The 54,557-nt window shown below is 71.3% G+C and carries 57 protein-coding genes and 3 pseudogenes (2 of these 60 cut by a window edge); 26 read left to right on the top strand and 34 right to left on the bottom strand.

Annotated features, from left to right (window positions below):
* Positions 1–216, top strand: the final stretch of a protein-coding gene (locus KV557_RS06970; protein WP_218198890.1) for a SixA phosphatase family protein. The gene continues 306 nt to the left of window position 1, outside the view; the window shows 216 of its 522 coding nt (coding positions 307–522); its start codon lies off the left edge, out of view; the stop codon is at positions 214–216.
* Between the two features lie 96 nt (positions 217–312).
* Here KV557_RS06970 and KV557_RS06965 read toward each other — a convergent pair whose 3' ends face one another.
* From KV557_RS06965 to KV557_RS06940, 6 genes are all read right to left on the bottom strand, one after another.
* Positions 313–645 carry an NIPSNAP family protein gene (locus KV557_RS06965; protein ID WP_218198843.1) on the bottom strand — a complete coding sequence of 111 codons (333 nt, stop codon included), beginning with the start codon at positions 643–645 and terminating at the stop codon, positions 313–315.
* Positions 646–689: 44 nt separating this feature from the next.
* Positions 690–1,052 (bottom strand): ArsR/SmtB family transcription factor, encoded by a 363-nt coding sequence (locus KV557_RS06960; RefSeq protein WP_308129791.1) that lies wholly within the window; start codon positions 1,050–1,052, stop codon positions 690–692.
* A 320-nt stretch (positions 1,053–1,372) separates the two neighbouring features.
* A complete protein-coding gene (locus KV557_RS06955) occupies positions 1,373–1,810 on the bottom strand; it encodes a tautomerase family protein (RefSeq protein ID WP_218198842.1) in 438 nt (145 codons plus the stop codon).
* Positions 1,792–2,154 (bottom strand): transposase, encoded by a 363-nt coding sequence (locus KV557_RS06950; RefSeq protein ID WP_218198841.1) that lies wholly within the window; start codon positions 2,152–2,154, stop codon positions 1,792–1,794. The genes KV557_RS06955 and KV557_RS06950 overlap by 19 nt, the downstream gene beginning before the upstream one ends.
* 35 nt (positions 2,155–2,189) lie before the next feature.
* Positions 2,190–3,056 (bottom strand): NmrA family NAD(P)-binding protein, encoded by an 867-nt coding sequence (locus KV557_RS06945; RefSeq protein WP_218198840.1) that lies wholly within the window; start codon positions 3,054–3,056, stop codon positions 2,190–2,192.
* A 58-nt stretch (positions 3,057–3,114) separates the two neighbouring features.
* Positions 3,115–3,843, bottom strand: coding sequence for a glucose 1-dehydrogenase (locus tag KV557_RS06940; RefSeq protein WP_218198839.1), 729 nt, complete (start codon positions 3,841–3,843; stop codon positions 3,115–3,117).
* A 557-nt stretch (positions 3,844–4,400) separates the two neighbouring features.
* Between KV557_RS06940 and KV557_RS06935 the strand changes: the two genes are divergently transcribed.
* On the top strand, positions 4,401–5,081 hold the full coding sequence (locus tag KV557_RS06935) for a TetR/AcrR family transcriptional regulator (protein WP_256177019.1): 681 nt from the start codon (positions 4,401–4,403) through the stop codon (positions 5,079–5,081).
* A 98-nt stretch (positions 5,082–5,179) separates the two neighbouring features.
* Here the strand turns inward: KV557_RS06935 and KV557_RS06930 are convergent, their stop codons facing one another.
* The 4 genes from KV557_RS06930 to KV557_RS06915 form a co-directional block, all read right to left on the bottom strand.
* Complete coding sequence (locus tag KV557_RS06930; protein ID WP_218198838.1) at positions 5,180–5,722, bottom strand: hypothetical protein; 543 nt, start codon at positions 5,720–5,722, stop codon at positions 5,180–5,182.
* A 184-nt stretch (positions 5,723–5,906) separates the two neighbouring features.
* Entirely contained in the window at positions 5,907–6,656 is a 750-nt protein-coding gene (locus tag KV557_RS06925; RefSeq protein ID WP_218198837.1) for an SDR family NAD(P)-dependent oxidoreductase, read from the bottom strand.
* A gap of 91 nt (positions 6,657–6,747) precedes the next feature.
* Positions 6,748–7,095, bottom strand: coding sequence for a VOC family protein (locus tag KV557_RS06920; RefSeq protein ID WP_218198836.1), 348 nt, complete (start codon positions 7,093–7,095; stop codon positions 6,748–6,750).
* Positions 7,096–7,124: 29 nt separating this feature from the next.
* Positions 7,125–7,871 carry an SDR family NAD(P)-dependent oxidoreductase gene (locus KV557_RS06915; protein WP_256177018.1) on the bottom strand — a complete coding sequence of 249 codons (747 nt, stop codon included), beginning with the start codon at positions 7,869–7,871 and terminating at the stop codon, positions 7,125–7,127.
* 136 nt (positions 7,872–8,007) lie between these two features.
* Between KV557_RS06915 and KV557_RS06910 the strand changes: the two genes are divergently transcribed.
* Positions 8,008–8,601: a TetR/AcrR family transcriptional regulator gene (locus KV557_RS06910; protein WP_218198835.1), complete on the top strand. Its 594-nt coding sequence runs from the start codon at positions 8,008–8,010 to the stop codon at positions 8,599–8,601.
* Positions 8,602–8,681: 80 nt separating this feature from the next.
* Here KV557_RS06910 and KV557_RS42295 read toward each other — a convergent pair whose 3' ends face one another.
* The 4 genes and pseudogenes from KV557_RS42295 to KV557_RS06895 form a co-directional block, all read right to left on the bottom strand.
* Positions 8,682–8,813: a DUF6126 family protein gene (locus KV557_RS42295; protein WP_256177017.1), complete on the bottom strand. Its 132-nt coding sequence runs from the start codon at positions 8,811–8,813 to the stop codon at positions 8,682–8,684.
* 192 nt (positions 8,814–9,005) lie between these two features.
* Positions 9,006–9,947 (bottom strand): annotated as a pseudogene (locus KV557_RS06905) (SulP family inorganic anion transporter); the annotation flags it as partial.
* 80 nt (positions 9,948–10,027) lie between these two features.
* Positions 10,028–10,378, bottom strand: coding sequence for an ArsR/SmtB family transcription factor (locus KV557_RS06900; RefSeq protein ID WP_218198834.1), 351 nt, complete (start codon positions 10,376–10,378; stop codon positions 10,028–10,030).
* A 2-nt stretch (positions 10,379–10,380) separates the two neighbouring features.
* Positions 10,381–10,572, bottom strand: coding sequence for a hypothetical protein (locus KV557_RS06895; protein WP_218198833.1), 192 nt, complete (start codon positions 10,570–10,572; stop codon positions 10,381–10,383).
* 217 nt (positions 10,573–10,789) lie between these two features.
* Here KV557_RS06895 and KV557_RS06890 point away from each other — a divergent pair, with 217 nt between their 5' ends.
* From KV557_RS06890 to KV557_RS06880, 3 genes are all read left to right on the top strand, one after another.
* Positions 10,790–11,158 (top strand): hypothetical protein, encoded by a 369-nt coding sequence (locus KV557_RS06890; RefSeq protein WP_218198832.1) that lies wholly within the window; start codon positions 10,790–10,792, stop codon positions 11,156–11,158.
* A 222-nt stretch (positions 11,159–11,380) separates the two neighbouring features.
* Complete coding sequence (locus KV557_RS06885; RefSeq protein WP_218198831.1) at positions 11,381–12,919, top strand: MFS transporter; 1,539 nt, start codon at positions 11,381–11,383, stop codon at positions 12,917–12,919.
* Between the two features lie 138 nt (positions 12,920–13,057).
* Positions 13,058–13,447, top strand: coding sequence for an SCO5389 family protein (locus KV557_RS06880; RefSeq protein WP_218198830.1), 390 nt, complete (start codon positions 13,058–13,060; stop codon positions 13,445–13,447).
* Positions 13,448–13,561: 114 nt separating this feature from the next.
* Here the strand turns inward: KV557_RS06880 and KV557_RS06875 are convergent, their stop codons facing one another.
* Complete coding sequence (locus KV557_RS06875; RefSeq protein ID WP_218198829.1) at positions 13,562–14,128, bottom strand: Uma2 family endonuclease; 567 nt, start codon at positions 14,126–14,128, stop codon at positions 13,562–13,564.
* A gap of 184 nt (positions 14,129–14,312) precedes the next feature.
* Here KV557_RS06875 and KV557_RS06870 point away from each other — a divergent pair, with 184 nt between their 5' ends.
* Positions 14,313–15,320 carry an NADP-dependent oxidoreductase gene (locus KV557_RS06870; protein ID WP_218198828.1) on the top strand — a complete coding sequence of 336 codons (1,008 nt, stop codon included), beginning with the start codon at positions 14,313–14,315 and terminating at the stop codon, positions 15,318–15,320.
* Between the two features lie 216 nt (positions 15,321–15,536).
* Positions 15,537–16,946: an amino acid permease gene (locus KV557_RS06865; RefSeq protein WP_218198885.1), complete on the top strand. Its 1,410-nt coding sequence runs from the start codon at positions 15,537–15,539 to the stop codon at positions 16,944–16,946.
* Between the two features lie 124 nt (positions 16,947–17,070).
* Here KV557_RS06865 and KV557_RS06860 read toward each other — a convergent pair whose 3' ends face one another.
* Positions 17,071–17,466 (bottom strand): MBL fold metallo-hydrolase, encoded by a 396-nt coding sequence (locus KV557_RS06860; RefSeq protein WP_374106600.1) that lies wholly within the window; start codon positions 17,464–17,466, stop codon positions 17,071–17,073.
* A gap of 28 nt (positions 17,467–17,494) precedes the next feature.
* Between KV557_RS06860 and KV557_RS06855 the strand changes: the two genes are divergently transcribed.
* The gene (locus KV557_RS06855; protein ID WP_218198826.1) at positions 17,495–18,868 is read left to right on the top strand and encodes an FAD-dependent oxidoreductase; all 1,374 of its coding nucleotides are present in this window, start codon (positions 17,495–17,497) and stop codon (positions 18,866–18,868) included.
* A gap of 320 nt (positions 18,869–19,188) precedes the next feature.
* Positions 19,189–19,299: pseudogene (locus KV557_RS42290) on the top strand (undecaprenyl diphosphate synthase family protein); the annotation flags it as partial.
* A 120-nt stretch (positions 19,300–19,419) separates the two neighbouring features.
* Here the strand turns inward: KV557_RS42290 and KV557_RS06845 are convergent.
* Positions 19,420–21,117 (bottom strand): Ig-like domain repeat protein, encoded by a 1,698-nt coding sequence (locus tag KV557_RS06845; RefSeq protein WP_218198824.1) that lies wholly within the window; start codon positions 21,115–21,117, stop codon positions 19,420–19,422.
* Positions 21,118–21,323: 206 nt separating this feature from the next.
* The gene (locus KV557_RS06840) at positions 21,324–23,309 is read right to left on the bottom strand and encodes a heavy metal translocating P-type ATPase (protein WP_218198823.1); all 1,986 of its coding nucleotides are present in this window, start codon (positions 23,307–23,309) and stop codon (positions 21,324–21,326) included.
* A 98-nt stretch (positions 23,310–23,407) separates the two neighbouring features.
* Between KV557_RS06840 and KV557_RS06835 the strand changes: the two genes are divergently transcribed.
* The 3 genes from KV557_RS06835 (at position 23,408) to KV557_RS06825 (ending at position 25,767) form a co-directional block, all read left to right on the top strand.
* Entirely contained in the window at positions 23,408–23,788 is a 381-nt protein-coding gene (locus tag KV557_RS06835; RefSeq protein WP_218198822.1) for an ArsR/SmtB family transcription factor, read from the top strand.
* 84 nt (positions 23,789–23,872) lie between these two features.
* Positions 23,873–25,393 (top strand): hypothetical protein, encoded by a 1,521-nt coding sequence (locus tag KV557_RS06830; protein ID WP_218198821.1) that lies wholly within the window; start codon positions 23,873–23,875, stop codon positions 25,391–25,393.
* A 32-nt stretch (positions 25,394–25,425) separates the two neighbouring features.
* Positions 25,426–25,767, top strand: coding sequence for a DUF5713 family protein (locus KV557_RS06825; RefSeq protein ID WP_218198820.1), 342 nt, complete (start codon positions 25,426–25,428; stop codon positions 25,765–25,767).
* On the opposite strand, the gene KV557_RS06820 is transcribed toward KV557_RS06825, so the two are convergent.
* From KV557_RS06820 to KV557_RS06810, 3 genes are read right to left on the bottom strand one after another with little or no spacing between them, the layout of a single operon-like run.
* Positions 25,713–26,297 (bottom strand): GNAT family N-acetyltransferase, encoded by a 585-nt coding sequence (locus KV557_RS06820; protein WP_218198819.1) that lies wholly within the window; start codon positions 26,295–26,297, stop codon positions 25,713–25,715. The two genes, KV557_RS06825 and KV557_RS06820, sit on opposite strands and share 55 nt — an antisense overlap.
* Positions 26,284–27,216, bottom strand: a complete 933-nt coding sequence (locus KV557_RS06815) for a class I SAM-dependent methyltransferase (RefSeq protein ID WP_218198818.1) — start codon at positions 27,214–27,216, stop codon at positions 26,284–26,286. The genes KV557_RS06820 and KV557_RS06815 overlap by 14 nt, the downstream gene beginning before the upstream one ends.
* A 33-nt stretch (positions 27,217–27,249) precedes the next feature.
* Positions 27,250–27,576, bottom strand: coding sequence for a nitrilase-related carbon-nitrogen hydrolase (locus KV557_RS06810; RefSeq protein ID WP_218198817.1), 327 nt, complete (start codon positions 27,574–27,576; stop codon positions 27,250–27,252).
* 388 nt (positions 27,577–27,964) lie between these two features.
* On the opposite strand from KV557_RS06810, the gene KV557_RS06805 reads away from it, so the two are divergent.
* The 6 genes from KV557_RS06805 to KV557_RS06780 all read left to right on the top strand — a co-directional run bounded on the left by KV557_RS06805 (position 27,965) and on the right by KV557_RS06780 (position 33,762).
* Entirely contained in the window at positions 27,965–29,632 is a 1,668-nt protein-coding gene (locus KV557_RS06805) for a sensor histidine kinase (protein WP_218198884.1), read from the top strand.
* Positions 29,629–30,036 (top strand): roadblock/LC7 domain-containing protein, encoded by a 408-nt coding sequence (locus KV557_RS06800; RefSeq protein WP_218198816.1) that lies wholly within the window; start codon positions 29,629–29,631, stop codon positions 30,034–30,036. Before KV557_RS06805 ends, KV557_RS06800 begins: the two co-directional genes overlap by 4 nt.
* 19 nt (positions 30,037–30,055) lie before the next feature.
* Positions 30,056–30,424: a DUF742 domain-containing protein gene (locus KV557_RS06795; RefSeq protein ID WP_218198815.1), complete on the top strand. Its 369-nt coding sequence runs from the start codon at positions 30,056–30,058 to the stop codon at positions 30,422–30,424.
* Complete coding sequence (locus KV557_RS06790; protein WP_218198814.1) at positions 30,405–31,019, top strand: GTP-binding protein; 615 nt, start codon at positions 30,405–30,407, stop codon at positions 31,017–31,019. Before KV557_RS06795 ends, KV557_RS06790 begins: the two co-directional genes overlap by 20 nt.
* A 91-nt stretch (positions 31,020–31,110) precedes the next feature.
* Complete coding sequence (locus KV557_RS06785) at positions 31,111–32,541, top strand: cytochrome P450 (RefSeq protein WP_218198813.1); 1,431 nt, start codon at positions 31,111–31,113, stop codon at positions 32,539–32,541.
* 126 nt (positions 32,542–32,667) lie between these two features.
* Entirely contained in the window at positions 32,668–33,762 is a 1,095-nt protein-coding gene (locus KV557_RS06780; protein WP_218198812.1) for a YncE family protein, read from the top strand.
* Positions 33,763–33,809: 47 nt separating this feature from the next.
* On the opposite strand, the gene KV557_RS06775 is transcribed toward KV557_RS06780, so the two are convergent.
* Both KV557_RS06775 and KV557_RS06770 read right to left on the bottom strand, forming a co-directional pair.
* Entirely contained in the window at positions 33,810–34,661 is an 852-nt protein-coding gene (locus KV557_RS06775; RefSeq protein ID WP_256177014.1) for an SAM-dependent methyltransferase, read from the bottom strand.
* A 55-nt stretch (positions 34,662–34,716) separates the two neighbouring features.
* Positions 34,717–36,078, bottom strand: coding sequence for an MFS transporter (locus KV557_RS06770; RefSeq protein WP_218198811.1), 1,362 nt, complete (start codon positions 36,076–36,078; stop codon positions 34,717–34,719).
* Between the two features lie 160 nt (positions 36,079–36,238).
* Here KV557_RS06770 and KV557_RS06765 point away from each other — a divergent pair, with 160 nt between their 5' ends.
* Positions 36,239–37,873: an alpha/beta hydrolase gene (locus KV557_RS06765; RefSeq protein WP_218198810.1), complete on the top strand. Its 1,635-nt coding sequence runs from the start codon at positions 36,239–36,241 to the stop codon at positions 37,871–37,873.
* A 72-nt stretch (positions 37,874–37,945) separates the two neighbouring features.
* Here the strand turns inward: KV557_RS06765 and KV557_RS06760 are convergent, their stop codons facing one another.
* Together KV557_RS06760 and KV557_RS06755 are read right to left on the bottom strand one after the other, a co-directional pair.
* Positions 37,946–38,662: a hypothetical protein gene (locus tag KV557_RS06760; RefSeq protein WP_218198809.1), complete on the bottom strand. Its 717-nt coding sequence runs from the start codon at positions 38,660–38,662 to the stop codon at positions 37,946–37,948.
* Positions 38,659–39,363 carry a sigma-70 region 4 domain-containing protein gene (locus KV557_RS06755; RefSeq protein WP_218198808.1) on the bottom strand — a complete coding sequence of 235 codons (705 nt, stop codon included), beginning with the start codon at positions 39,361–39,363 and terminating at the stop codon, positions 38,659–38,661. The genes KV557_RS06760 and KV557_RS06755 overlap by 4 nt, the downstream gene beginning before the upstream one ends.
* A gap of 250 nt (positions 39,364–39,613) precedes the next feature.
* On the opposite strand from KV557_RS06755, the gene KV557_RS06750 reads away from it, so the two are divergent.
* Positions 39,614–40,432 carry an SAM-dependent methyltransferase gene (locus tag KV557_RS06750; RefSeq protein ID WP_218198807.1) on the top strand — a complete coding sequence of 273 codons (819 nt, stop codon included), beginning with the start codon at positions 39,614–39,616 and terminating at the stop codon, positions 40,430–40,432.
* Between the two features lie 45 nt (positions 40,433–40,477).
* On the opposite strand, the gene KV557_RS06745 is transcribed toward KV557_RS06750, so the two are convergent.
* A complete protein-coding gene (locus tag KV557_RS06745) occupies positions 40,478–41,599 on the bottom strand; it encodes an alpha/beta hydrolase (RefSeq protein ID WP_218198806.1) in 1,122 nt (373 codons plus the stop codon).
* A gap of 148 nt (positions 41,600–41,747) precedes the next feature.
* Here KV557_RS06745 and KV557_RS06740 point away from each other — a divergent pair, with 148 nt between their 5' ends.
* The 3 genes from KV557_RS06740 to KV557_RS06730 are packed head-to-tail and all read left to right on the top strand — an operon-like array spanning position 41,748 to position 43,534.
* Positions 41,748–42,167 (top strand): SSI family serine proteinase inhibitor, encoded by a 420-nt coding sequence (locus tag KV557_RS06740; RefSeq protein WP_218198805.1) that lies wholly within the window; start codon positions 41,748–41,750, stop codon positions 42,165–42,167.
* A 53-nt stretch (positions 42,168–42,220) separates the two neighbouring features.
* The gene (locus tag KV557_RS06735; protein ID WP_218198882.1) at positions 42,221–42,814 is read left to right on the top strand and encodes a DUF4291 domain-containing protein; all 594 of its coding nucleotides are present in this window, start codon (positions 42,221–42,223) and stop codon (positions 42,812–42,814) included.
* A gap of 54 nt (positions 42,815–42,868) precedes the next feature.
* Positions 42,869–43,534: a 4'-phosphopantetheinyl transferase family protein gene (locus KV557_RS06730; protein ID WP_218198804.1), complete on the top strand. Its 666-nt coding sequence runs from the start codon at positions 42,869–42,871 to the stop codon at positions 43,532–43,534.
* Between the two features lie 65 nt (positions 43,535–43,599).
* Here the strand turns inward: KV557_RS06730 and KV557_RS06725 are convergent, their stop codons facing one another.
* Positions 43,600–45,471, bottom strand: a complete 1,872-nt coding sequence (locus KV557_RS06725) for an alkaline phosphatase family protein (protein ID WP_218198803.1) — start codon at positions 45,469–45,471, stop codon at positions 43,600–43,602.
* Positions 45,472–45,633: 162 nt separating this feature from the next.
* On the opposite strand from KV557_RS06725, the gene KV557_RS06720 reads away from it, so the two are divergent.
* Positions 45,634–46,203, top strand: a complete 570-nt coding sequence (locus tag KV557_RS06720; RefSeq protein ID WP_218198802.1) for a hypothetical protein — start codon at positions 45,634–45,636, stop codon at positions 46,201–46,203.
* A 9-nt stretch (positions 46,204–46,212) separates the two neighbouring features.
* Here KV557_RS06720 and KV557_RS06715 read toward each other — a convergent pair whose 3' ends face one another.
* The 4 genes and pseudogenes from KV557_RS06715 to KV557_RS06700 all read right to left on the bottom strand — a co-directional run.
* Entirely contained in the window at positions 46,213–46,653 is a 441-nt protein-coding gene (locus tag KV557_RS06715) for a protease inhibitor I42 family protein (RefSeq protein WP_218198895.1), read from the bottom strand.
* 140 nt (positions 46,654–46,793) lie between these two features.
* The gene (locus KV557_RS44015; protein ID WP_305148970.1) at positions 46,794–48,689 is read right to left on the bottom strand and encodes an Ig domain-containing protein; all 1,896 of its coding nucleotides are present in this window, start codon (positions 48,687–48,689) and stop codon (positions 46,794–46,796) included.
* A gap of 412 nt (positions 48,690–49,101) precedes the next feature.
* Entirely contained in the window at positions 49,102–49,986 is an 885-nt protein-coding gene (locus KV557_RS06705) for a geranyl diphosphate 2-C-methyltransferase (protein WP_218198801.1), read from the bottom strand.
* Positions 49,987–50,013: 27 nt separating this feature from the next.
* Positions 50,014–51,231, bottom strand: a pseudogene (locus KV557_RS06700) (family 2 encapsulin nanocompartment cargo protein terpene cyclase); the annotation flags it as partial.
* Between the two features lie 508 nt (positions 51,232–51,739).
* On the opposite strand from KV557_RS06700, the gene KV557_RS06695 reads away from it, so the two are divergent.
* On the top strand, positions 51,740–52,225 hold the full coding sequence (locus KV557_RS06695; protein WP_218198800.1) for a GreA/GreB family elongation factor: 486 nt from the start codon (positions 51,740–51,742) through the stop codon (positions 52,223–52,225).
* Between the two features lie 31 nt (positions 52,226–52,256).
* On the opposite strand, the gene KV557_RS06690 is transcribed toward KV557_RS06695, so the two are convergent.
* The 3 genes from KV557_RS06690 to KV557_RS06680 form a co-directional block, all read right to left on the bottom strand.
* The gene (locus KV557_RS06690) at positions 52,257–52,883 is read right to left on the bottom strand and encodes a cytochrome b/b6 domain-containing protein (protein ID WP_218198799.1); all 627 of its coding nucleotides are present in this window, start codon (positions 52,881–52,883) and stop codon (positions 52,257–52,259) included.
* A complete protein-coding gene (locus KV557_RS06685) occupies positions 52,867–53,580 on the bottom strand; it encodes a molybdopterin-dependent oxidoreductase (RefSeq protein WP_308129790.1) in 714 nt (237 codons plus the stop codon). Before KV557_RS06685 ends, KV557_RS06690 begins: the two co-directional genes overlap by 17 nt.
* Before the next feature lie 104 nt (positions 53,581–53,684).
* Positions 53,685–54,557: the 3' portion of an MFS transporter gene (locus KV557_RS06680; RefSeq protein WP_218198798.1), read on the bottom strand. Its footprint extends 621 nt past the window's final position; 873 of the gene's 1,494 nt are visible here — the last part of the coding sequence; its start codon lies beyond the right edge, outside the window — the gene reads right to left on this strand; the stop codon is at positions 53,685–53,687.

Genomic DNA, 54,557 nt, shown 5'->3' with positions numbered 1-54,557 from the left:
GTGCGGACGCTGCTGATGGTCGGCCACCTTCCGGGTGTGCAGGAGCTCACCTTGGTCCTCGCCGGGGAGACGGTCGGCGACGCCCGCGAGCGAGCCGCCGCAAAGTTCCCGACCTCCGCGATGGCTGTGCTCACCCTCGGCGTGCCGTGGGCCCGGGCGAGCGAAGGCGCCGGCGTACTGACCGAGTTCACCGTTCCTCGGGGGCCCAAAACCTGATCTGTCCGCCGCAGTTCCACAGCGGAGCCTGCCGGCGCCGGGACGCGCGGGGTGGCCTGTTCAGCCCTTCGGGGGGAACGGGAGGGCGGCCCGGGCTCAGCGCCGCAGCGCCCTGATCGCCGCTTCGGAGGCAGGGACGACGATGCTGTGGCAGCTCGCGATGCGCGAGACGATGGCCTCGCGCGGCCCCAGGCGCCAGGCATCGCTGCCGTAGAACGCGTCCTCCCGCTCGCGGTGGTGCGCGAGGGAGGCGAACGCCCGGATCAGGTAGGCCTCTTCATGGCCGTCCTCGTCGACCAGGGAGGGGCCGCAGTCCACGACGTCGATGCCGTGTGCGCGCAGCAGCGGCACGGACTCCTCGCGCATGACGCGGACGAACTCCTCCCGGGTGCCGGGGTGCAGACGGTAGGTGCGAATCTCGATGATCACGCCCGGCAGGCTATCGGCACCGCCCGCACCGGGCCCGGGTGGCCTCAGGTAGCCGTCCGCAGATCGTCCAGCAGTTCGGCCTGGCCGGTGATGACGTCGCTGAGAATGACCCGGGCGACCGTGAGCAGCTCGGCGACCTCGGGGGTGGTGAGGCGGTAGTAGACCGTGGAGCCCTCGCGGCGGGAGGAGACGAGCCGGGCGCGGCGCAGCACGGCGAGCTGCTGGGACAGGTGGGCGGCCTCCACGCCGACCTCGGGGAGCATCTCGGCGACGGCGTGCTCGCGCTGGCTCAGCAGCTCCAGGACCCGGATCCGCACCGGGTGGCCGAGCGTCTTGAAGAACTCGGCCTTCAGCTGGTACAGCGGCGCGCTGACCACCGGAGGCGGGTTGGGGACTTCGGCGCTCACGTCGTCACCGTCTCCATCAGCGCTCGAAAGCGGACCTCTACCTGGTTCGATTTTAGCAATTGCGCAGTTCAAGCGATCGCCAAGGGCGCCCGACCCCCACCGGCCTGACGCCCACGGCTCCGACGACCTTCCCGGCGCGGTCGCGGACCGGGGCGGCCCACCGAGGCGGTGCCTGCCCCGGCTTCCTCCAGCAGGACGGCCCAGCCGCGCTCGGCAGCTCGTGCTGGGAGCGGGTCAGCGTTTGCCCTTCTATCCGGTGTGCGGAGCTTCCCCGCTGCCGCAGCACGGGAACCAGAACTGTTCCGTCCCAATGCTCCGGTTCAGCCGATCCCTTCCAGAGCGCTGGTGTAGTCGCGTAGCCAGTCGGTGTGGCCGCCGATGCCCCAGTCGTCGCGGTCGAGTTCGTTGATCGTCACCCAGACTCGACGAAGGTTCTCGGGAGTGCGCTCGCTGTTCTCGATTCGCATAATGATCTCGGTGAAGTCGCGGATGATGCCCTGCTTGCCCAGAACGTCGAGGCGTCCGCTCAGGATGCGCACCTCGATGAAGTAGAACGGCTTCTCGTGATCCGGGCTGCCGCCGCTGTAGTCGGCGTCGGCAGCGACCTCGTAGACCCAGCCCTTCATGATCTTGCGAGCCGCAGGCGTCTCGGGCACCTTTTCCCAGAACATGAGTGCGTCTGTCAGGCGGGCCATGGTCTCGTGGCGCTGCTCGGTGGTGAGTGCGCCTTCTCGCACGGTCATGTTGATAAAGGGCATGACAGCCTCCTTGGACGTCCGGTCTTTCGGTATCTGGTGCGTGGCGTGGGCGCGGTCCGGCAGTTGCATGCAGGACGCGGCGGTTGTGGACTCCTATCGCAAGTGCGGCGAGCCCCGTTCAGCCGCGTGTCGACGCGGGCCGCGGTGACCCTGACGGCCAGCAGCAGGCCGAGCACGCCCACGGCGATGTGCCGCTTGGTCTCGTTCACCTTCTTGCCGCCGTTGTATCCGCGCTGCTCGGCGCCGACGGTCTCCGCGCCCCGCAGCGACTGGGCGTCGATGATCGCCGCGGTCGGCTCGGGTGTGCGGCCTCCTTCTCCTACGCGCCCCTCGTCAGCGGCCATGTTCGGTTGAATATCGGGCACTGGACCTCACGACGCTACATTGTGAATTGGGAGGCGTTCTCGGTGAGGAACTCCTCGACGGTCCGCGGCTCGCGGCCGAGCAGTTCCTTCAAGTTGGTGGTGACCGCTTGGAGCGCGCCGGCTTCAGCGGCGGTGTCCAGGCTGACGAACAGCTCCGTGTACCACTCCGCGAGCCCGGCGCCGCGTAGTGCCGAGCGACGCGCGTCCGCCGACACCGGGACGTAGCGGATCTCGCGGCCGAGGATCTTGCTCAGTAGCGCCGCCGCCTCGGGGAAGGTGTACGCGTCGGGGCCCGACCAGTCGTGCGTCCTGCCGTGCAGCGTGGGGTCGCGGATCACCAGGGCGGCCGCCTCGGAGACGTCGCGGACGTCGATGTAGGCCACCCGGCCGGTGGGCGCCGCGCCGGCCCAGCTGTTGTTGGCCGCCACCGATTCGGCCGCGTAGAGAAGGTTGTTGGTGAAGCTGACCGGGCGCAGCAGCGTGTGGGAGAGTCCCGAAGCGGCGAGGTGGTCCTCGATCTCGGCGTGCTGCCGTCCCGGGAGCAAGGCCGAGTCGTGGCTGGTGGCGATGCTCGACAGCTTGACCACGTGCGGACGGTCCGCCTTGGCCGCGGCGTCGATGATTGCCTTCTCCAGACGCACCTGGTCAGGGTTGCCGCCGATGGTGAGGAAGGTGAGGTCAACTCCGTTGAAAGCCTTGGCGAGAACGGCACCGTCGTCGAAGGCACCGTCGACGATCTCGATGCCGTCGAGGTCTGAGAAGGCCGACTGGGCCTTCTCGCGGTTACGGACGAGAACGCGGACGTCTTCGCCAGCGGCCCGGAGGTGCCGCACGACGCCCGAACTAGTCCTGCCGGTCGCAGCGGTAACGAGAAAAGTCATGGGATTCACCTCTCTGAGAGGAGAAGGGAGCAGTCGGCACGACGCCGCCGTTGCGGTATCAGATTTGCGCTCTGCCGCCATCAACGAACAGTTCGATTCCCGTGACGAAGGTGGAGTCATCTGACGCCAGAAAAAGCGCCGCCTTGGCAACTTCGTCAGGCTGCCCCATGCGGCCCATCGGAATAGTGGACGTAATCTTCGCGATGGCGTCTTGAGGTTGCATCGCAATAAGTGGCGTTTCGATCGGGCCAGGGCTGAGGACGTTGGAGCGGATACGGCGATCCTTCAGTTCCACGGTCCATCCTCGAACGAAATTTCGGATGGCGGCCTTGCTCGCGCCGTAGACCGAGAACGCTGGGGTCCCCTTGACGCTCGCAACGGAGCCCGCGAGAATGATGGACGCTCCGTCGTTCAATAGCGGTAGCGCCTTTTGTACCGTGAAGAACGCCCCCTTCACGTTGATGTTGAAAATCTTGTCGAAATGCGCTTCCGTGGCATCTTCCAGTGAAGCGAACTCACCTAGACCGGCATTGGCAAAGACGATATCGATTCGCCCCTTCGCCTTGACGATCTCGTAGAGGCGATCCAGGTCGGCCAGTTCGGCGACGTCACCCTGAACGCCGGATACGGTGCCTCCGATTTCCTTCACTGCATCATCGAGTTGTTTCTGGCGGCGGCCCGTGATGAAGACGTGGGCGCCCTCTTCGACGAAGAGCTTTGCTGTGGCCAGCCCGATCCCCGCGGTGCCGCCGGTGATGACCGCTACTTTTCCCTGCAACTTGCCCATAGTCACTACTCCCGATAGTGGTACATACAGTTGATCGGAGGGCTCAGGTTCATCCCGGATGCCGCACATCTCAGTTTCGGAGAGTTCAGCTGGAGCCGATGCACCCACGCCCAATGGTGAATTAGATCACCAATCCGAGATTCCACGCCAAGTCCTGGAACCCGTAAACTCCAGCCTGTCGGCGGCTATTTGGCGGCCAGGAGTTCCCAAGGAAACGGCCGGATTGCCGGCGAAACGGCCGTAGAGCATGACGCGGTCGCCTTCGGCGAGTACGAGCTGGTGCTCGTAGCGCAGCGTGTCGGGCAGGGGGCGGATCAGGTCGAGCAGGCCCGCGCGCCCTGGTGTGATGTGCGCGCTGTGCTGGATGTAGCACTCGGACCAGAAGTCTCCGGCGGCGGCGTGGGTGCGCTTGTTGAACAGCGTGTCGAATGCCTTCAGCGCCAGTGTCTTGCTTCTGTTCGGGCGTAGTCATGTCGGCCTCCACTGGGTAACCGATGCGTCCCCGTCGCCCCACATCACAATGTCGCTCAACATTGTTCTACGCCCATGATGGCGAGATGTCAATGACGACCAACATTGAGATTTTGGGCCCGGCTCGCTACAGTCCTTCCAAGAGCTGGGTTTGGGGGAAGACAGTGGGTGTCTCGAAGCAGAAGGCAGCGGAGAACCGAGAAACGATAGTCGCCGCCGCGGACGGCCTGTTCCGTGAGCGCGGCGTCGACGCCGTCGGCCTCGTTGAGCTGATGGCCGCGGCCGGATTGACGCGCGGCGGCTTCTACAACCACTTCGCCTCGAAGGACGCGCTCGTCGCCGCGGTCGTCGCCAAGGCCATGGCGGACGGCTTCGGCAACCTCGACGAAGCCATCACGGCATCCCGGGCTCGCGGCAGCGACCCGCTCACAGAACAAATCGACTGGTATCTGTCGCCCGAACACCGCGCCGACATCGAGCACGGCTGCCCGAACACAGGCTTCGCCGGCGACGCCCGCCGACTGGACCCGGCCGCCCGCGCTCGCTACGCGAAGGGCCTGGCGGCGAACCTCGACCGCTTCGCACAGATCATCCAAGCACCCGGACTCGATGAAGGCGAGCGGAGAGCGCGGGCCATCGCACTGTTCAGCGAGATGGCCGGCGCCCTGCTTCTGTCACGCGCCGTCGCCGACGCCGACCCCGCCCTTGCCGACGAAATCCTCGACAGCGCGCGCACCGACCTGCACAGCCGCACCGGTGCCGCCTAGGAGGTACCGTCAAAGTGATCTTCAGTAGTGGATCAGCTGTTGTGATACGTCGTCATGAACTGTCCGATGCCGATTTCGCGGGCACGAAGTTCGAACCGTCATCGATCGAAGACGTGCCTCCGGTCGATGACGAACTCCTCTACGGTCATGGGAAAGCGGTTGCCGATGACCTCGATGCGGTTCGTGCCCTGGAAGACGCCGTTGTGGTAGTCGCCGGCGACATTGCTCAGGTGCTGGAGCAGGTGGGATGACGTCCCCAGGGAAGCCAACCCGTCCGCGAACTCCTCGACCCTGATGGGTTCATACGTGACGGGGATCCCGAGTGCTCGCGAAACCGCCTTGGCGATCCCGTAGTGGTCCATCTCGACCGGGCCGTGCAGAGGATAGGTCTGGCGATCGTGCGGCTCCGGCTTCTCGAGGATGGCGGCGATCACGTATGCCTGATCAACTCCGGCGACGGGAGCGTGACGGCCGACCTCCAGTCGGCCCTCCTGGCGCTCATACAGTGGGGTGACCGGCACCTGTCTCGTCCGGACGGGCCACCGCTGGTCCTCCGCCACGCCGGATGCGATGCACCGGTCGCCCTGCGGCTGGCCTGCGAGCAGGGCCACGAGGTGCAACCGGAGGAAGTCGCGGTGCACTCCAGTACTGCGCTGACCACCCCCGGCCAGGGCCGTGAACCGCCGACCGACGCGGTGAGGCCGCCCAGTCCTGGTGGGCTCGCTACTGCCTCGGTTGCTGGTGTCAGCGGCCGTCGAGCCGCCAGGGGTCTGTGTTCAAGAGATCGCTCATTCGGCGAGTTCCCCGGTTCGACAGACTCCCGCCTCAGACTTGAGCCATGCCGCCGTCGACGCTCAGGTCCATGCCCGCACAGAAGCTGCTCTCGTCGGATGCGAGGAAGAGGGCGGCGGCGGCGATTTCCTCGGGGCGTCCCATGCGTCCGAGGGGGATGACCGAGGCGAAGGCTGCCCTGATGGCGTCCGCGCCTTCCTTGGAGTCTGCTTGGCTGTCCATGATCGGGGTGTCGATCGGGCCGGGGCTGAGGGTGTTGACCCGGATGCCGCGGTCCCCCAGCTCTTTGGTCCAGGTTCGGGCGTAGGAGCGCACGGCGGCTTTGGTGGCGCTGTAGGTCGTGTACCCGTCGAGGCCGGTGTAGGCGGCGATCGATCCGACGAGGATGATCGATCCGCCGTCGTTCATCAAAGGCAGCGCTTTCTGGGCCGTGAAGAGGGTGCCACGGGCGTTGAGATTGAAGGTGCGGTCGAAGCCCTCTTCGGTGATCCGGCCGAACTCCTGTGGATCGACCAGACCCGAGTTGGCGACGACGACGTCGATCTTCCCCTTCTCCTTCGCGATGGTCTGGAAGAGACGGTCGAGATCGGCGGAGACGGTGACGTCACCCTGGACGGCCGTGACGTTCCTGCCGATCTCGTCTTGTGCCTTGTCCAGTTCGGGCCGGCGCCGCCCGGTGATGAACACGTAAGCGCCTTCCCCCACGAACCTCTGCGCGATCGCGAATCCGATACCGCTGCTGCCGCCAGTCACGAGGGCGACCTTGCCGTCCAGCCTGTTCATGGCTGTGACCTTTCATGCGTGAGTCGTGTGAATTCTGGTGGTCGATCCCCGAGGGCGTTTCGCCCGCTTCGGGCACTGCCCGGTTCCGTTCTCATCCGGCGATAAGGTCGAACTCGTTGCCTTCGGGGTCGGCGAACGTCGTCCAGCGGGCGGAGCCCTGGGTGACGTCGCGGATCCTGGACGCGCCGAGCGCGACCAGCCGCTGGGACTCGGCCTCGAAGGTGGGGCTGATGAGGTCGAGGTGCAGCCGGTTCTTCACCGACTTCGGCTCGGGGACCTGGTGGAAGTTCAGCCGCCAGGTGGCCCTGTCCGGGTCGAGTGTTGCGAATTCGGGGCTCGCGCCCGGGGCGACGTCCCGCCCGAGTGCCTCGGCCCAGAAGTGAGCGAGCTTCCCGGCGTCGGCGGCGTCGACGCTCAGGCCGTACACGGTGTTGCTCATGAGCGTCGTCCTCCTAAGGGTAGGCAGGTTCAGATGGCGGTGCGGCCGCCGTCGACGGCGACGGTCGCGCCGGTGACGTAGCCGGCCTTCGGCGACGCGAGGAAGGCGACGACCTCGGCGATCTCGGCGGGCTCGGCCGCGCGCTTCATCGCGGTGGTCTCGGCGAGCGCGTCGAACAGGTCGCGGGCCTCAGGCCGGGTGTAGACCGGGCCGGGGGCGACGGTGTTGAAGCGGACGCCGTGGCCGCTGTACTCGGCCGTCCAGGCTTGCGTCAGGGAGGCCAGCGCGGCCTTGGTCGCGCCGTACGCGGCGCCGGTGGCCAGGCCGAGGCTGCCGGCCATGCTGCCAATGTTGATCACGCTGCCCGACCCCTTCGCCGCCATCGCCGGGGCGAACGCCGCCACGAGGAAGAACGCCGCGCGGACGTTGCCGGCGAACATCGCGTCGTATTCGGAGACCTTCATCTCCTCGGTCGGCGCCCAGACGGCATGCCCGGCGTTGTTGACCAGAACGTCGATCTCGCCGACCTCCGAGGCGAGCCGGTTGATGCCGGCCGGGTCCTCAAGATCCGCTTCGACGAATCGGGCCCGGCCACCGGCCGCGGTGATCTCGCTGACGGTCCCGGCGCCGCGCCGGGCGTTGCGTCCGGTCACGACGACGGACATTCCGTCGGCGGCCAGCCGCTTGGCGACCGCCCGGCCGATGCCGGACGTGGCACCCGTGACCAGGGCAGTAATGGGATGCAGGTCGAGGTTGTCTTCGCGCTCCATCGACATGGGATGCACCTTCCGGAATTATTATCCAGACCGGTCTGTCTGGTAACATCTCCAACCTAGACAGACCTGTCTGGATGTGTCAACGGTCACCGGCGACCAATTGAAGACAGACAGACCTGTCTGCTAGTGTTCGGGCATGTCGAAGAAGGTGCTCTCGCCCCGGGAACGCAGCGCGGCAGCGCGGGCACGGCTGCTGGCCGCCGCCAACGAACTCTTCTACGCCGAAGGTGTCCAATCGGTCGGGATCGACCGAGTCATCGAGCACGCCGGAGTCGCGAAAGCAACGCTGTACAGCGCATTCGGCAGCAAGGACGGCCTGGTCCGCGCCTACCTCCAGGCACGCCACGCCGCCACCGCCGAACGCATGACGCGTGAACTCGAAACCCGATACGACACCCCGAAAGAGCGCCTGGTCGGCACATTCGAGGTACAGGGCCTGTCGTTCACCGAGCCGGGGTTCCGTGGCTGCGCGTTCATCAGCGCGAGCGCCGACGCCCCACCCGGCGGTGTCGTCGAACAGGCCGCGCAGGACTACCGCACCTGGCTGCACGAGCTCTTCTTCGACCTCGCCCAACAGGCAGGCGCCAAGGACGCGAAGTCACTCGCCCACCAACTGGTGATCCTCTACGACGGCGCCGGAGTCAGCGCCTGGCTGGACCGCGACCCCAGCGCCGAAACAGCAGCCCGCACCGCAGCCGCCGCTCTGATCGACGCCGCCATCCCGAACTGAACCAGCCCACATCGACCGCGACCGCAAACCCCGATCCAGACGACGGGCGTCGGACGCGGCCCGTCGCCCGGCGGCGGGGTTCAGCGGCGGTTGCCGAGGGCGAAGAGCAGGATGACGAAGCCGGCGAACAGGTGGGTGCCGAGGATGTAGATGCCGGCCCGGATGAGCATGGCCTTGCGCCTGCTCTTCTCCTCGGCGGTGGCGTTGCTCATGGCCGGTGCTCCTGGTGTCGGGTGGTGGGGCGGTCATGGCGGGGCCTGGGGCGGATGTGCAGGCGCCGGCCCGTGACGGCGGCCTCAGCGAGGCGTTCGCGCAAGGTGGGCAGGTCGACGACGTCGGGGGGCGTGGGTGTGCCGTGGTCGTCGTAGGGGGTGATCTCGAAGCGCAAGGGCGTCCTTCCGGGTCACCGCGAGCACGGCGGCGTGGACGAGGGCGGCGAGGCGGGAGGCGGCGCCGGAGCGGACGTTGACGGCGGTGCGGGCGATCGCGCCGGTGGCGGCGACACCGCCGAACAGCGGGGCGACCAGGTTGGCCACCCCCTGGCCGAACAACTCCCGGTCGCTGTCGTGGCGTTCGGAGACGCTCATCGCGTCGGCGGCGGTCGCCGACATCAGCGACTCCAGGGCCGCCAGGGCCGCGACAGCGAGGGCGGCGGTGAGCAGGTGCGGCACGGCGCCGAGGTCGAGAAAGCCCAGGGACGGCAGGGGAAGTCCGGCCGGGAGATGGCCGATGGTCGCCACGTCCAGGTCCGCGAGCCCGGCCACCAGAGTCGCGGCGGCGACGGCGAGCAGCGAGAACGGAATGCCCGGGCGCCGGCGGGCGCCGGCCGGCATCACCGCGGCGACGCCGAGCGCCAGCGCGAGCGCGGCCGGGTGCGGGTGGCGGGCGAAGCCGGCGCCCGCCTGCCCGGCCGCCACCACGACGTTCTCCGCCCCGCCGGGCTTCACCCCGAGCGCAGCGGGTACCTGCTGGAGCCCGATCACCCCGGCGATGCCGAGGGTGAACCCCTCCACCACCGGGGCGGGCACGTACGCCATGAAGCGCCCGGCCCCGCCGAGGGCGAGCGCGATCAGCAGCCCGCCGGCGATCAGGCCGACGGTGAGTACGCCGGAGGTACCGTACTGGTGCACGATCGGCACCAGTACCACCGTCATGGCTCCGGTCGGGCCGCTGACCTGCAGGTTCGAGCCGCCGAATAGCGCGGCCAGCGCGCCGGCGACCACGGCGGTGGCCAGCCCCGCCTCCGCGCCCGCTCCGGAGGCGACGCCGAAGCCCAGCGCGAGCGGCAGCGCGACGATCGCCACTGTCAGGCCCGCCGGCAGATCCTTGCGCGGCGAACGCCCCATGGAGGTGAGGATCGCGCGGTTCGGCAGCACGGCCCGGGCGCGTGCGGAGGCCCGGCCTATGAGGGTGGTCTGCGTGGTGCTCACGCGGTCTTCTCCTGAACGTCCTGCACGTCGCGCAACTCGGCGAGCAACGTCTCCTGGTCCGTGATCATCTCCGTGAGGATGCGGCGCGCGGCGCGCAGCAGGTCGGCGACATCCGGCGTGCTCAGCGCGTACACCACGGTGTTGCCCTCACGGGTGGCCGTCACGAGATTGCTGCGGCGCAGCACGGCGAGCTGCTGGGAGAGGCTGGACGGCTCGATCTCGATCGCGGCGAGCAGCTCGCGCACCGGGCGCGGCCCGTCCTGGAGCAGTTCCAGCACGCGGATGCGGGCCGGGTGGCCGAGCGTGCGGAAGAACTCCGCCTTGGCCTGGTACAGCGGAACGGCCATGCTCAGCCTTCTTCCTCTTCCTCCGCGGTGCGCTCGACCGCGATGCCGTGGTGGGCGGCGATCCGCAGGAGCTGCGTGATGCGTCCGGCGTACGCCTGCGCGCCGTCCTCGTCACCGGCGACTCGCGCCTCTGCCCGCTGCCGGCGGGCCTCGGCGAGCTGCTCGCGAAGCTCCTGGTCGAACACGTCGCTCATCCGCCCCTCCTCCCCACGGGCGCTGCCACCCGCGGCCACACTCCTGCCGGATACAAGGCAGCATCATCTATTAACTTGAAGAATTCTTCAAGTTGCGATCATTGCAGGTTGCCAACCGATCGGTTCGGGGCGGTAGCGATCAATGGTGGTCATCGCGCCGACCGAAGCCGCCCTCATCCGTAACCTTCGAAGCCAACGACCTGGCGAGGAGAAGCAGATGGCGAACGTCGACAGTGCCCTCAAGGACGCGATGACCATCGACGGCGCGCTCGGTGCTGCCGTCGTCGACGCCGGCAGCGGAATGGCCCTGGGGTCGCTCGGCTCCGCCCAGGACCTGGAGCTCGCCGCAGCCGGCACCACCGACATGTTCCGCGCCGCGAGCCGCACCCTCGACGCGCTCGGCCTGCACGGCGATCGGATCGAGGACACCCTGACCACGCTCACCCACCAGTACCACCTGATCAGGCCGCTGACCCGCCCCGGGGGCAGCGGCCTGTTCCTCTACCTCGTCCTGGACCGCGCGCGAGCCAATCTGGCGATGGCCCGCCACCAGGCCCGCCGGATCGAGGCCGAGCTGGAGGTGTGAAACGGTCCGTCAGGGTGTGGTCAGGCAGTGATCCAGTCGGAGACGGGGATGACCGGTGAACGCCGCGGACGAAGGACCAGCTTCCGGTCCGTCACCGTCCGGGAACAGCCGGTTGTCGGTAGTGAACGGTTGTGTTCCCTATACTCCGGGGCTACCGTCGGTGTGAGTGAACGAGATCGTTCACTCACAGTCGCTCGCTCCCAAGTCATTGGGGGACCTGCCATGGCCACCTCGCGCGCCCTGGCCCCGGCTCCTCCCGCGCCCGCGCGACGCGGCCAGCACCCAGGGATTGCCCTCACCGTCATCGCGGCCACCCAGCTCATGGTGGTTCTCGACATCACGATCGTGAACATCGCCCTGCCGCACATCCAGCAGGCGCTGAAGTTCTCCACCACCGACCTGTCCTGGGTCATCAACGCCTACACCCTCACCTTCGGCGGACTGCTGCTGCTCGGCGGACGGACGGGCGACATCCTCGGCCGGCGGCGCGTCTTCATCGTCGGCGTCCTGATCTTCAGCCTCGCCTCCCTCCTCGGCGGAGTCGCGCAGTCCTCCGCCTGGCTCCTGGCGGCCCGGTCCCTCCAGGGCCTGGGCGGCGCCATCGCCTCCCCGACCGCCCTCGCGCTGATCGCCACCAACTTCAAGGAGGGCCCGGAGCGCAACCGCGCGTTCGGTGTCTACTCGGCCGTCGCCGGTGCGGGCGGCGCGGTGGGAGTGCTGCTCGGCGGCATGCTCACCTCCTGGCTGTCCTGGCGGTGGGTGCTCTTCGTCAATGTGCCGATCGGCATTGCGATCGCCCTGCTGGCGCCGCTGTACATCAACGAGTCCGAGAAGCACCCGGGGCGCTTCGACCTCACCGGCGCGTTCACCGCGACGGCGGGCATGGTCTCGCTGGTGTTCGGGTTCATCCGGGCCTCCGAGCACGGCTGGACGAACTCGGTGACCCTGACGGCGTTCAGCGCGGCGGTGGTCCTGCTGGCGGCCTTCCTGCTGAACGAGCGGCGCGTCCAGCAGCCGATCACGCCGCTGCACCTGCTCCGCAACCGCAACCGCTCCGGCGCCTACGGGCTGATGCTCTGCGTGGCCGCCGCGATGTTCAGCATCTTCTTCTTCATCACCCTGTTCGTGCAGAACATCCTCGGGTTCAGCCCGCTGCGGGCCGGCTTCGCGTTCCTGCCGATCAGCGTGGCGATCGTCACCGCCGCCCAGATCGCCGCCCGCAACCAGGTGCGGTTCGGGCCGAAGCCGTTCCTGGTCACGGGCTCGCTGCTCGTGACCGGCGGGGTGTTCTGGGCGACCCGGATCGACCTCCACACCACCTACCTCAGCGGCATCCTCGGGCCGACCCTGCTGTTCGGCTTCGGGATGGGCTCGATCTTCGTACCGGTGACGCTGACCGCCGTCTCCCGGGTCGCCCCGCACGAGACCGGCGCGGCCACCGGCATGCTCAACACCATGCAGCAGGTGGGCGGTTCGCTGGGCCTCTCGATCCTGGTGACGGTGTACGGAACGGCCAGCCGCAACGAGGCCCGGCAGCAGGTCGGGAAGTTCCTCCAGCAGGCGACGCCACAGCAGGCCGCCCAGTTCAGGGCGAGCGGCAAGCTCCCGGCGCCTTACTCGTCCGAGGTGCTGGTGCACGGCATCGCCAGCGCGTTCGCCCTGGGACTGGTGTTCGCGGCGCTGGCCGTCGTGATCGCGGTCTTCGTCATCAAGGTGCGCCGGATTGAGCTGCCCGTCAGCCCTTCGGGGGAGGGCACTTGACAGGACGTCGGGGCGTCGAGGACAGTCCATGTTGTAATGGTTTTCATCTTCGATAATCGCAGCAGTCACAGCAACCTCAGCAGCCGCAGCACCCTGTCCGTCCCAAGCAACCCGCGAACCCCGCGAAAGGGGACCTCCATGTCGCTCGACGTCTCCCCCGCCCTCCTCGCCCAGGCCGAGCACGGCGAGGTCAACGAGGCCGACTTCATCGACACCGTCCGCACCTCGCTCCCCTACGCCTACCAGGTGGTCGCCGGTCTCAGCACCGAACTCGCGGCCACCGAGGGCGAGTTCGTCAACGACAACACCACCCCCACCGACGAGGAGCGCGCCCAGCTGCTGCGCGCCCTCGCCAGCAACGCGATCCGCGGCAGCCTGGAGCGGCACTTCGGCGTGACGCTCGCGTTCGTCAACTGCCACCGGGTCGGCGCGTTCCGACCCGGCGCCGAACAGGGCGACGCCTACCGCGAGTTCACGTCGCTGCGGAACCAGATCCGCAACCAGAGCCCGGAGCTGCGCAGCTGCTGACGTCCCCGGCGTGCGGGCCCCCGCTCCGCGAGCGGGGGCCCGCTTCATGCCCGGGAATCGCGTGGCGTCGGGCCTCGGCGAGCTCGGCGCCGGGCATCCGGTGCTCCGATCGGCTCAGAACTCCCCGGTGGCGAGGTCGAGATCGAACGGCGCGGGCAGGCGGACCGGGACGCCGAAGGGGTGCGGGCCCTCGACCAGCGTGTAGCCCAGCTCGCCGGGCTGCGAGAAGAGGGTGCAGGTGCGTTCTTGACGGTCCACCAAAAGGTAGACCGGGGCTCCGAATTGGGAGTATCGGCGCCGCTTCGTGGTGCGGTCGGTGTCGCCGTTCGAGGGTGATGTGACCTCGACCACCAGGAGCGTCTGGTCGGGCAGCAACGCGCCTTCGGTCTTGGCCAGTTCGGCCGGCACGACCGCCAGGTCGGGCTGGTAAAAGTTCGCCGTGCCCGGCAGGTCGAGATTCCCGGAGCCCGCGCGCAGGCCGAGTTCGCGCATGCGCGGGCCGATCTGCTCGCGGATGAGGTCGATGGCGCTCTCATGCGCCCAGGACGGCGACACGGGGGTGATAACTCCCTCGATGATCTCAACGCGGGGACCCGCGATGTGCTGAATCGCGTACTTGAGGGCCTGCTCCGGGTTGGGTACACGGCTGTAGTCACCCGGGCCGGCGTGCGCTGTGCTCACTCCGCTGCTCTCCTGTCCGGCGGCGGCACACTCGATGGGGCCACCTCGGGGCAAGACTACCGGTGCACGAGGCCCGACTCTGCGTCATTCTCCAGCCGGTCCGGCGCCCCCTGGTCAGATGACTAAGCGCTTGCTTAGAATCGGCGGGCAGTCATTGCCCCCGTTCCACCCCCAGGAGACGACCATGTCCGGAGTGAACCGTCAGATCCGTCTTGCCCGTCGGCCGGTCGGGGAGGTGCGGGACGAGGACTGGGAGCACGGTGCGGAGCCGCGTGGGGTGGCCGGGGCGGGGCAGTTCGTGGGGCGGACGCGGGTCGTCTCCCTGGATCCTGCGATGCGGGGGTGGCTGGACGATCGGCCGTCGTATCTGCCGCCGGTGGGCATCGGGGAGGTCATGCGGGCCGGGTCCGTTGTCGAGGTCGTCGAGTCGGCGCACCCCGAGTTCAAGGTCGGCGACCACGTGGTCGGCACGTTCGGGGTGCAGGAGTACGTCGTCTCGGACGGGAAGGGCGCGCTGCGGGTCGATCCGTCGCTCGCGCCGCTGTCGACGTACCTGGGCGCGCTCGGGATGCCCGGGATGACGGCGTACTTCGGGCTGCTGGAGGTCGGGGCGCTCAAGGAGGGCGAGACCGTCGTCGTCTCCGGCGCCGCCGGGGCCGTCGGCACGATGGTCGGCCAGATCGCCAAGGTGAAGGGCTGCCGGGTGGTCGGGATCGCGGGCGGCCCCGAGAAGTGCGCGCTGCTGACCGACGAGCTGGGCTTCGACGCGGCCATCGACTACCGCACCGAGGACGTCCGCAAGGCCCTGCGCACGCACGTGCCGGACGGCATCGACGTCTACTTCGACAACGTCGGCGGCGAGATCCTGGACGCCGCACTGACCCGGCTCGCCATGCGCGCCCGGGTGGTGGTCTGCGGGGCGATCAGCCAGTACAACAACGAAACCGCCGTCCAGGGCCCGTCCAACTACCTGTCGCTGCTGGTGCGTCGGGCCCGGATGGAGGGCTTCGTGGTGTTCGACTACGCCCGCCGCTACGCCGAGGCGTCCCGCGAGATCGCCGGGTGGATCGCCGACGGCCGGATCAAGGTCAAGGAGCACGTGGTGGACGGCACCCTCGACGACTTCCCGGCCACGTTCCGGATGCTGTTCCGCGGCGAGAACACCGGCAAGCTGGTGCTGCGCCTGCCGTAGCCGTAGCCGCCGCCTCCGATCCACCGCCTCTGATCCACCGCTTCGGGCCCGCAGGACGAGCGCCCGTCCCGCCGCCGTCGCGCCGTAAGTCTTGCGGCGGCGGGGGTGGGCGCACCGGACGAATGCCACCGATTTGGTACGCGGTGCCACCTCTGGGTGAGCATGGGCGGTCGCTCCACCGAGCGCGAGCAGGACCAGGAAAGGCGCACCACCCTCATGCAGACCAGCCCGGCCGAACCCCGGCAGGCAACCCGACCGAGCCCGCCGGAGACCCCGGAACCGGTCACCCCCTCCCCCTCCCCCTCCCCCTCCCCCTCCGGCCCCGGCCGCCGCTTCGGTCTGCCGACCGCCACCGCGCTGGTGATGGGGAACATCATCGGCGGCGGCATCTTCATGATCCCGGCCGCCGTGGCCCCCTTCGGGACGGTCAGCCTGGTCTCGTTCGCCGTGCTGACCGTGGGCGCGATCGCGCTGGCGCTGGTCTTCGGGCAGCTCGCGCGCCGCAATCCGCAGACCGGCGGGCCGTACGTCTACGCCCGCGAGGCCTTCGGCGACTTCGCCGGGTTCATCTCGGCCTGGTCGTACTGGATCACCACCTGGGTCAGCAACGCCGCGCTCGCGGTGGCCGCCGTCGGCTACCTCGACGTGCTGGTGCCGATCGGCCACTCCACCGTGCTCACCATCGCCGCCGCGCTGACCGTCCAGTGGCTGCCCGCGCTGGCGAACCTGGCCGGCACCCGGTACGTCGGAGCGGTCCAACTCGTCTCCACCGTCCTGAAGTTCATCCCGCTGGCGCTGGTCGCGGTGGGCGGCCTCGGCTTCTTCGACGCGAAGAACCTCGGGCCGTTCGAGGCCTCCGGCCAGGGCTGGCTCGGCGGGATGACGGCCGCGGCCGCGATCCTGCTCTTCAGCTACCTGGGCGTGGAGTCGGCCGCGATGAGCGCGGGCAAGGTCCGCGACCCGGAGCGCAACGTCGGCCGGGCGAGCGTGCTCGGCACGGCCGGGGCGGCGCTGGTCTACCTGCTCGGCACGCTGGCGGTCTTCGGCACGGTGGCGCACGACCAGCTCGTCCACTCCACCGCGCCGTTCTCGGACGCCGTGAACGCCATGTTCGGCGGCTCGTGGGGCGGTACGGTCATCGCCGTCGCCGCGCTGGTGTCGATGACCGGCGCGCTCAACGGCTGGACGCTGCTGGCCGCGCAGGCGCCGTACGCCGCCGCGAAGGACGGGCTGTTCCCGGCCGCCTTCGGGCGGGAGCGGCGCGGGGTGCCGGTGTTCGGCGTCGTGGTGAGCGTCGCGCTGGCCTCGGTGCTCACCGTGCTCAACTTCGCCTCCGGGGCGAAGGGCGCGTTCGACATCCTGGTGCTGGTCACCACCTTCACCGCGACCGTCCCGTACCTGCTGTCCACAGCGGCGCAGCTGTACTGGCTGGTGCGCGGGGGCCGCGAGGTGGCCCCGGGCCGGCTCGTCAGGGACGCGGTGCTGGGCGTCGGCGCCTTCGGCTTCTCGCTCTGGCTGGTGGCCGGTGCCGGGTACGCGGCGGTGTACCAGGGGGTGCTGTTCCTCTTCGCGGGGATCCTGGTCTTCGTCTGGATGGCGGGCCGGCGCGCGGCGGCGAACGCCTGACGGGCTGTAGGCGCCGACAGGGCGGAAGGGCGGTACCCGTTCACTTGTGGACGGGTACCGCCCTTTTGTGCGCGCAAGTGCACGCCAGTGCCCGCTCGTGCCCGCTCGTTCCCCCTCGTGCCCGCTACTCGAGGGATTCGGTGACGCCCGGGGTGAGCCAGTGGAGGCGCTCGGCCAGGCCGGCCTCCGCGAAGTGGTCGCTCGTCTCCTCGCGGCCCTCGGTGAAGTGCTCCCAGGACGTGTAGTGGAGCGGGATCACCCGGCGGGCGCCGAGCGAGCGGGTGAGCGTCGCGGCCCGTATCACGTCCATGGTGATCAGTTCGCCGCCGCCGAAGGCCTCGATGCGGGCGGCCCCGAGGTGGAGCAGGGCGGTGCCGATCCTGAACCGCCGTCCGATCTCGTCGAGTTCGGGTTCGGGGATGTGGACGGTGTCGCCCGAGACGTAGACGGCCTCCTCCTCGCCGGGCACCTCGACGACGAACCCGGTTCTCGACCGGAGATCGCAAAGTATTAAGATCATTTCGCAACACGACGCGAAGGGGAGTTCAGTGGCGCGGGTTGCGGTGATCGGTGGGGGTATCAGCGGGCTGGGGACGGCGCTCATGCTTGGCCGGCGGGGCCACATGGTCACGTTGTTCGAGCAGGACGCGCGGCAGGCCGGAGAGGACCTGAACCGGGACTTCTTCCACTGGAACAGGCCCCGAGTCCCGCAGGCCGTCCAGCCCCACTCGTTCCTCGCGCCCGTGCGCACTGTGTTGCGCACCGAGACCCCTGACGTCTACGCGGACCTGCTGGCACGCGGAGCCCGGGAGTACCACGACTTCGACTGGTTCGGTGAGCATCCGCCGCATCGGGCCGGCGATGAGGACTTGGTGACCCTGCGCACCCGCCGCATCGTGCTGGAGGCCGCCTTGACCGCGGCCGTGCGGCGGGAACCCACCGTTGATGTGCGGCGAGGCTGTCGGGTGCGCGCCCTCACCTTCGGGGAGGGCCGCCCCGTCCGGGTCACCGGCGTGCAGGTGGGCGCGGAAACGCACCAGGCGGACCTCGTCGTCGATGCGTCCGGTCGTCGCTCGCCGGTTCCCGCCTGGCTGATCGCGGCCGGCTGCCGCCCGCCCGTGGTCGACAGCCACCGCACCGGGATCGCTTATCTGTCCCGCTGGTACCGCCTGCGTGCTGACGGCCCGCGTGACCCCGGGCGGGTGAAGAGCGGCTCGGCCGCACCGTTCGCGCTCGCCGGCGTCTTCCCTTCCGACAACGACACGTTCGCGGTGAACCTGATGCTCTCCACGGGTGATCCGACCCGCGGCGCGCTCACCGACCCTGCCGTGTTCGAGGCCGTCGCCCGCCGCTTCCCCGCCACCGCCGCCTGGCTCGACCTGGCCCCCGAACCGCAGTCAGCCGTCCTGGCGATGGCCGGCCTGGACAACCGCTGGACCTCCCTCGCCGACGATGACGGACCTGTCGTCACCGGCCTGGTCAACGCCGGGGACAGCCTCATCCACACCAACCCCACCTTGGGCCATGGCGTGGCCCTCGGCCTGCGCGCCGCCCAGCACCTCGCCACCTGTGTCGACCAGATCGCCGCGGACCCCATCGGCTACCACACCTGGACAGCACAGACCCTCCGCCCGTGGTTCGACGCGCAGGTGACGGCCGACCGCGCCAACGAGCAACGCCTCGCCGAGAGCTCACCATCCTCGGATCGGCGGGCTGCTGCCCTGGCCGCCTGCGCCTTCGACGATCCCGTCGTCATGAGAGCCCGAGCCCAGGTACGCCATCTCCTGCGACCGGCCCACGACGCCTACGGCACCGACGAAGTGGACCGACACGTCACCGCCTGGCTGGCTGCCCACCCGGACTTCTCGCCAGAGCACGACGGCCCGACCCGAGATCAGTGGGATGCACTCATCCCAGGCTGAGCGCTTGCCCGGCACCTCACCTTCGGCGCGCTCAAGTGTCGGCAAACGATCGTCTGCCGACACTCAGGCCCGTGTCGCCGGTGTCAGCCATGGGTGCCCTCGATCAGGAGTGCCCGCAGGCGGGTGCGGTGGTGTTCGTCGTTGCGGATGATGGTGTCCTCGGAGCCGGCGCTGACGATGCGGCGGTCGCGTTCGGCCAGTGCGGTGAGGCGGTGGCGCCGGTCCGGGGTCAGGCGGGCGGTGCCCAGGGCGTGGAGGGCTGCGACGGCGCCGGGGAGGTCGGATTCCGTTTCGGCGGCGTGGAGGACGGTGTCGGCCGTGCCTACGCCGAGCTGTACTTCTGCGACGCGTACTGGCCGGCCTTCCGCGAGATCGACTTCCTCCGCGCCCTGCGCAGCTTCGCGGCCCGCGAGCGCCGCTACGGGAAGTAACAACGGGGGGAAGCGGACGCGATCGCCCCGGGCCGTTGGTGGCCCGGGGCGATCGGTCTGTGCGGGTAGGGCGTCCGATGCGGCCTGTCAGGATGCTCGGCGCCTGCAGCGGGTGCAGGGTCAGGCGCACTGGGCGGCGAGGTCGCCGATGATGTCGCAGGTGCGGGTGGCGGTGGTGTGGGCCGGGCCGGCTTCGGCCGGGACGCTCGCGGCCAGGCGGGAGGTGATCGTCTCCTGGATGCGCACGATGTCCGCGGCCAGCGGGACGGTGAAGGTCCGCGACGCCGCGTCGTTGATTCCAACCGGGCCGAACTGGCAGGTCACCAGGTCGGTTCCGGTGCAGCCGGTGTCGGGGACGGCCGGGAGGCCCGCGGGCACCGTCGTGGTGACCGTGGCCGAGGCGAGCGGGGCGGGGCCGTTGTTGATCACGGTGACGGTGAAGAGGAGGTAGGGCACCTCGATGCCGAGGTGGGGGCTGGCGGCGAGGGCGACCTGGACGTCGGTCGCCGCCGCGGTGACCACCTGGTCCACGGTGTTGCTGGTGCTGCCCACGTGGGTCGCGTCGCCGCCGTAGACGGCGGTGATCGGGTGGGTGCCGATGGTCAGCGTCGAGGTGGGGAAGGTCGCCGTACCGGTGCCGTCCAGCATGCCGGTGCCGAGGGTGGTGCCGCCGTCCTTGAAGGTGACCGTCCCGGTGGGTGTGCCGCCGGAGGTGGCGGACACGGTCGCGGTGAAGGTGACCGTCTGCCCCTCCGTGGAGGGGTTCGGGGAGGAGCTGAGGACCGTCGAGGTGGCGGCCTTCACCGCCGTTCCGCCGGTCGCGACGCCGCGCGGTTTGGTGCCGGTGGCCTTGGTCGCGGTCACGGCGTTGCTCGCGGTGGAGATGACGGACAGGTTGTTCGTGGCGCTGTTGGCGACGTAGACCTGCGCACCGTCGGGGGTGATCGCCACGCCCTTGGGGCCGCCGCCCACGCCGATCGTGGTGGTGAGCATGTGCGAGGCGGTGTCGACCACGGACACCGACGAGCCGTTGTTGTCGGTGACGTACGCGTGCGCGCCGTCCGGGGTGACGGCGACCCCGAACGGCTGGGAGCCGACCGTGGTGGTCGTCGTCGTGCCACCCGCCGCCGGGACGAACGCGAGAGTGTCGTTCCCGTTGTTCGCGACCACCACCTGGGTGCCGTCCGGGGTGACGGCGAGCCCCTGCGGAGCACCGCCGAGCGAGGCGAGCGTGGTGCCCGAACCGCCGCCGACGGGGAACTTCTGGACCGTGCCCGCGCCCTCGTTGGCCAGGTAGACGCTGCTGCCGTCCGGTGAGACCGCCACTCCGGCGGTCGGGCCGGTCGTGGCGGTCGCGATCGAGATGACGGTCCCCGTGGTGGTGTCGACCCTGGTCAGACCGCCGTTGGTCTGGTCGGTGACGAACAGGAACTGGCCGTTCGGGGTGATGGCCAGCTGGGACGGGGCGGGGTGACCGGACATCAGGGTCGTCACGGTGTTGGCGGACCGGTCGATCTTGGAGATCGTCCCGTCACCACTGTTGGCGACGAAGACGAACGCCGCGTCCGGACTGAACACCACCCCGTCGGGCTGACTGCCGACGCCGGGGCCGGTGGTGACGGTGTTGGTCGACGCGTCGACCACCGACACGTTGTTGTCGGTCTGGTTGCTCACATAGGCGAACTCCCCGGGCGGCGGTGCGGCCTGCGCCGTCGGCGCGACGGCCAGGGGGACCGTCAGCCCGGCCAGGACCGCCAGCCCCAGGCCGGCGGTCCGGGCGCGTGCGCGGATACGTCTGTGTCTCTGCTCACCGGACAAAGCGGTTTCTCCTCAAGGTGGGGCGGGGCGTCGGGACTGAGCAAAACTGAGCTCAGTCTTCGGCGGCGCGCGCCCGCGCGCCGTCGCACTCCGTCACCCCAATCCCCGAAACCCACAGCTCAGGCCGGGAATGGCGGCCGCCGACCCGACCCGTTCGGACGGCACACGAACGGGCAGGTCGCGGCGGCCGGCTGCCGACCGCGCGGTCAGCTGCCCTCGGCGCGGGCGCGGGTCCAGGCGCTCTCCCGGAGCAGCCGCAGGCCGTTGAGGCCGACGATGACGGTCGAGCCCTCGTGGCCGAGGACGCCCAGCGGCAGCGGGAGCGTCGCGACCAGGTCCCAGACGACCAGGACCGAGATGAACACCCCGGCGATCACCAGGTTCTGGACGACGAAGCTCCGCGCCCGGCGGGAGAGCGCCACCACCGCCGGGACGGTGGCGAGTTCGTCGCGGACGACGACCGCGTCGGCGGTCTCCAGGGCCAGGTCGGAGCCGGCCCGGCCCATCGCGACGCCGGTGTGGGCGGCGGCCAGCGCCGGGGCGTCGTTGACGCCGTCGCCGATCACCAGCACCTTGCGGCCGGCCCGCTCCCGTTCCTTCACGGCGGCCACCTTGTCCTGCGGCAGCAGCCCGGCGCGCACGTCCGCGATGCCGACCTCGGCGCCCAGGTGGGCGGCGGCGCGCGGGTTGTCGCCGGTGAGCAGCATGGGCGCGGTGCCGGTGAGGGCCGTCAGGGCGGCGACGGTCCCGGCGGCGTCCGGGCGCAGCCGGTCGGCGATGCCGAGCACCCCGACCGGGACGCCGTCCGCCTCGACGACGACGGCGGTGCGGCCGGCCTCCTCCAGTTCGGCGGCCACGGCGGCGGCGCGGACGGCGGCGGCGTCCTCGCGGCCGTCGAGCAGCCGGGCGGGGGCGGCGACGGCGATCACCCGGCCGTCGACGGTGGCGCTGACGCCGATGCCGGGGGCGGAGGTGAAGTCCTCGGCGACGGCCAGGGCGAGGCCGCGGGCGCGGGCGGCGTCGACGACGGCGCGGGCCAGCGGGTGCTCGCTGGGGTGCTCGGCGGCCGCGGCGAGGGCGAGCAGTCCGTCCTCGGTGAGGTCCGGGCCGGCCAGCGGGCAGAGGTCGGTGACGCGCGGGGTGCCCTCGGTGAGGGTGCCGGTCTTGTCGAGCGCGACGGCGTCCACCTGGCCGAGGCGTTCCATGACGACGGCGGACTTCACCAGGACGCCGTGGCGTCCGGCGTTGGCGATGGCGGAGAGCAGCGGCGGCATGGTGGCCAGCACGACCGCGCACGGCGAGGCGACGATCATGAAGGTCATCGCGCGCAGCAGCGAGTCGGTGAAGGCCGCGCCGACGGCGAGCGGGACGGCGAACACGGCGAGGGTGGCGAGGACCATGCCGATCGAGTAGCGCTGCTCGACCTTCTCGATGAACAGCTGCGTGGGCGCCTTGGTCTCGGAGGCCTCCTCGACCATCCGGACGATCCGGGCGATCACCGAGTCGGAGGCGTCGCGCTCGACGGCGATCCGCAGGGCGCCGGTGCCGTTGAGGGTGCCGGCGAAGACCTCGTCACCGGGCTCCTTGGCGGCGGGCAGCGGCTCGCCGGTGATGGTGGCCTGGTCCACCTCGCTCGCGCCGTCCAGGACCCGGCCGTCGGCGCCGATCCGCTCCCCGGGCCGGATCAGGACGGTGTCGCCGACGGACAGGGCCTCGGTGGGCACGGTCTCCTCGGTGCCGTCGGCGAGCAGCCGGGTGGCGGTGGCCGGGGCGAGGTCGAGCAGTCCGCGCACGGAGTCGGCGGTGCGGGCGGTGGCCAGGGCCTCCAGCGCGCCGGAGGTGGCAAAGATGACGATCAGCAGGGCGCCGTCCATCACCTGGCCGACGGCGGCGGCGCCGAGCGCGGCGACGATCATCAGCAGGTCGACGTCGAGGGTCCTCTCGCGCAGCGCCCGCAGGCCCGCCCAGGCCGGCTCCCACCCGCCGGTGGCGTACGCGAGGGCGTACAGCGGGCCCCAGGTCCAGGCCGGGGCGCCGGTGAGCTGGAGCGGCAGCGCGATCAGGAACAGCACCGTGGCCGCGGCGGCCCAGCGGGCCTCGGGCAGGGCGAACACCCGGGTGCGGCGCCGGGGGGCGACGTCCGGACGCGGCACCGCCGTGGGCGCGGGGCGCTCGATCAGGGTGGAGGACATGGCAGGCAGGACCCTTCGGGGCAGGGTGGGCTCTCGACTCCCTCACGATACATGAACATATGAACGCTCTTTCATTCGTGAGCTGTACGATGGTCCGCATGGGTCATGGAGCCGCTCCCGCCAACGCCGTCCCGCGCCCGCACACGCGCCTGGACGCCGACAGCGCCGCCCGGGTGGCCGGCACCCTTCAGGCACTCGCCACCCCGTCCCGGCTGCTGATCCTCTCCCGGCTGCGCGAGGGCCCCTGCGCCGCCACCGAACTCGCCGCCGAGGTGGGCATGGAGCAGTCCGCCTGCTCCCACCAGCTGCGCCTGCTGCGCAACCTCGGCCTCGTCGTCGGCACCCGGCAGGGGCGCTCGGTGGTGTACGCGCTGTACGACAACCATGTCGCCGCACTCCTCGACCAGGCCGTCTACCACATCGAGCACCTGCGGCTGGGGCTGAGCGACGTGGATGCGGAGGACCTCCAGGAGGGCTGATGTCCAGGAGGGCTGATGTCCAGGAAGGCTGATGTCCAGGAAGGCTGATGGACACGCCGCCAAGATCGCTGCGACGATGGCGCGATGCCCTCCTCACCGCTCACGACGTCCCCGCTCGCCGACTCCCTGCTGCGCGGCGTCGCCGCGAACCCGGCCGCGCCGTCGGATGTCCTGCTGCGGTTGCTCGCGCCGGAGGGGAGGCCGGCGTGGCATGCCCTCCACGGAAGGCCCCTCCCTGCTGACGTTGTCGAGACCGTGGTCACCCACCCGGACTCGTCGGTACGTCGCATAGTCGCCCGTAACCGGCACGTCGCCCCCGAGCAGCGCGGCCGGCTGGCCGACGACCCCTCCGAGCGCGTCCGCGCCGGACTCGCCTCCGGGCCCCGTCCGCGGCTCCACCCGGTCACGCCGCTGCCCGACGAGGCGCTGGTGACTCTGCTGACCGCCGAGGACGTCCCCGGGCGGGGCGGACTCCTCACGGCGGACGAGATCCGGGAGGATCTCGTCGTCTCGGGGCAGATCCCGCAGTCCTTCCGCCTCAGGGCGCTGAAGCACCCGGACCCGCGCATCCGGGCGTACGCGGCCAACTCGTGCTGGCAGCTCACCTCCGAGCAGCTGGACGGTCTCCTCGCCGACCCGGATCCGACCGTGCGCCAGGCGGCGCGCAGCGCAAGCCGGTACCTCGACCCCGCCGCCATGGAAGCCGAACTTCCCGAGCGCGACTGCCACTGGCGCAGCGTCCTGCTCTGCAACTTCGCGATCTCCGACGCCGTCGCCGAAGCCTGCCTGGCCACCGGCCGCAACCTGTGGTCGCTGGCGGGCAACCGGCACACCCCCGCGCACGCCGTCGCCCGGCTGGCCCGTCATCCCGACCCCGAGGTCCGGGAGCGGGTGGCCTCCCGGGCGGACCTCGACGCCGCGCTCCTGGCGGAACTGGCCGAGGACACCGACGCCGAGGTCCGCTCTTCAGCGCTGGTCCACGCACTGCGCCGCCGGTGGCAGCACTTCGGCGTGCTCGACGAAGTCCCCACCTGGACCGCCGATCTGATCGGCCCCCCGATAGAGCAGCACGTGGATCCCGAGTGGTATCGGGCATGCGCCGTCTCCGACCACCCGAAGCTCCGCCGCATTGCCGCCACCTGGCCCGACCTCCCCGAAGACCTGGTCGCGCGGCTCGCCGCCGATCCCGATTCCGAGGTGCCGCGCCTGCTGGCCCTCAACCACCCGCTGGCGCCGCCCGAGACCGTCCTCGCGGCCTTCGTCGCCTGCCCCCGTGAGCGGGCATACCTGTCGACGCTGCCCACGCTCCCCCGCACCGGACTCCGGCACCTCCTCGACCACGAGGACCCCGAGGTGCGCGCGCTGGCCGCCGCCGACCCGACGCTCGACCGGCCGCCCGTCGCGCTGCTCACCGACCCCGACGAGCGCGTCCGCCGGGCCGCCGCCGCCAACCCCTGCCTCCCGGCCGACGTCCGCGACTCCCTGCTCAATGACCCGGAGCTCGCCGAGGGTGCCGCGGCCAACCCCGCCCTGACCGCCCGGCAGCTGCACGACCTGCTCGACCGCACCGGGCTGCCGGGGCACTGTCAGTCCCCGGGTGCATGATCGGGACGTCCGAACGCGACAGGAGACTCACCGTGCCGATCACCAACGAACGACTCGCCCAACACGCCTTCCTGCACGGCATGTACCGCGACGGCTACTACCCCGACGCCGTCGTCGACCGGGGCCGCGACATCCTGCTGCGCCTGTGCGAGCGGATCGAGGCCGAGCGGCCGTCCGACCTCGCCGCGCTCTACGCCCTGACCGCCGTCGCCACCGAGGAGTTCAACGTGCTCCAGGAGGCGTTCGAGGCGGCCGGCAGCGAGATCGAGACGGTCGCCCGCGAGCTGATAGCCGACGACTTCGCCGCCATCGCCGACGCCTACGGCTTCTCCGACGCGGACATCGAGGCGCTGATCGCCGTACGGGACTGGTGAGTGCCCAGCATGCGCACCATGTGCAGCTTGGTGACGGCCTGCCCGTCGACCACGACGGCCTGCGGCTCCCGGCCCCACACCTCGAACCCGCAGGAGGTGTAGAGCCGGATCGCTGCCTCGTTGCCCTCCGACACCGTAAGCAGCACCTGCCGCAACTCGCCGTCCTCGCAAGCCACTTCAAGGGTCCGCGCGACCAGCGCCCGCCCGATTCCCCGGCCGCCCGCCGCCGGGGCGACAGCCATGCCGAACAGGGTCGCCTTGTGCCGCTCCTGGCGGCGGCCGGGCACCCGCAGGCCTGCCGTCCCGACCAGCTCGCCGTCCTCGTCGAACGCCCCGAGCAGCGCGCCCGGCCCGTGCTCGGCCTCGGCCAGCCGCCTCACGGTCGCCGCGATCGGCTTGTCCCGCTCCTCCTCGTGACTAGATGTGAAGGCACTGGGCGAGTCCCGGAGGGCGGTCAGCCGGAAGGCCCGGTAGCGCTCGGCGTCCGCCACGCCCAGCCGGCGGATCGCCGCCTCGCTATCGCCGGACACTGGTGCACCGGGTGAGGTAGGGCATGGCGATCTCGTCCCGGCCCGCCAGGTCGGGGTGGGTGTCGAGCAGTTCCTCGACGTCCGCGAGCAGGCGGGCGCGCTCCGCCTCCGGCAGGGCGATGACGTAGCTGCGCGAGGCGACCATGTCGACGATCCCGGCGCGGGTCGTGACGTGCTGCCAGCGGATGTCCAGCCGCTCGGGGGCGCCGAAGGGGGCGGGCACCACCGGCTGGGTGTCGATCTCCTGGCGCGTCGAGCGGTGCATCAGGGCGCCCAGTTCGGCGGCCCACGGCTCGGACTCGTCGCGGACGTTCCACACCAGCGAGAGCGTCCCGCCGGGGGCGAGCACGCGCGCGATCTCCGGCACCGCGGTGTTCTGGTCGAACCAGTGCCAGGCCTGCGCCACCACGACCGCGTCGACGCTGCCGTCCGCCAGCGGGATCCGCTCGGCCGAGCCGGCCCGCACGGCCGCCTTCGGGACGGCCGCCGCCAGCTGGTCACGCATCGCCTCGTCGGGCTCGACCGCGACCACGTCCAGGCCCGCGTCCACCAGCAGCCGGGTGAGCTTGCCGGTGCCCGCGCCCAGGTCCAGCACCCGCCGGGCCTCGCGCGGGACTGCGGAGCCGATCAGCGCCTGCGGGTAGCCGGGCCGCCCATGCTGGTATGCGGTCGCCTCGGCGCCGAACGACCGGGCCCGGAGCTTGCCGGACCAGCGCCGGGTGGCGCCCTGGCGGGTCATCCCGCAGGCCCGGCCGATCTCCTCCCAGGTCGCGTGGTGCCCGCGGCGCAGCTCCTCGATCAGGGCGGTGCGGCGGTCCTCCAGGGTGCCGATCACTCCGGACAGGCGGCGCAGGCCGGCGAGGCCGCCGTCGCCCGCGACGTCGTCGGCGATGCGGTGAGCAAGATCATCGTTTGGCATGGGCCGCACTGTACGCAGGGGCCGGACAATGCGTCAACAGGTATTGCTTGTCACGCAACACATGTTGCTCACCTTCGGTCGCGACGTCAGTAGCCCCGCCGCCGCACCGACCAGGGCCACGGCCCCGGTCTCCGCGCAGGCCGCCACGATCGGCGCCAGCCGCTCGTCCTCCGGTCGCACCAGGGCGGCGTCCAACTCGTATCCCGTCAGCGACAGTTCGGGGAACACCACCACCGGCGCCCGGGCCGCGCGCACCACCTCCGCGTGCGCGACCGCGTTCTCCGCCACGTCGTACGCCACGCAGCGGGGCTGCGCCACCGCGACGACCAGTTCCCGTTCGCTCCCGTTCACGTCGGTCATGGTACCGACGCCCGGCGTCACCCCTTCCGGGTAGTCGAACCTCCGTACCTTGACCGCGAATTGACCGCGAAGCCCTCCGGTAGCACGAACTCGACTCCCCCGGCGGCGACTTCGCGCAGAAACCCTCCACATGAGCGAATCCCCCCGCAGGATGCCAGTGCGACCGGCCGGTGGCGAGAAACCTGGTGCGGACGCCGAACCCGGACGATTCGGCGGCGGACGTGCCGACATGTCTCGCGCGGGTGTGCGAGATATCTGACATGTCCGGCAAGTTCGCACTAAGTCGGCTCTGCAGCAGTGTTTTTGAGTTTCAGTCAGAATGTCGCAACCCGGCTATGCTGCCTCGGACCACCGTCCCCGTCCCCCTTCCGATCGTTTGAGGATGCTGATGCTTCGAGCTGGATCGTCACCCGGCAGAAGGCCCTCCGCTCCCGTGCTCGGGTGGCTGTTGCCCTCGGCCGTGCTGGTCTCCGCCATGGTCGCCACCGCGACGGTGGTGGCCGCCGGCGCCCGCGCCGACGTGCTCTGGTGCGGGCTGGCCGGCACGGTGGCGGTGGCCGCGGTGGCCGTCGAGGCGGGCCGCCGGGGGCGCGCGCTGACCGTCCAGCGCGAGCAACACGCGCAGCGGGAGGAGGAGTTGCACCGCCGGCTGGTCCGGCAGGACGCCTCGACGACCGCCCTGGCGAAGAAGGACCTGCCGGCCGCGGTCGCCCGGCTCCGGCACACCGGCTCGGTCGACAACGCGCTGCGCGCCCACGAGTCCCGGGATCCGATGCTCAGCCCCGAGTACCGGGCCGCCCGCGACGACGTGCTGTACCAGGTCCTGCGGACCATCGACAACGAGGAGGCCATGCGCGAGGCCTCCCAGCGCGCCTTCGTCAACATCGCCCGCCGCGTCCAGGCGATCATCCACCGCCAGGCCCAGGACCTCCGCGAGATGGAGGACCGGCACGGCAACGACCCGGCCGTCTTCGACGACCTGCTGCGCCTGGACCACGGCAACGCGCTGACCGGCCGCCTCGCCGACAGCATCGCCGTCCTCGGCGGCGCCCGCCCCGGCCGCCAGTGGAGCCGGCCGGTGGCGCTGTACAGCGTGCTGCGCGGCGGCATGTCGCGCATCCTGGAGTACCAGCGGGTCGATCTGCACCCGGTGTCCGAGGTCGCCGTGATCGGCCCGGCCGTCGAGCCGCTCATCCACGCGGTCGCCGAACTGCTGGACAACGCCACCCGCTACTCGCCGCCGCACACCCACGTGCACCTGAGCGCCTCCGAGGTGCAGACCGGCATGGCGATCGAGATCGAGGACGGCGGCCTCGGCCTGAGCGAGGAGGGCCGGCTGCGCGCCGAGCGCACCCTGAAGCTGGCGCAGGGCGAGTTCGACCTCAACGACCTCGGCGAGACCCCCCGGCTCGGCCTGGCCGTGGTCGGCCGGCTCTGCCGGGCGTACGGCTTCCAGATCTCGCTGCGCCCCTCCGCCTACGGCGGCGTGCGCGCCGTGCTGATCGTGCCGCAGGAACTCATCACCACCGCGCCCGCCACCGGCCGGGCGCACGGCATCGGCAGCTTCTCCGGCCCCCGGCCGCTGCCCGCCAACCCGCCCCGCCCGAAGGCCGGTTCGCGGCCGTGGGGGGCGACCTCGGCGCACGCCTCGGTGGCCGGCCCGTCGTTCGGCACCTCGCCGTGGGCCGGGACCGGGCCGGCCCGGTCGGGCCCGATACGGCCCAACGCGACCAGGCCGGGACCGATGAACGACGACGTACCGGTGGTGACCGAGCGCACCGCCAACGGCCTGCCCCAGCGCCGGCGCCACCGCCCCCCGCTGGGCCGGGCCGGTGTCCCCGGGCCCGGCCGGGCCCCCCAGCCGGCTCCCCCGCCGGCCCAACAACCGGATCGGCACCCGGACCGGCACCCGGCGGCGCAGGCCAAGGAGGCCAAGGAGCCGGTGCAGCCCGGCATCTGGCTGGAGGCGTTCCTGGAGGGCGTCAACGGCCAGCCGCCGTCCACCGGTTCGGCCGGCCAGACCAATGAAGAGACGGCAGGGAAAGGCGAGCAGTGATTCAGCACCGCACCAACATGGACTGGATGCTCAAGGACCTGGCGGAGAGCGTCCCGTGCACCCGCCACGTCATCGTCCTGTCCGCCGACGGCCTGCGGATGGCGCAGCACGGCACGGACCCGGACACCGCCGACCGGCTCGCCGCCGCCTGCGCCGGCCTGCAGAGCCTGGCCACCGCGGTCGCGCACGAGTTCCCGCACGGCGACGGGCGGATGCGGATGGTCGTGATCGAGGTGAGCGGCGGCTTCTTCTACATGATGGCGGCCGGCTCCCGCGCCTACCTCGCGGTGCTGGCCGACGAGGGCGTGGACGCCGGGCTGGTGAGCCTGCAGATGCGGGACCTCGTCGCCCGGATCGGCGAGCACCTCACCACGCCCCCGCGCAGCGGCGAGCAGGTCGCATGAGTGAGCGGAAGGTCGACTCATGAGTGGCCGACCCGGCCTGGACGGCCCGGCGGACGAGGACGAGCCCGAGCGGCTGTACGTGATCACCCGCGGGCGCAGCGGCCCCGGCGGGGAGACCCCGTTCGACCTCGTCACCCTGATCGTCTCGCGGGCGGAGCCGAAGGCGACCATGCAACCCGAGCACGCGGCGATCCTGCGGATGTGCGCCTCGCCGCTGTCCGTCGCCGAGATCTCCGCGTACCTGCGGCTGCCGACGAGCGTGGTCACGGTCCTGCTGGCGGACCTGCTCGCCGACGGCCTGATCGAGGCCCGCGCCGCCGTCCCCCCGGCGGACTTCCCCGACCGTGCCCTGCTGGAGGCGGTGATCCATGGACTTCAGAGACTCTGACACGCTGGTCGGCCCGTCGGGCGCGGACCGGCTCCCGGCCACCGCCGCGAAAGCCGTCAAGGTGGTGATCGTCGGCGGTTTCGGGGTCGGCAAGACGACCCTGGTCGGCTCGGTGAGCGAGATCCGCCCGCTGACCACCGAGGAGACGATGACCCAGGCCGGCGTGGGCGTCGACGACCTCGCCGGCGTGGAGCGCAAGACCGAGACGACCGTCGCGATGGACTTCGGCCGGATCAGCATCAGCGACGAACTGGTGCTCTACGTGTTCGGCACCCCCGGGCAGGAGCGGTTCTGGTTCCTCTGGAACGGCCTGTTCGAGGGCGCGCTCGGCGCGGTCGTGCTGGTCGACACCCGCCGGCTGGAGGTCAGCTTCGAGGTGATCGGGCGGCTGGAGGACCGCGGCGTGCCCTTCGTCGTCGCGATCAACGGCTTCCCGGACTCCCCGGACCACCCGGTCGAGGAGTTGCGCTCCGCTCTCGACCTGCCGCCCGAGGTGCCGATCGTGGCCTGCGACGCCCGGCGGCGCGAGTCCTGCCGGGACGTCCTGATGGCCCTGATGCGCTACCTGTACAACCTCGCCGCGCCGCGCGCGTGACCCCCGCTTCCGTTCCCGACGCTTCCGTTCCCGACGCTTCCGTTCCCGACCTTTCCGTTCCCGACGCTTCGTTCCCGACCCCGGAGAACCCGTGACCTCCCGTTCCGATGCCGCTTCACCGACCCCGCCCCCCGGGTGCCCCGCCCACGGCCTCGACCTCAGTCCCTTCGGCCCGGACGGCCTCCGCCGCCTCTACGGGCCCGAGGCCGAGGCCGACCCGTGGGCCCTGTACGAGAAGCTCCGCGCCGAGCACGGCGAGGTGGCCCCCGTCCTCCTGCACGGCGACGTGCCCGCCTGGCTGGTGCTCGGCCACTCCGCCAACCTCGCCGCGATGCGCACGCCGTCCCGCTTCTCCCGGGACTCCCGCCGGTGGTCGGCGTTCCAGGACGGCCGGGTGGGCGCGGACTCGCCGCTCATGCCGGTGATCGCCTGGCAGCCGCTGTGCGTGTTCGCGGACGGCGAGGAGCACCGGCGCCTGCGCGGCGCGGTCAACGACGGCCTGAACCGCTTCGACCGGCGTGGCATCCGCCGCCACGTCACCCGGTTCGTCGACGAGATGGTGCAGGACTTCGGCCGGACCGGCCGGGCCGAGCTGGTCACCCAGTTCGCCGAGCACCTGCCGATGCTGGTCATGACCCAACTCCTCGGCATGCCCGACGAGTACGGTCCGCGCCTGGTCGACGCCGCCCGCGACCTCATGAAGGGCACCGAGACGGCGATCGCCAGCAACGACTACGTGGTGGCGACGCTGCGCCGGACCATCGAGCGCAAGCGCGTCGCCCCCGGCGAGGACCTGGTCACCGCGCTGATGCAGCACCCGGCCGGGCTCACCGACGACGAGGTGCTGGAGCACCTGCGGGTGGTCCTGCTCGCCGCCAACGAGACCACCGTCAACCTCATCGCCGACACGCTGAAGATGGTGCTCACCGACCCCCGCTTCCGCGCCCACCTGTCCGGCGGGCACATGACCCTGCCCGACGCGCTCGACCAGGTGCTCTGGGACTCCCCGCCGATGATCCTGGTGGCCGGCCGCTGGGCCACCGGCGACACCGAGCTCGGCGGGCAGCAGATCAGCGAGGGCGACATGCTGCTGCTCGGCCTCGCGGCCGGCAACTTCGACCCGGTCGTCCGGCCCGACCCGACCACGCCGCTCTACGGCAACCGCTCCCACCTGTCCTTCGGCAGCGGCCCGCACGAGTGCCCCGGCCAGGACATCGGCCGCGCCATCGCCGAGACCAGCATCGACCACCTGCTCACCCGCCTGCCCGACCTGCGGCTGGCCGTCGACGAGGAGGAGCTGACCTGGACCTCGGCGTGGCTCTCCCGCCACCTCGTCCAGCTCCCGGTCGAGTTCACGCCCAAGAACCTCGCCGAGGAGCTGGCGGAGGAGCTGGCCGAGGACGACGAGCACGCCGCCGCCCCGCCGACCATCGACCCGGCACCCGCCGACCCGCCCGCCGCCGTGATCCCGCGCCAGCGCGGCGGCTGGTGGAGCAGGCTCACCGCCCGCTTCCGCCGCTGACGGCCCCGCCCCCGGCACGGCTCCCGTGCCGGGGGCGGCGGAGAAGGACGGCGCACTTCGAAGGCCCTCTGTTCAGACCCTCCCGCCTTCCGTAGGGTTCGAGCCTTGTCGCTGGGAGGGGTCGAAATGACGAGGACGTCACTGCCGAGTCTGCGCCGCGCGGTCTGTGTGGCCGCGGTGCTGTCGGTGTTCGGGGCGGGAACCGCGGCCGCCGCACCGTCCGCGGGCCGGTCGGTCATCGGCCCGGTGGCCGTCGGCGGGACCGCCGGCGCGGTGGTACTGAGCCCGGACGGGAGGCAGGCCTTCGTGGTGACCAACGACTGGGCCCACTCCACTGCGGCCGTCAAGGTCGTCGACACCGGCAGCGGCGCCGTCGCGGCCACCGTCCCGCTGCCCGGCAGCGCGAGCCAGGTGGCCGTCAGCCCGGACGGGACCGTGGTCTACGCGCTGGCCGGGAAGGCCGTCACGGTCATCGACACCGCGGACGACAGTGTCCTCAGCACCTTTCCCCTCCCCGACCAGCCGCTCCCGAACGGCTGGGACCCCCAACAGGCCTGGGGCCAGGGCGCGCTGAAATCGGTGGCGGTCAGCCCGGACGGCTCGTCCCTCTACATCGGCCAGGACGGGGCGGGGACCTTCCACGAGCGCGGCAACGCCCGCGTCCTGGTGCTCGACGCGGAGACCGGCGTCCTGTCCGGCAGCGTGGAGACCACTGTGGGGGACATCGGCGACATCCTCGTCCACCCGGACGGCAAGGACGTCTACGTCAGCAGCGCCAGCGGCTTCGGACTCGTGCACCTGGACGTCGAGGACGCCCAGCCCACCGTGGTGAAGACCGTCATCGGCTCCAGCGGCGACTGGGTGATCACCGGTGCGACGATGAACACGGACGGCAGCTACATCTACGCCACCTTCGGCAACAGCGCCCGGATGCAGGTGATCCGCACCGCCGACGACACGCCCCTGGCGGCCGTCACCATGGGCACCGGCACCACCTACCGCCTGGACCACCCGGTGCTCAGCCACGACAACTTGATGCTCTACATGCCCGCCGAGGACTCCGCCAAGGGGTCCACGGTGGACACGCTCGACAACATCCGCGGCAGGGTCCTCACCCCGATCCCCGGCGTGGGCCCGGTCTCGGGCGCCGCGATCAGCCGTGACGACACCACGCTCTACCTGACCACCGGCGGCACCCTGCGGGCCGTCACCGTCGGCTGACGGACATGCGACCCGGGCTTCCGGAATGGGCGCGCCGGGCGCCCGGTCTACGGCTTGCGGGCCAGCCCCGCGTAGGACGCCACCTCGTGGTCGGCCAGCGCCGGGCCGTCGGCCGGCTCCGGGTGCCAGCGATTGACCAGCGCGACGCCGGGTTCGTCCAGCTCCAGCCCGTCGAAGAAGCTCTCGACCGCGGCGCGGGTGCGCAGGTGGTTCTCGATCCCGGCCTCCGAGTAGCGCCGGGAGCCGATGGACACCAGCTGCGGTATCGAGTCGGCGGTGCCGGCGGTCAGGGCGAGGTAGCTGCCGGGCGGGAGGGCGGCGAGGAGCTTGCGGACGGGCGGGTGCGCGGCCTCGTCGGAGAGGAAGTGCACGAGGTTGACGAGCATGAGGGCGATCGGCTGGGTGAAGTCCAGGGTGCCCGCCACCGCCGGGTCGGCGAGGAAGCGCTCGGGCTCGCGGAAGTCGCCCTGGACGTACGCCGTGCGGCCCTCGGGGCTGCTGGTGAGCAGGGCGCGCGAGTGGGCCAGAACGATCGGGTCGTTGTCGACGTAGACGACCCGGCAGGCCGGGTCGACGGCCTGGGCGACCTCGTGCAGGTTGGGCGCGGTGGGGATGCCGGTGCCGACGTCGAGGAACTGCCGGACGCCGTGGGTCTCGGCGAGGCGGCGGACCATCCGGTGCATGACGGCGCGCGCCGCGTGGGTGGCGGTGCGCGAGCCGGGCCATTCGGCGAGGATCCGGTCGCCGACCTGGCGGTCCACCGGGAAGTTGGTCTTGCCGCCGAGCAGGTAGTCGTAGACGCGGGCGGGGTGGGCGCGGTCGGTTCGCAGGTCCACCGAGGGCATCGGCTCCTCCCTCGTCCGGCTCAGCCAGTCGCCTGCTTCGTCGCGCTCCACCATGATTCCTCCCCGTGTGGCGGTTTCGGCCCGTTCGACCCCGGAAGATGACCGGTCGTCAGCCGTTTCCGGACTGTACACGAGCGCTCGTTGTCCGGGGGACGGAGTTCCGGATTGCGGCCGTGAACGCGGGCACGCGCAGGGCGGTGAAGGTGGCGAGCAGCGGGCCGAGCGAGCAGAGCGTGACGTAGTACGGGATCACGCCGAGGTGGTGGTTGCCGTTCAGCCACTCGGCGAGCAGCGGGAAAGTGCCGCCGAAGGCCGCGATGGTGGCCGCGTTGACCACGCCGAGGCCGACCGCGCGGACGGTGGTGGGGAACAGCAGGCCGGTGAAGACGTTGAGGGTGCCGAGGACGGTCGCGACGAGCATCCCGAGGACGACGGCGACGAGTTGGAACGGCAGCAGGCCGTGCCGCAGCGCGGCGAGCAGCGGCAGGACCAGCAGGACGGTCAGGGTGAAGGCCGTCCGCATCACCGGAAGCAGCCCGAGCCGGTCGGCGAGGACGCCGCTGAGCAGCATGGTGGCGAGCACCACCGCCAGCACGAGCGTCATGAAGGAGGCCGCCTCCTCCTTGCCGATCACGCCGTACGCGGCGGCGTACTGCGGCAGGTAGACCAGGGCGAAGTAGTAGCCGATCGTGCCGCCGAGGGTGTGCAGGAAGACGGTGAGCACGGCCCAGCGGTGGGAGCGCAGCGTGCCGAGGAACGGCGGGCGCTCGCTTGCGGGTTCGGCCCGGGTGCGGCGGAACTCCTCGCTCTCCGGGGCGGCCCGGCGCACCCACACGGCGGCCAGCCCGAGCGCGGCGGCGACGACGAAGCCCCAGCGCCAGCCGCCGTGCTTGAGCCCCTCCTTGCCGACGGTGTGGAGCAGCAGGGCGAGCACGCCGTAGGAGATCAGCGAGCCGATGATGATGCCGCCGTAGGAGACCGAGCTGTAGGCGAACCGGTGCCGGGGCGGGGCGGTCTCGGTCACGTACGCGGCGACGGTCGGGGTTTCGCCGCCGAAGGCGAGCCCCTGCACGACGCGCGCGGCGACGGCGAGCACGGCCGCCCAGACGCCGACCGTCTGCTGACCGGGCAGCAGCGCGATCCCGAGGCTGGCGGCGGCGATCACCGACATGCTGAGCGTCAGCCCGAACCGCCGCCCCCGGCTGTCGCTGAGCCGCCCGATCAGGAACGACCCGACCGGCCGCGCCACGAACCCGACCGCGAACCCTACGTACGCCGCGAGCAGTCCGCTGACGCCGCCCTTGCCGTGCCCGAACAGGTCCGCCGCGAAGTACGGCGCGAGGACGGCGTAGACGTTCCAGTCGAAGGACTCGACCACCGACCCGACGGTGGCGGCGGCCAGTTCTCGCCGCCGCCCGCCGGCGGCCGGCACGGCGTCGCGCAGCGGCAGGGCTGCGGTCTGATCTGTCATGGCCTCAGCATGGCACCGCGGCCGACGTGTTGGAATGCGGTTCGCCGCGACGGCCGGCCCGGTGCTTCGTCGGGCTTGGTCCACCTTGGGGGCTGATCCCGTGCAGCGAAAGGGCCATCCTCATGCGACCGATGTCGGTGCCGGATGATAAGTGTGTGCCGTGAAGATCCTCTGGCCCTCCCGACGTGCCCTGCCGACCGCGGCCTGCGCCGCCGCCGTCGCCGCCCTGCTGGCCGGCTGCACAAGCGCCGGCGGAGGCACCGCCGCCGCCTCCGGCACGCCGCTGCCCGTCCTGTCCGCCAGCACCACCACGAGCACGACCCCGGCGCCCACCGCCACACCCACGCCGACGCCCAGGCCCACCGGCGCCAACGACCCGGCGCTCAAGCCATTCTACGGCCAGCAGCTCGCCTGGGGGCCGTGCCCGGCGGACCCGGAGACCGGGAAGGCCGACGACGCGCCCGTCCAGTGCGCCACCCTCAAGGTGCCGCTGGACTACACCAGCCCCGCCACCGGCACGCTCGACGTCGCCGTCGTCCGCAACCCGGCCCGCAAGCAGGACCAGCGGGTCGGCTCGCTGATCCTCAACCCCGGCGGCCCGGGCGGCTCCGGCGTGGCGATGGTCAAGGGCGGCGCCAAGCGCTCCGAGGGCGCGCTGCACGACCGCTTCGACATGATCGGCTTCGACCCGCGCGGCGTCGGCGGCACCAACCCGCTGAACTGCCTGGACGACAAGGCCCGCGACACCTGGGTCACCACCGACCAGCCCGGCGCCGACCACGGCAGGATGCTCGCCGACGCCTGCCAGGCCAAGTTCGCCAAGGTGCTGCCGTTCGTCGGCACCCGCAACACCGCCCGCGACATGGACGTGCTGCGCGCCGCCGTCGGCGACCAGAAGCTCAACTACCTGGGCATGTCCTACGGAACCTACCTCGGCTCGCTGTACGCCGAGGAGTTCCCGGACCGGGTCGGCCACCTCGTCCTGGACGGCGCCACTTCCCCGTCCACCTCGCTGGTGCAGCACAACGTCGAGCAGCAGGCCGGCTTCGAACGCGCCCTCAAGGCCTTCGCCGCCGACTGCGCCGGCAAGGACGCGTGCCCGCTCGGCAAGGACCCGGAGCAGGCCCCGCAGAAGCTCGCCGACTTCCTCGACGGCCTCAAGGACAAGCCGCTCACCACCTCCGACGGCCGCACCCTCACCGCCAACGCGGCCTGGACCGGCGTGCTCAGCCGCCTCTACGGCGGCGAACGGGCCTGGAAGGACCTGCGCACCGTGCTCGGCGCGGCGATGCAGCACGGCAAGGGCGACTACCTCTACCAGCTCGCCGACGGCTACAACGGCCGCGACAAGGACGGGCACTACGGCGTCTCCGCGGACGCCTACACCGCCATCCACTGCGCGGACGGCGCCACCAACGCCCCGGCGGGCGAGCAGCTCCAGGCCGAGCTCACCGACCTCGCCGCCAAGGCCCCGCTGGTCAGCAAGCACGACCCGACGGCCGCCCTGTTCGACCCGGACTGCCGGATCTGGCCGTTCCACTCCGCCGAGCAGCCGCACGCGATCAAGTCCCTGGCCACCGCCCCGATCGTTGTCGTCGGCACCACCGGCGACCCGGCCACGCCGTACGCGTGGGCCGAGAAGCTGACGTCCGAGCTCGGCAACGCCGTACTGCTGACCCGCGAGGGCGAGGGGCACACGGCGTACGGCGCGAGCAGCTGCATCCGCGGTTCGGTGGACGCCTTCCTGGTGGACGGCACCGTCCCGGCGGCCGGGACGCGCTGCCCGACGGACTGAGGCCGAAGGGGCACCGTCGCGATCGGCGGTGCCCCTGTATCTCTTGTGACTGTGGTGCGGCAACAAAGCCGCTCACGGGGCCCGCCTCGGCGAGGCGAGTTCGTCGGCGAGGGCCGACCGCGGCTGCGGGATCTCCCCGTAGTCCTCGTCGTCCGCCGTGACGGTCAGCCGGTTCACGACGGCCTCCAGCGCGGCCGGCAGCCGCGGGTGGAGCCCCTCGTGGCAGCGCGCGAGGATGTCGTGCCGCACGTCCTCCGGCAGCAGCGGCGCCGTGGCCCGGCAACTCCGCTCGCCGCTGCGGGGGTTGGCCGCGAGCCGCTCCGCCTGGTCGCGCCAGTACGCGGCGTCCCTGGGTTCCCCCAGCCGCAGGTGGTGCAGGTGGAGCAGGTACGCGGCGGTGGGGCTGCCTGAGCCGGCCGCGAACTGCCACCAGAACTGGGCGGGATCGTCCCGTCCGGTGACGGCGAGCAGGCAGCCGAAGACCAGCGCGCCCTCGGGGTGGATCCGGCGGCTGTTCACCAGCAGGTCCAGCGACCGCCCGGCCTGCGGCGCGCCGAGCACCAGGGCGGTGGCCAGGTCCAGCTCGTGGGCGGCCTGTTCGTGCTCGGACGGGAACGGCGCGGGCGCGGCGGTGACCCGGTCGGGCCGGCACGGCTGCGCGGCGGGCGCGCACGGGAACACCCACACCTGCCGGGCCCGTTCGTCCTCACCGCTGCTGCTGCCGCTGCCGGGGCGCGGGGCGAGGGCCTCCCCGTCCAGCCAGCCGCGTAGTCCGGGCTGCTCGTTCAAAGCGCCTCCTCGGGTCCGGGTGCCTCACGTCCCGGTGCCTCACGTCCCGGTGCCTCACGTCCGGGCGCAGCGAAGTCGGGCGGCGTGGGACCGGGTACCGCGAAGTCCGGCCGTCCGACCGCCCGGGCGATCCGCCGGCGGGCCTGGCGGCGGTGCGAGCGCAGCGTCGCGGCCTGGATGCCGAGGTACTCGGCGGCCTCGTCGTCGTCCAGGCCGAGGCAGTAGGCGAGCACGACGGTGTCGCGCTGGCGCTCGGGCAGGTCGAGGATCGCGCCGAGCAGGCCGAGCTGCTCGGACAGCGTCTGCGGGCGCAGCCCCGCCCGGTGGCAGAACCGGCCGATCACGGCGTCCATCGCGGCGGTCTGCAGCACGGCGGGCTCGCTCTGCGCGGCCAGCCAGGTGGCGAGGTGCTCCTTGAGCAGCCGCCAGGCGTAGGCGGCCGGGACCTCCTGGCGCAGCGCGAGCGGCCAGTTGCGGCGCAGGTGGTCCCTGGTTCGGCGGACCACCTGGGCGGCGGCGTCGCCGTGGGCGCCGACCTGGGTGCGGGCGAAGGCGGTCCAGGCCCGCTCGTGGGTGCTGCAGAAGGCCTCGAAGGTGAGTCTCAGGCGGGCGCCGTCCGGCGCGGTTTCGCCGCCGTCGTTCATGGTCAGCCCTCCCGCGCGCCCGCCCGCGTGGTCGGGCGCGTCCCGGTCGATCGTCATGCGGTCCTCCCCGTGTGGCCGAGGGGAACGTGCGAGCCCCCCGTGACACATGCAAGCGCATCCACGGGCCGGTTGTGCAAAGGCGCCGCGCGCTCTCGGGTCGCAGGCACAAGGAGGCCCATGAGTAGACCCATAAGCAGGACCATAAGTAGGACCATACGTAAGGCCATTGTCAGGACCGCACCACGAACTGACTTAGCCTCACCTATCCTTGGGCTCTGAGCCACGCCAGGACCGCGAAGGGGGAGCGATGACGACGGGCAGCGACGGTGCGGAGGTCGATCTCCAGCTGCACCGGGCGCACTCCGCCCGGATGTACGACTACTACCTGGGCGGCACCACCAACTTCGCCCCCGACCGCGAGGCGGCCGGCCAGGCGATGGCCGTCTTCCCGTGGGCCCGCACCGCCGCCCGGGCCAACCGCGCCTTCATGCAACGCTCCACCCGCCTGCTGGCCGACCGCGGCATCACGCAGTTCCTCGACATCGGCGCCGGCATCCCCACCAGCCCCAACCTGCACGAGGTCGCCCAGCGGGTGAACCCACGGGCCCGGGTGGTCTACACCGACAACGACCCCATCGTGTACGCCCACGCCCAGGCCCTCCTGCACTCCACCGAGCAGGGCCGCACCGCCTACGTCCAGGCCGACGTCCGCGAGCCCGAGGCGATCCTCGGCTCCCCCGAGCTGCGCGAGACCCTCGACCTGGCCCGGCCGGTCGCGCTCAGCCTGGTCGCCCTGCTGCACTTCGTGCCCGGCACGGACGAGGCGCACGCCATCGTCGACCGGCTCAAGCGCGAACTCCCCTCCGGCAGCGCCCTCGTGCTCAGCCACGGCACCCCCGACTTCGCCCCCGCCGAGACCGAGCGCGTCGCCCAGGTGTACGCCGCCGCCGGCACCATCGTCCGGATGCGCACCCGCGAGGAGGTCGCCCGCTTCTTCGACGGCTGGCGGCTGCTCGACCCCGGCCTCGTCGCCACCCACCGCTGGCGCCCCGACGGCGACGACGCCGACCCGCCCGTCACGGACGCCCAGACCTCGGCGTACGCAGCTGTCGCCGTCAAGCCCTGACGCGGCGGGCCCCCTGCGGCAGCGGCCTGCTGCTTCAACACACCGTCAGCCCGTCTTGCCACCGACGGCCTGGGTGAGCCAGGTGAACACGGACGGCACCATCGGCTCCCAGGTGGACGTCAGGTGCGGGCCGTTGACCTCGACCGGGGTGACGGAGGTCGGCGCTTTCGCCGCCTTCTGGAGCGCCAGCGCGTCCTCGAAGCCGTCGCCCTTCTTGCCCGTCACGTACAGGCTGACGTTCGGCGGCGTCTGCGCGTGCGCCAGCATGTACAGCGGGTTGGAGACGTCGCGCAGGTGCGCGTCCCTGGCGGTCAGCGAGTCGCTCTCGCCGATCGGGTCGTTGTAGCCGGACATGCTGACGGCCGCGTGGAAGCGGTTCGGGTGCCCGATCGCGAGCCGGGCGGCGCAGTGCGCGCCCGCCGAGTAGCCGGCCACCGCCCACCGCTCGGGACCGGGCTCGGCCCGGAAGTTGTCCAGCACCATCCGCGGCACGTCGCGCGCCAGCCAGGACTCCGCGTTGACCTTGCCGGCCACGTCCGCGCAGCCGGTGTCGGTGTGCCCCTCCAGCAGCACGACGCGCGGCGAGACCAGGATGAACGGGGCGATCTGGCCCGACTTCATCAGCGGCGCCAGCTGCTTGGACACGTTCATGCTGCCGAACCAGGCACTCGACGACCCGGGGAAGCCAGCCAGCAGCTCGACCACCGGGAACCTCTTGTCCTTGTACGCGGGGTCGTCGTACTGCGGCGGCGTCCAGACGAGGACCTCGCCGTCCACCCCGGACACCTGGCCCTTCAGGTCGGTCGTCCTCACGTCCTTCGGTACGGCCTTGTCGTCCACCGGGCCGAACTGCTGGATCACCTTGGGCTGTTCCGGTCCGCCCCCGGCCGGGCCGTCGCCCTCCGCGGGCGGGACGGGCACCGCCCGCACGTGGCTGCCGGTGCCCAGCAGGTCGTCCCAACTGCCGTAGAGCTGGTTGTCGTTGTTCACCACGACGAACACCAGCGTCACGGCCGTCACCTGGGCGAACAGCACCATCAGCAGCCGGCTCCCGAACCGGAGCGGCTGCGGGCCGCTCACCCGGTTCCAGAAGTACATCAGCAGGGCGATGGAGAGGGGGACAAGGATGATCGAGAGGAGGAAGAAGGGGGTGCCTGTCAGCTTCACATGTGTGGGGACGAAGGGAACGGACGTGCGGTTGCTTCTCACGCGCACCAACCGGACCGCCGCCGACTCTGCGTGTCCCTGAGGGTGCGTGCGTCGTTGGACACCCGGCCGACCGTCGGCGCACCACCTCCAGGGAGCACAACCGACCATGACCGGACCCCGCCTCACCGCCGTCGCCACGGCCCTCGGCCTGCTCGCCCTCGCCGCACCGTCCGCTGCCGCCCACCCCCGGCCGGCCTCGACGGGCAACTGGCTGAACGTCGCCATCTTCACCGGCCAGACTGCCCTCGTCGGTCGCGACAGCGCCACCCTGCACTGCCCCGACGACGGCACCCGGCCCGGCCACCCGCACGCCGAACAGGCCTGCGCAGACCTCACGGCGGCGGACGGCGACGTCGCGCGGATCACCCACCAGAACGGGGTCTGCCCGATGGTCTACAGCGCCGTCACGGCGAAGGCGTACGGCGTGTGGAACGGACAGCGCGTCGAGTACGCGAAGACCTTCGCCAACGACTGCGTGATGAGGTCGGAAACGGGCGCCGTCTTCGACTTCACCGCTGATCGCTAGAACCACAAAACCGGTGGCAGAGGGCGCGCGACAACGCCATGCTTCGGGCCGTGATGGAAACACCGCTGCACCGGATCCGCGCGCGCCACACGCCGGACACGATCACCGTCTACCAGGCCTACCCGCCGCAGATCGGCCTGCCCGCCGCCCGCGACGGCCGCTTCCCGGAGGCGTGGAAGCGGGACCGCATGACGTGGATCAAGCCGTCGTTCCTGTGGATGATGTACCGCTGCGGCTGGGCCGCCAAGGAGGGGCAGGAGACCGTCCTCGCCGTCGAGATCTCCCGCGAGGGCTTCGAGTGGGCCCTGCGCCATGCCTGCCTCTCCCACCATGCGCCCGGCCTGCACCCCGACCGTGCCTCCTGGCAGCGCGCGTTGAAGCGCGCGCCCGCCCGCGTCCAGTGGGACCCGGAGCGCGATCTCCACCTCCAGCCGCTCCCCCACCGCTCCCTCCAACTCGGCCTCACCGGCGAGGCCGCGCACCGGTACGCCGATGAGTGGATCGTCGCCGTCACCGACGTCACACCGCTCGCCCACGAGATCCATACCCTCGTCCGCGCCCGCGATCTGACGTCGGCTCAACAACTTCTCCCTGACGAGACCCCGTACCCTGTCAGCGACGACCTGCTGGCGCACCTGCGCGGCTGATCCGGGTTAGGCTCGTCGGGTGCGGCGAGAGCCGGCCGACCGAGGAGGGAACACGTGATCGGGGATCTGCTGCCGGACGTCGTGGCGGTAGAGGTGGCGTACGACGATCCGCCGGAGGCCCGGCTCGAACCCGCCGAGGCGGCGGCCATCTCCCGGGTCGGCGCGCCCGTGGTCGACAAGCGCCGCCGTGAGTACACGACCGCCCGGCACTGCGCCCGCCTCGCCCTCGCCCGCCTCGGCGTGCCCTACCGCCCCATCGTCCCGGGCCACCTCGGGGCGCCGAGCTGGCCGGACGGCGTCGTCGGCAGCCTGACCCACTGCGACGGGCTCCGCGCCGCCGCCGTCGCCCGTTCCTCCGACCTCGCCTCCGTCGGCATCGACGCTGAGCCCGCGCTGCCGCTCCCGGACGACGTCATCGACGTCATCGCCCTCCCCGACGAGCGCCAGCGGATCGCCGGGCTCCTCGCCGCGCGTCCCGACATCCCGTGGGACCGGATCCTGTTCAGCGCCAAGGAGTCCGTCTACAAGGCGTGGTTCCCGCTGACCCACCAGTTCCTGGAGTTCAGCCAGGCCAACCTCACCGTCTCCCCCGACGGCACCTTCACCGCCCGCCTCCTCGTCCCCGGCCCCCTCGTCGGCACCCGCCGGATCGACGGCTTCGACGGCCGCTGGGCCGTCCACGACGGCGTACTCGCCACCGCCATCGCCGTCACCCCGTAGATCGCCGCAGACGAAGGGCCTCGCGGACCTGCGGGCCGTGGCCGTCGCACACCCGTACTGGGGTACTACCGACCGTCCGGGCGGGGCGACGGGGCGGCGATGTCCGTGCGGAGGCCGAGGGTGGCAAGCTGCGGGGTGACCTGGGACAGGTAGGTGTGGGCGTCCCTGACCGTGTGGACCGAGCGGAGCTGCTCGACGATGCGGTCGCGTTCGGCGAGGTGGAGCCGGGCGTCGTGGAGCGCCGCGACCTGGACGAAGCCCTGCAGGGTGGGGCTGATCGGCCGGTCGGCGGAGGCCTGCCGGTCGACCGGTCCCTCGTCGCCGCAGGTGAATCCGGAGTCGGCCGGGGCGGGGAGGGTCAGCGGGGCGTCGGCGCGCGGCTCGGCCGCGGACAGCAGGTGGTTGAAGTCGTTGGCTCCGGCATCACGCCGGGTGAGGCTCGGCAGGTGGTAGAGGCGTTCGACCGACGCCAGCAGCGATCCGTGGTGATAGACGGTGTGGTCGATCAGGTTGCAGTTCTGGCCCTCAAGTCCGCTCGGCCGGACGGCGGGGACCCACGGCGAGACGATGACGGCGGGGACGCGGACGCCGAGTTGGTCGAACCGGAAGCCGTGGCGGTTGTGGGCCGGGTCGGTCACGTCACCGGGCGGGACGGCGGCCGGTGGCGCGACGTGGTCGTAGAAGCCGCCGTGCTCGTCGTAGGTGATCACCAGCAGGCTCGACTCCCAGTGCGGCGACTGCCGGATCGACTCGTAGACGTACTTGATCAGGGCCTCGCCCCGGGTCACGTCGTCGTTCGGGTGCTGGCTGTTGCCGCACTGGAAGTTGCCGCCGTGGCTGAGGACGTGGCCGTAGCTGGGTTCGATGAAGACGTACGAGGCGGCGAAGTCCTGGTTCTGCAGGTCCCCGGCGAGTTCGTCCAGGCCGTGGAAGTGGTCCAGCATGACGGACAGCTTCATGCCTGCCAGCGCGCCGACCTGCGGCAGCGCGTCGCCGTGGTACACCTGCCAGTCGTACTCCTTGCTGTCGAGCGCGTCGTAGATCGTGCCGTTCTCGAACTCGTAGCCGTCGACCTGCGAGGCGACCAGCTCCACCGGGTCCGGACTGTGGTCCAGCCCGCCCGAGGTCGCCGCGTGCAGGAAGAACCGGTTCGGCCAGGTCGGCCCCGGCAGGGCGGAGAACCAGTTGTCGCACACCGCGAACTCGCGGGCCAGCATGCTGATCACCGGCACCTGGTCCGGGGTGAGGCACGCCATCACCGCCCCGAGATCCGCCAACCCGGCCGCGTTGCCCTCGTCCGCGGCCTGGTTGGCGTAGTTGTCCACGCACCCCTGCAGGGTGATCGCGGGGTAGCTGCCGCCGTAGCCGCACCTGTCGTTTCTCGGTGTGCCCGTGATCGGCACCGAGGCCAACTGGAGCTGGACGTCGCAGAACTCGTGCGGCGGGTCGACCGGCATGACGAACGGCGCGCCGGCGCGCACCGCGAAGACCTGGCCGTCGTGCGTGTTCGTCTGGCTCGCCGAGGGCCCGTTGACGGTGGTCGGCCGGCCGCTCACCGCGTCCACCCCGACCCCCGGCCGGAAACCGGGTCCGGCGTCGACCGTGCCGGTGGAGACACCGAGCATGTGGTCGAACGAGCGGTTCTCCAGGACGAGGACGAAGATGTGCTTGATCCGTCCCTCCGGCACGGTCGAGCCGAAGACGCGGCAGGGGATCCAGAGGAACCAGTACACGAGGTAGGCCGTCACCGTGAGCACCGCGCGGAGGACCAGGGCGGCCAGGCGGCAGACCAGCTTCACCACCCAGTAAACGGCGGGGTGCGGGTGGTCGGCGGACGAATTCCCCTTCGCCCACTGGGAGCCGGCCTGGACGAGCTGCGCGCACCACTTGTCCCGGGTACGGGTGATCGCGTACCGGATCTCACCGCAGGGCGACATCTGCTGCCTCCTCCGCAAGAGACCGCAACACCCGGGCAGCTACCCCCGTGCTTCCAGGTAAGCGCCCCTCGATGGCTCGCTCAACTCGGCGGCAGGTGGGGCCCGGCCAGTCTGAGTAGAAGTACTCATGACACCCGCCCTGTTGCGGGTGAGTATCTGGGTATGACAATGATCAAGGCAGCGTGTGTCCGGGCCGGCGTAGCGGTGGCGGCCCTGCTGGTGGCCGGGTGTGGGACGGAGCACGTGGCGGCCGGTGGTGTCGGACCAGGGACGCCCTCGCGCAGTGTGACGGTGGCGCCGACGCCGAGTGGGCCGTTGGACTTCCCCTGTCCCGGGGAGAGTCCGACGGCGGCGCCGACCCGGAGTGCCTCGGGCACGGACCCGGCGCCGGTCGACAAGTACGCGGAGAACAACGGGTTCAAGATGCCGATCCCGCTGCACGGCCAGCCGCGCTGTGACGGGCTTGAGGCCGCCAAGCGGGTCGAGGGCGCGCTGGAGGCGCTGCGCAAGAAGGGGAACTACCAGGCGGAGAGCGCCAAGAGTGCGCTCGCCGCGCTCGGGTACGCCCCCGAGAAGGTGCAGGTGTTCCAGAACCCCACCGGGGTGAACTTCCTCATCGATGCCTCCCGCATGTGTCTGGAGGGGTCGATGGACAAGGCGTCCACCAAGGCGGACGCCTTTGGCGGCTACCCGGACCACAGCGGCTGCGACGTGCCCCGCGGTGGGCACTGAGGCCGGGCGTCAGCCGGTGACCTCGACGGTCACGTCGTAGGTGCGTTGGTCGGGCGGGCAGTTGAGGGCCTCGCCGCAGGTTGTGCGGGTGGCGGTGAGGTGGGCGGTGCCGGGGGTGCGGGCGGTGAAGTGGGTGGTGACGGTGCCGCAGCCGCCGCCGGGGCGGCAGGAGGGGGACGGGGCGGTGGTCGGCGCGCCGTTCGGGGCGACGGTGTCGGGGGCGGAGCTGGTGGGGGCGGGCCAGTAGGTGCTGTGCAGGTCGACCTCGATGGTCGAGCCGGCAACGACCTTCAGGGTGGTCTGGTTGGCGTGTTCGTCCAGGACGACGCCGGCCGGTGCGGTCACGGTCGCCGACGAAGTCGCCAACAGGGTCGTCCCGGTCGAGGCACAACCGGCCAGGGCGAGCAGGGCCATGGCCAACGCGAGGGGCGCGGTTCTCTTCAGGGTCACGGGGGCTTTCCTTGTGCTGGTGTTGGTGGTGGTGCCGATTCGACGCAGTCGGGGGCGGATCGGATCCCCCCGGAGGACAAAAAGCCGCACCGGGGCGGGCGCTGCAGGCGCCCACCCCGGTGCGTTCGCGTCGGTGACGGTCAGGAGACGGTCACGTCGTCGTAGTAGGTGAAGGTCGGGTCACCCGCGTAGTTGTCGTCGTGGTTGCTCAGGGTGAGGGTGTAGCTGTGGCCGGGGGTGACGGACGCCGTCTTGTTGACCCAGGCCGCGGAGGCGGCGCAGGTCTTGGCGAGGACCGTGGTGGTCGCGCCCGTCGTGTTGTCCTTCAGGGTGGCGGTGGCCCAGTCGTACGTGACGGTGTCGGGGCAGGTGTTGCTGTACCAGAAGGAGAGCTTGCTGGAGCCGGCCGGCGCGGTGAAGGTCTGGCTGGCGCTGGAGTCGGTGCTCGGGTTGCTGGAGCCGACCATGGCGCCGTAGCTGCCGGAGTGCGCGGCGGCGGTGACGGCCGCCGCGGAGCCGGTGGTGGTCCAGCCGGTCATGTTGCCGGTCTCGAAGCCGCCGTTGGTGATCGCGCTGCCGCCGGTGGTGGAGGACTCGGTCCAGCTGAACGAGGTGCTGCCGGAGGCGCCCGTGGTGTCGGTCGCGGTGACCGTCACGCTGGAGGTGCCGGCGGCGGACGGGGTGCCGGAGATCAGGCCGGTCGAGGAGTTGATCGACAGGCCGGCGGGCAGGCCGGTGGCCGCGTAGGTCAGGGTCTGGCCGGACGCCGAGTCGCTGGCGCTGATCTGCAGGCTCGCCGCGGTGCCGACGGTGCCGGTCTGGCCGCCCGGGTTGGTGACGGTGACCGTGTTGCCGTGGGTCAGGATGGCGTGCGAGATCGCGCAGGAGTTGGTGTCGTTGGACCAGCTGGCCTGCTCGGCGTAGGCGCCGAAGGAGCCGAAGGAGATGTTGGCGGCGCCGCCGGTGCTGCCGGGCTTGATCCAGGCGCACTCGTCGGAGTTCTCCTGGCCGTTGTAGCTGCTGCCGGTGACGTGGTTGGTCCAGCCGCCGGCCGGGTTCTGGTCGGACATCATCTCGTGCCACTCGTGGCCGAGGGTCATCGTGTAACCGTCCAGGGTACCGGGCGAGTTGACGAAGCCCACGCCGCAGTTGGCGCCCGCGTCGATGTTGTACGGCTGGTTGGAGAAGGCGATGTCGCCGTAGGGCGAGGTGGCCGCGCCGCCGGTGAGAGTGGTGTCGCCGTTCCAGTCGTGCCAGGCGCAGTACCCGGTGGTGGGGTTCTGGTAGTCGTCCGGGTTGGTGCCGTGCGGCGACAGGACGATGTAGTACGCGTCGCGGTTGGACGCGGCGGTGGTGTTGCCGAAGTGCCCGGCCGCGTTGATGGCTTCCTGGGCCAGCTGGTTGCCGCTGGCCTTCGCGGGCGAGGCGGCCGCGTTGTCGTACCAGACGCCGGACAGGACGCCGCCGCTCTGGTACGGGATGAAGTTGGCGTTGGAGGGGCAGCTGGTGGCGCCCGTGGCAACGTTGGGGCCGTCGCACCACTGGGTCAGGTCGGCGGACCAGGTCTCGCCGTTGGTGCCGATGCCCTTGAACATCTGCTGGGTGGCGGCCGCGGCGCCGTTCGCGTCGCCGGTGAAGGTCGCGTTGCCGTTGGCGTCGGAGCCCTGGGTGCCCCACTGGTTGCCGTAGAACACCAGGTAGACCTTGGAGTGCCCGCTCTGCACGCCGATGCCGTCGACGCCGCCGCCGTAGGACAGCGTCTGCTGGCCGGTGGCCGCCGCCTGGCCCTGGGCCGCGAGCCACTTCTTGTAGTTCTCGTGCTGCTGCTTGCCCGGCACCGCACCGTGGCGGTACGGGTGCCCGTTCTGCGGGCTCCAGGGGTTGAACTCATTGGCGGTACTGGCCGGCGCGCCGGAGATGTCCTGCGCGGCGGCCGGCCCGGCCGCACCGGCGAGGCCGGCGGCGGCGAGTGCCAGGGACGCTATTCCGGTGAGCGCCGCGTACTTCGCACGCCGAATTCTTGGGGAGTGACCCATGGGGTGAGGGTGCCTCTCTTGTACCGATCGCCACCGGGTTGGGGCCGCTGACGATCCCTTGTGGGGAAGGGGCTGACAGCAAATTGTCACGAATGTCGTCCGGTTGGTTCCGCACATCCCGGAATTGACGGTCCGTCGGTTCTGCCGCCTGCTGGCATGAAGGAAAGCAGAGCTGATGAACGCTGGTCAACGGCGAAGGGTAAGGAACTATTAAGAGTGGCTTTCGCGCAGGTGAAGGCCCTGACCGGCGGGAAAGTTGACGCGCGTAGCCCATTCACTGAATGCAGACCAGAAAACTGTTCCGCATTCAGCCGCATTCAGTGCGGCACCGCGTCCCCCCACTTTCCCGAAACGGCGGTGGCCGCCCCGCGCACAGCGCGGGACGGCCACCGAACGTTTGGAAGCCGCGGGATCAGACCCGGTCGGCGGCGATCAGTACGTACTGGAACGAGCCGTCCCTGTACGAGTTGATGAACGCCTCCTCGATACCCGTGACGAGCGAGGAGGTGGCGCGCAGCTCCCAGTACGGCAGGGTGTCCGGGGTCAGGTCGATGACGGCCTGCGGCACGAGGCGGTTGTCGGCCATGGCCCGCAGGTACTCCCGGCGGGAGTGGATGTTGCACTCGAAGTGCGCGTTGATCTGCGAGACCCACTTGGACGGCTGGCCGTACTTCGGGTTCCAGCAGCCGGTGACGGTGACGTACCGGCCGCCGACCGCGAGGATGCGGGAGTGCTCGGCGAACAGGTCGTGCAGGTCGACGTACATGCTGGACTCGTTGTTCCACGAGCCCGCCGCCGCGCCGGTCTCGAAGGGCATGTCGAGCATGTTGCAGACCCGGGAGTGGACGAAGTCGCCGATGCCGAGCTCGCGGGCGCGGTTGTTGCCGAACTCGGCCTGCTTGGCGGAGAGCGTGAGGCCCTCGACCTTGCAGCCGAAGCGCTGGTGGGCCATCACCATGGACCCGCCGCGCCCGCAGCCGGCGTCGACGAGCGTGTGGTCGGCGGTGATCGGGCCGAGGTGGTCGAGGAGGACGTCGGCCTGGGCGGACTCCAGGCGGTGCAGCTCGGTGATCACCTTCTTCTCGCGCTCGCTGTCGGCCGGGTCGCCGATCGCGTCCTGGTCGACCTCGCCGATGCCGTAGTGGTGGTGGTAGAGGCCGTCGACGTCGCCCAGACGAAGGTTCACGGGCCGGGCCTCATGATCCCAGTAGCGGGCGATGTCGCCCTGGTACGGGGTCGCGGGGCCGGGGATGCCGGCGGCGCCGACCGGGGTGGTGATGTCGTCGGTCAGGGACATTGCTCAAACTCCTTGCGCAAGAGGTGATTACCAGAAATCGGGCAGGGTGTAGCGGAAGGTGTTGGTCTGGTGCCAGTGGTGGTTGCCGTCGAGCCATACGGACACTCCGCGGAGGAAGCGCACCAGAGTGGGGACGGGGCAGGCGGCGGCCAGGGCGGCCGCCTCGGCCTCGAAGGCGTGCATGAGGTCGTTGTGGACCTCTACCGCCTTCAGGTAGCCGTCGCGCTCGGAGAGCTTCTCGCGCTCGGAGATCACCACGGGCAGGTTCAGGTGCCGGCCGGGGCTGGCGAGCTCCTTGGTGTAGGAGTACAGGTCGTTGACGATGGTGGTGGCGTTGGAGGCCAGGGAGATCACGCGCTGCATCGCCGGGAGGGCGTGCAGGTCGGACGGCAGCTCGTAGGCGCCGACCGCGTCCGTGATCGTCGGGCAGGGGCGGAAGTTGTTGAACTGACGCATCGCCAGGTACTCCCACACCTCCGGGACGTGATCCGTCTCGGCCCACGACGCCTCGGCGAGGTACCCCAGGTGCAGCCGCGCCATGTCGTGCCGGAACCGATCCGACTGGGAGGGCGTGGCGGCGCGGGTGAAGTACTCCATGGCCGAGCGGTACGCCCGCCGGGGGGCGTCCTCCTGGAACGACGCCTCCCAGGCCGGGTGGTACTCCGGCGTGGTGTGCAACGGGTCGATCGCGGTGTGCGCCATCAGCAGGCGACCGCCGAGGCCGACCGGCGAGCCGCCGTGGTCCTCGCAGTAGCAGTCGTCGACGGCGTTCTCGGCGACCATCAGCCGGGCGGCGAGCATCAGGTGGTCGGTGCTGGGCGCGTCGGGGTGGCAGGCCACCATGTAGCGGCCGGTCGAGAACCCGTCGAACTGGCCCTCCCACTCCGGCGGGTAGAGCTCGACCTCGTCGATCGCCCACGTCTTGATCTTGGCGCCGAGCTCCTCCACCCGGACCGGATCGGGCTCGGCGATGGGGTGGTAGTACAGGCCCGGAATGGGATCGCCCGGCTTCGGCTTGCCGCTCCCGCTCGGCACCTCCGCGCTCGGGGCCTCCGTGCCTGCGGTCTGCAGGCTCGGCGCCTCCACGCGCGGTGCCTCCACGTGCGGTGGCTCCACGCGCGGTGCCGGCGGCGCCAGTTGCAGGCCCGCCGTCCCCAGGCCCGTGGGACCGCGCAGGATCCGGTCCAGGACCGAGGTGTTCACGACCGTAGTGTCAACGGTCGTGGCGTTCATGACCGCACCGCCGCGACGTCGACGGACGGGTGCCGCGCGGTGCGCGGCTTCTCCGTGCTTGTGCCCAGGGGCATGGAGGGGCCTCCCGCTGAGAAGGGTTGCGAAAAGGACATGACGGGCCGTCATCTCGCCCGGCGAGAACGGGATCACGGGATCACCGAACGGGAATTCCGAAGGCCGCCCGTCTCGCTCGCCCCCAACCGTAGGCGGGCGGACACGCTCGGAAACGCTACCGACGATCTTCTACACCCGATTAGGTGAACGTTCGCGTCTACCGTGTTTGGAAACCCCCACCCCCGAGCTAACGGGCGCGCCCGTCCCCGGACATGCCGAAGCCGCCGGGCGACGCAAGGGTCGCCCGGCGGCACTCACAGCGGGGGATCAGTTGTCGGCGGCCCGCCCGAGGTCCACCGGGCCGTCGTCGCCGCCCTGCCGGATTTGCCGGGCCCATCCCGTGATGCGGTAATGGAGACACCGCGTGTGTCACCAATCCAACCCTTCCGCACCACGGGAGCAGGACATGACCGACGGCCCCGAGCCAATCAGCGCCGACGCCCTGCGAGCGCTCCGGCAGGAGCTGACCGAGCTGCGCGCCGACCGGGACGCGGTGGCCGCGACCCTGCGGGGCGAGGATCCGGTCGGCGACCGGGCGGACGCGGCGGACGAGTTGCAGCGCGCCTCCGACGTCACCCGCCTGGACCGGCGGATCGCCGAGATCGAGGAGCGGATCCGCCAGGCGTCCTTCGCCGCTCCGCCGTCCACCGTCGTGGTGGGGGTGGGCAGTACCGTCACCGTGCGGTTCGCGGACGGCGCGGAGGCGACCGTCCACATGGGCGAGCTCGCCGAGGAACTGGACGAGTCCCTGATGACGGCCGACAGCCCGCTCGGCCGCGCCCTGCTCGGCCACCGCGCCGGCGACACGGTGACGTACGACGCGCCCGACGGCACCACGACGGCGGCGGTCCTCTCCGTCGGGCCCGGCACCGTCGGGCCAGACGCCGTCTGACCGAGCACCGTCGGCCCGGGCGTCTGACCGGCTACCCCCGCTCCGCGGCCTCCCGCTGCGGGTGCTCGCGCCACTCCGGGTGCTCACGCTCCGCCCACCGGCGGTCCACCAGCCCGGTGCGCATCCCGCGCCGGGCCTCCCCGTCCCGCAGCGCCATCCGGATGTGACCGACGGTGACGACGGCAATGGCGGCGGCCAGCCAGTCGTGGACGAAGGTCGCGCCGGTCCGCCAGGCGGGCGGCGCCAGGTGGGTGAGCCACATCAGCAGCCCGGTGCCGAGGATGACGAGGATCGCCCCGAGCGTCCACTGCGCGTACAGCTTCTGCCCGGCGTTGAACTTGCCCGCCGGCCGCTCGGCGGCCCGGGTCCGGACGGCCCGCAGCCACGCCCAGTCGACGTCCGTGAACCGGCTCAGCCGGGAAACGTCCGCCCGCAGGGCCCGGGAGGTGAGCCCGACGAGCAGCGGGGCGGGCAGCGCCAGGCCGCACCAGATGTGGACGGTCACCACGAGTCGCCGGCGGCCGACCAGCTCGGCCAGCGGTGCCACGTAGAGGCAGGCGGCGGTGGCCAGGCAGGTCAGCATGAGGGCGGCGGTGGTGCGGTGGACCCACCGCTCGGCGCGGGTGAAGCGGAGGAGGAACTCAGGCGGTCGGCGCATCGTCACGTCCGTTCGAGCGGCCGACCCAGGCGTCGACGTCGTAGCCGTTCTGCTCCCAGTAACCGGGCTGCACCGCGTCGGTGACCGTGATCCCGGAGAGCCACTTGGCCGACTTGTAGAAGTACATCGGCGCCACGTACAGCCGCACCGGGCCGCCGTGGGAGTGCGAGATCACGGCGTCCTGCATGCGGAGCGCGACCAGCACGTCGTCGCGCCGGGCCTGCTCCAGGGTGAGGCTCTCGGTGTACTCGCCGTCGAAGCAGCTGAACCGCACCGCCCGCGCCCCCGGCCGGACGCCCGCGGTGTCGAGGAGGTGGGCGAGCGGGACGCCCTCGAAGGGCGTGTTCGGGACGCGCCAGCCGGTCACGCACTGCACGTCGCGGACGATCCGGCGCTGTGGCATCGCCTGGAGATCGGGGAGGCGGTAGGTGGCCGGGCGGTCGACCAGGCCGTCGACGGTCAGCGCGTACGTCGCAGGGGTGCGATCGGGCACCGAGGCCACGACGGAGTAGTAGCGGAAGCCGCCGCCCCCGGGGAGGAGGCCGGTCAGCCCGGTCGGGTCCTTCCCGGCCACGGTGTCCTGTGCCCGCTGCAGGTACGGCCCGGCCGCGACCCCGGCCGCCCCGAGCCCGAGCAGGCCGAGCACGACCCGGCGGCCCACCGGGGTGCCCTTGGTGTGTTGCGCTGTTCTGTCCACGCCCCCGATTCGACCAGCCCCACCCCCGCCCTGGCCAGGGGCGGAGGCGAGCCGTCAGCGTTTCGTCATCTCCGGCCGCTCCGGCCGTCGGCCTCGGCAGGGTGCTACGACCGAGTCACCTCGTACTCGGGGAGCGCGGCCGGGGCGGTCCGGGTTGCCGGGCGCATGGCCAGGATCAGGACGGCCAGCCCGGCGAAGATGACCGCGGCGACGACGCCGGTGACGTGCAAGCTGGCGGTGAACGCCTCCCGCGCGGTGTGCAGTAGGTCAGCGCCCTGGCCAGCAGGAAGGTGCCGGCTGGCGGCGACCGCAGCGGCCAGCGAGTCGGACGTGCCGTCCATCCGGCTGTGGTAGACCACCGCGGCCACCACGCCGAGCAGCGCGAAGCCGAGCGAACCGCCGAAGTAGTTGCCGGTCTCCGACATCGACGCCGCCGAGCCGGCGCGCTCCGGCGGTACGGACCCGACGACCAGCCCGGTGCCCAGCGCGAACAGCGGGCCGGTGCCCAGCGCCAGGACGGCGATGCCGATCATCACCAGTGGCAGCGTGCCCGGACCGTCGACGGCGACCAGCAGCAGGCTGCCCAGCGCCGACCCCACCAGCCCGCCGGCGATCGCGGTCGTCTGCTTCACCCGCCGGGCCAGCGCCGGCGCGGCCATCGTGCCGACCGCCACGCCCAGGCCCATGGGCGCGAACAGCACCGCTGACGCGACCGGCGAGTGGCCCAGCACGCTCTGCAGGTACTGGGTCACCAGCAGGCCCGTCCCGGCCATGGCGATGCCGGCGAAGACCAGCCCGACGAGGACGGCCGTGAACGGGCGGTTGCGCAGGAGCCGCAGGTCCAGCAGCGGCGTCTCCAGCCGCAGCTGCCGGCGCACGAATGCGTATCCGATGGCGGCGCCGACGACGAGGGCCACCGTCGGCACGACCGGCGCGCTCTCGACGGTCAGCTGCTTGAGGCCGTAGATCATCAGAAG

Origin of the sequence: Kitasatospora aureofaciens, assembly GCF_019192735.1 — a bacterium.
GTDB classification, from domain to species: Bacteria; Actinomycetota; Actinomycetes; order Streptomycetales; family Streptomycetaceae; genus Kitasatospora; species Kitasatospora aureofaciens_A.
The sequence above is the reverse complement of the archived record's forward strand: the minus strand, read 5'-3'. Positions and strand labels throughout refer to the sequence as shown.

Coding starts and splice junctions, on each gene's coding strand:
- KV557_RS06810 (WP_218198817.1), bottom strand. CDS start 27,576: ATGACCGACGTGAACGGGAGCGAACGGGAACTGGTCGTCGCGGTGGCG.
- KV557_RS44015 (WP_305148970.1), bottom strand. CDS start 48,689: ATGGGTCACTCCCCAAGAATTCGGCGTGCGAAGTACGCGGCGCTCACC.
- KV557_RS06770 (WP_218198811.1), bottom strand. CDS start 36,078: ATGACAGATCAGACCGCAGCCCTGCCGCTGCGCGACGCCGTGCCGGCC.
- KV557_RS06915 (WP_256177018.1), bottom strand. CDS start 7,871: ATGTCGATGGAGCGCGAAGACAACCTCGACCTGCATCCCATTACTGCC.
- KV557_RS06940 (WP_218198839.1), bottom strand. CDS start 3,843: ATGGGCAAGTTGCAGGGAAAAGTAGCGGTCATCACCGGCGGCACCGCG.
- KV557_RS06780 (WP_218198812.1), top strand. CDS start 32,668: ATGACGAGGACGTCACTGCCGAGTCTGCGCCGCGCGGTCTGTGTGGCC.
- KV557_RS06895 (WP_218198833.1), bottom strand. CDS start 10,572: ATGAGCGACGTGTTCGACCAGGAGCTTCGCGAGCAGCTCGCCGAGGCC.
- KV557_RS06885 (WP_218198831.1), top strand. CDS start 11,381: ATGGCCACCTCGCGCGCCCTGGCCCCGGCTCCTCCCGCGCCCGCGCGA.
- KV557_RS06955 (WP_218198842.1), bottom strand. CDS start 1,810: ATGCCCTTTATCAACATGACCGTGCGAGAAGGCGCACTCACCACCGAG.
- KV557_RS06805 (WP_218198884.1), top strand. CDS start 27,965: ATGCTTCGAGCTGGATCGTCACCCGGCAGAAGGCCCTCCGCTCCCGTG.
- KV557_RS06690 (WP_218198799.1), bottom strand. CDS start 52,883: ATGCGCCGACCGCCTGAGTTCCTCCTCCGCTTCACCCGCGCCGAGCGG.
- KV557_RS06830 (WP_218198821.1), top strand. CDS start 23,873: ATGCCCTCCTCACCGCTCACGACGTCCCCGCTCGCCGACTCCCTGCTG.
- KV557_RS06870 (WP_218198828.1), top strand. CDS start 14,313: ATGTCCGGAGTGAACCGTCAGATCCGTCTTGCCCGTCGGCCGGTCGGG.
- KV557_RS06860 (WP_374106600.1), bottom strand. CDS start 17,466: ATGATCTTAATACTTTGCGATCTCCGGTCGAGAACCGGGTTCGTCGTC.
- KV557_RS06755 (WP_218198808.1), bottom strand. CDS start 39,363: ATGACGATCGACCGGGACGCGCCCGACCACGCGGGCGGGCGCGCGGGA.
- KV557_RS06835 (WP_218198822.1), top strand. CDS start 23,408: ATGGGTCATGGAGCCGCTCCCGCCAACGCCGTCCCGCGCCCGCACACG.
- KV557_RS06925 (WP_218198837.1), bottom strand. CDS start 6,656: ATGAACAGGCTGGACGGCAAGGTCGCCCTCGTGACTGGCGGCAGCAGC.
- KV557_RS06790 (WP_218198814.1), top strand. CDS start 30,405: ATGGACTTCAGAGACTCTGACACGCTGGTCGGCCCGTCGGGCGCGGAC.
- KV557_RS06935 (WP_256177019.1), top strand. CDS start 4,401: ATGTCAATGACGACCAACATTGAGATTTTGGGCCCGGCTCGCTACAGT.
- KV557_RS06880 (WP_218198830.1), top strand. CDS start 13,058: ATGTCGCTCGACGTCTCCCCCGCCCTCCTCGCCCAGGCCGAGCACGGC.
- KV557_RS06900 (WP_218198834.1), bottom strand. CDS start 10,378: ATGGCCGTTCCGCTGTACCAGGCCAAGGCGGAGTTCTTCCGCACGCTC.
- KV557_RS06775 (WP_256177014.1), bottom strand. CDS start 34,661: ATGGTGGAGCGCGACGAAGCAGGCGACTGGCTGAGCCGGACGAGGGAG.
- KV557_RS06950 (WP_218198841.1), bottom strand. CDS start 2,154: ATGGCCGCTGACGAGGGGCGCGTAGGAGAAGGAGGCCGCACACCCGAG.
- KV557_RS06840 (WP_218198823.1), bottom strand. CDS start 23,309: ATGTCCTCCACCCTGATCGAGCGCCCCGCGCCCACGGCGGTGCCGCGT.
- KV557_RS06910 (WP_218198835.1), top strand. CDS start 8,008: ATGTCGAAGAAGGTGCTCTCGCCCCGGGAACGCAGCGCGGCAGCGCGG.
- KV557_RS06735 (WP_218198882.1), top strand. CDS start 42,221: ATGGAAACACCGCTGCACCGGATCCGCGCGCGCCACACGCCGGACACG.
- KV557_RS42295 (WP_256177017.1), bottom strand. CDS start 8,813: ATGAGCAACGCCACCGCCGAGGAGAAGAGCAGGCGCAAGGCCATGCTC.
- KV557_RS06795 (WP_218198815.1), top strand. CDS start 30,056: ATGAGTGGCCGACCCGGCCTGGACGGCCCGGCGGACGAGGACGAGCCC.
- KV557_RS06725 (WP_218198803.1), bottom strand. CDS start 45,471: ATGTCGCCCTGCGGTGAGATCCGGTACGCGATCACCCGTACCCGGGAC.
- KV557_RS06865 (WP_218198885.1), top strand. CDS start 15,537: ATGCAGACCAGCCCGGCCGAACCCCGGCAGGCAACCCGACCGAGCCCG.
- KV557_RS06920 (WP_218198836.1), bottom strand. CDS start 7,095: ATGAGCAACACCGTGTACGGCCTGAGCGTCGACGCCGCCGACGCCGGG.
- KV557_RS06890 (WP_218198832.1), top strand. CDS start 10,790: ATGGCGAACGTCGACAGTGCCCTCAAGGACGCGATGACCATCGACGGC.
- KV557_RS06945 (WP_218198840.1), bottom strand. CDS start 3,056: ATGACTTTTCTCGTTACCGCTGCGACCGGCAGGACTAGTTCGGGCGTC.
- KV557_RS06720 (WP_218198802.1), top strand. CDS start 45,634: ATGACAATGATCAAGGCAGCGTGTGTCCGGGCCGGCGTAGCGGTGGCG.
- KV557_RS06740 (WP_218198805.1), top strand. CDS start 41,748: ATGACCGGACCCCGCCTCACCGCCGTCGCCACGGCCCTCGGCCTGCTC.
- KV557_RS06695 (WP_218198800.1), top strand. CDS start 51,740: ATGACCGACGGCCCCGAGCCAATCAGCGCCGACGCCCTGCGAGCGCTC.
- KV557_RS06815 (WP_218198818.1), bottom strand. CDS start 27,216: ATGCCAAACGATGATCTTGCTCACCGCATCGCCGACGACGTCGCGGGC.
- KV557_RS06705 (WP_218198801.1), bottom strand. CDS start 49,986: ATGTCCCTGACCGACGACATCACCACCCCGGTCGGCGCCGCCGGCATC.
- KV557_RS06750 (WP_218198807.1), top strand. CDS start 39,614: ATGACGACGGGCAGCGACGGTGCGGAGGTCGATCTCCAGCTGCACCGG.